The sequence below is a fragment of the Magnetospirillum sp. WYHS-4 genome (genome assembly GCA_039908345.1).
GTDB lineage: Bacteria > Pseudomonadota > Alphaproteobacteria > Rhodospirillales > GLO-3 > JAMOBD01.
In genome coordinates this window covers 1-44,305 of record JAMOBD010000019.1, presented here as the reverse complement: position 1 = coordinate 44,305, position 44,305 = coordinate 1, and the positions used below count along the sequence as shown (strand labels likewise).

Annotated in this window: 50 protein-coding genes; 18 read left to right on the top strand and 32 right to left on the bottom strand. The window is 65.5% G+C overall.

Annotation, left to right across the window (positions count from 1 at the left end; genetic code table 11):
* Window positions 1-340: 340 nt before the first annotated feature.
* From soxZ to H7841_07720, 3 genes are all read right to left on the bottom strand, one after another.
* Window positions 341-667, bottom strand: coding sequence for a thiosulfate oxidation carrier complex protein SoxZ (gene soxZ / locus H7841_07730; GenBank protein ID MEO5336766.1), 327 nt, complete (start codon window positions 665-667; stop codon window positions 341-343).
* Between the two features lie 12 nt (window positions 668-679).
* Window positions 680-1,162, bottom strand: coding sequence for a thiosulfate oxidation carrier protein SoxY (gene soxY, locus H7841_07725; protein MEO5336765.1), 483 nt, complete (start codon window positions 1,160-1,162; stop codon window positions 680-682).
* Window positions 1,163-1,446: 284 nt separating this feature from the next.
* A complete protein-coding gene (locus H7841_07720) occupies window positions 1,447-2,547 on the bottom strand; it encodes a YeeE/YedE family protein (protein MEO5336764.1) in 1,101 nt (366 codons plus the stop codon).
* A gap of 166 nt (window positions 2,548-2,713) precedes the next feature.
* Here H7841_07720 and H7841_07715 point away from each other — a divergent pair, with 166 nt between their 5' ends.
* The 4 genes from H7841_07715 (at window position 2,714) to H7841_07700 (ending at window position 6,117) form a co-directional block, all read left to right on the top strand.
* Complete coding sequence (locus H7841_07715) at window positions 2,714-2,908, top strand: hypothetical protein (protein ID MEO5336763.1); 195 nt, start codon at window positions 2,714-2,716, stop codon at window positions 2,906-2,908.
* 140 nt (window positions 2,909-3,048) lie between these two features.
* A complete protein-coding gene (locus H7841_07710) occupies window positions 3,049-3,405 on the top strand; it encodes a hypothetical protein (protein MEO5336762.1) in 357 nt (118 codons plus the stop codon).
* A complete protein-coding gene (locus tag H7841_07705) occupies window positions 3,402-4,694 on the top strand; it encodes an AAA family ATPase (protein ID MEO5336761.1) in 1,293 nt (430 codons plus the stop codon). The genes H7841_07710 and H7841_07705 overlap by 4 nt, the downstream gene beginning before the upstream one ends.
* On the top strand, window positions 4,687-6,117 hold the full coding sequence (locus H7841_07700; GenBank protein ID MEO5336760.1) for a hypothetical protein: 1,431 nt from the start codon (window positions 4,687-4,689) through the stop codon (window positions 6,115-6,117). Before H7841_07705 ends, H7841_07700 begins: the two co-directional genes overlap by 8 nt.
* A gap of 17 nt (window positions 6,118-6,134) precedes the next feature.
* Here H7841_07700 and H7841_07695 read toward each other — a convergent pair whose 3' ends face one another.
* Window positions 6,135-6,983 carry a ChbG/HpnK family deacetylase gene (locus tag H7841_07695; GenBank protein MEO5336759.1) on the bottom strand — a complete coding sequence of 283 codons (849 nt, stop codon included), beginning with the start codon at window positions 6,981-6,983 and terminating at the stop codon, window positions 6,135-6,137.
* Between the two features lie 111 nt (window positions 6,984-7,094).
* Between H7841_07695 and H7841_07690 the strand changes: the two genes are divergently transcribed.
* Window positions 7,095-8,105 (top strand): glycosyltransferase family 2 protein, encoded by a 1,011-nt coding sequence (locus tag H7841_07690; protein ID MEO5336758.1) that lies wholly within the window; start codon window positions 7,095-7,097, stop codon window positions 8,103-8,105.
* Entirely contained in the window at window positions 8,102-9,454 is a 1,353-nt protein-coding gene (locus H7841_07685) for a hypothetical protein (GenBank protein ID MEO5336757.1), read from the top strand. Before H7841_07690 ends, H7841_07685 begins: the two co-directional genes overlap by 4 nt.
* On the opposite strand, the gene H7841_07680 is transcribed toward H7841_07685, so the two are convergent.
* The 20 genes from H7841_07680 to dsrA all read right to left on the bottom strand — a co-directional run bounded on the left by H7841_07680 (window position 9,414) and on the right by dsrA (window position 25,411).
* Window positions 9,414-9,635, bottom strand: a complete 222-nt coding sequence (locus H7841_07680; GenBank protein MEO5336756.1) for a hypothetical protein — start codon at window positions 9,633-9,635, stop codon at window positions 9,414-9,416. The genes H7841_07685 and H7841_07680 overlap by 41 nt on opposite strands.
* A gap of 71 nt (window positions 9,636-9,706) precedes the next feature.
* A complete protein-coding gene (locus H7841_07675; GenBank protein MEO5336755.1) occupies window positions 9,707-9,862 on the bottom strand; it encodes a hypothetical protein in 156 nt (51 codons plus the stop codon).
* Between the two features lie 33 nt (window positions 9,863-9,895).
* A complete protein-coding gene (locus H7841_07670; GenBank protein MEO5336754.1) occupies window positions 9,896-10,186 on the bottom strand; it encodes a helix-turn-helix domain-containing protein in 291 nt (96 codons plus the stop codon).
* A complete protein-coding gene (locus H7841_07665) occupies window positions 10,146-10,421 on the bottom strand; it encodes a BrnT family toxin (GenBank protein ID MEO5336753.1) in 276 nt (91 codons plus the stop codon). The genes H7841_07670 and H7841_07665 overlap by 41 nt, the downstream gene beginning before the upstream one ends.
* A gap of 59 nt (window positions 10,422-10,480) precedes the next feature.
* Window positions 10,481-11,296 carry a hypothetical protein gene (locus H7841_07660; GenBank protein MEO5336752.1) on the bottom strand — a complete coding sequence of 272 codons (816 nt, stop codon included), beginning with the start codon at window positions 11,294-11,296 and terminating at the stop codon, window positions 10,481-10,483.
* Window positions 11,289-12,056, bottom strand: coding sequence for a uroporphyrinogen-III C-methyltransferase (gene cobA, locus H7841_07655; GenBank protein ID MEO5336751.1), 768 nt, complete (start codon window positions 12,054-12,056; stop codon window positions 11,289-11,291). The genes H7841_07660 and cobA overlap by 8 nt, the downstream gene beginning before the upstream one ends.
* Window positions 12,053-13,468 (bottom strand): cobyrinate a,c-diamide synthase, encoded by a 1,416-nt coding sequence (locus tag H7841_07650; GenBank protein MEO5336750.1) that lies wholly within the window; start codon window positions 13,466-13,468, stop codon window positions 12,053-12,055. Before H7841_07650 ends, cobA begins: the two co-directional genes overlap by 4 nt.
* Window positions 13,469-13,478: 10 nt before the next feature.
* On the bottom strand, window positions 13,479-14,477 hold the full coding sequence (locus H7841_07645; GenBank protein ID MEO5336749.1) for a glycosyl transferase family protein: 999 nt from the start codon (window positions 14,475-14,477) through the stop codon (window positions 13,479-13,481).
* 73 nt (window positions 14,478-14,550) lie between these two features.
* Entirely contained in the window at window positions 14,551-15,813 is a 1,263-nt protein-coding gene (nrfD, locus tag H7841_07640; GenBank protein ID MEO5336748.1) for a polysulfide reductase NrfD, read from the bottom strand.
* A 20-nt stretch (window positions 15,814-15,833) separates the two neighbouring features.
* Window positions 15,834-16,604 carry a 4Fe-4S dicluster domain-containing protein gene (locus H7841_07635; protein MEO5336747.1) on the bottom strand — a complete coding sequence of 257 codons (771 nt, stop codon included), beginning with the start codon at window positions 16,602-16,604 and terminating at the stop codon, window positions 15,834-15,836.
* Window positions 16,601-17,017 carry an Hdr-like menaquinol oxidoreductase cytochrome c subunit gene (locus H7841_07630; protein ID MEO5336746.1) on the bottom strand — a complete coding sequence of 139 codons (417 nt, stop codon included), beginning with the start codon at window positions 17,015-17,017 and terminating at the stop codon, window positions 16,601-16,603. Before H7841_07630 ends, H7841_07635 begins: the two co-directional genes overlap by 4 nt.
* Before the next feature lie 7 nt (window positions 17,018-17,024).
* A complete protein-coding gene (locus H7841_07625) occupies window positions 17,025-18,971 on the bottom strand; it encodes an NAD(P)-binding protein (GenBank protein MEO5336745.1) in 1,947 nt (648 codons plus the stop codon).
* A 112-nt stretch (window positions 18,972-19,083) separates the two neighbouring features.
* Window positions 19,084-20,580 carry a (Fe-S)-binding protein gene (locus H7841_07620; protein ID MEO5336744.1) on the bottom strand — a complete coding sequence of 499 codons (1,497 nt, stop codon included), beginning with the start codon at window positions 20,578-20,580 and terminating at the stop codon, window positions 19,084-19,086.
* 51 nt (window positions 20,581-20,631) lie between these two features.
* Entirely contained in the window at window positions 20,632-21,372 is a 741-nt protein-coding gene (locus tag H7841_07615) for a respiratory nitrate reductase subunit gamma (GenBank protein ID MEO5336743.1), read from the bottom strand.
* A 79-nt stretch (window positions 21,373-21,451) separates the two neighbouring features.
* Window positions 21,452-21,784, bottom strand: a complete 333-nt coding sequence (locus H7841_07610; protein MEO5336742.1) for a TusE/DsrC/DsvC family sulfur relay protein — start codon at window positions 21,782-21,784, stop codon at window positions 21,452-21,454.
* 76 nt (window positions 21,785-21,860) lie between these two features.
* Window positions 21,861-22,163 (bottom strand): sulfurtransferase complex subunit TusB, encoded by a 303-nt coding sequence (gene tusB, locus H7841_07605; protein ID MEO5336741.1) that lies wholly within the window; start codon window positions 22,161-22,163, stop codon window positions 21,861-21,863.
* A 22-nt stretch (window positions 22,164-22,185) separates the two neighbouring features.
* A complete protein-coding gene (locus H7841_07600) occupies window positions 22,186-22,617 on the bottom strand; it encodes a DsrE family protein (GenBank protein MEO5336740.1) in 432 nt (143 codons plus the stop codon).
* Between the two features lie 16 nt (window positions 22,618-22,633).
* Window positions 22,634-22,993 carry a sulfurtransferase complex subunit TusD gene (tusD, locus tag H7841_07595; protein MEO5336739.1) on the bottom strand — a complete coding sequence of 120 codons (360 nt, stop codon included), beginning with the start codon at window positions 22,991-22,993 and terminating at the stop codon, window positions 22,634-22,636.
* A gap of 39 nt (window positions 22,994-23,032) precedes the next feature.
* Window positions 23,033-24,049: a dissimilatory-type sulfite reductase subunit beta gene (dsrB, locus tag H7841_07590; protein MEO5336738.1), complete on the bottom strand. Its 1,017-nt coding sequence runs from the start codon at window positions 24,047-24,049 to the stop codon at window positions 23,033-23,035.
* 105 nt (window positions 24,050-24,154) lie between these two features.
* Entirely contained in the window at window positions 24,155-25,411 is a 1,257-nt protein-coding gene (gene dsrA / locus H7841_07585; GenBank protein MEO5336737.1) for a dissimilatory-type sulfite reductase subunit alpha, read from the bottom strand.
* A gap of 585 nt (window positions 25,412-25,996) precedes the next feature.
* Between dsrA and H7841_07580 the strand changes: the two genes are divergently transcribed.
* From H7841_07580 to H7841_07565, 4 genes are all read left to right on the top strand, one after another.
* Window positions 25,997-26,947 carry a TauD/TfdA family dioxygenase gene (locus tag H7841_07580; GenBank protein MEO5336736.1) on the top strand — a complete coding sequence of 317 codons (951 nt, stop codon included), beginning with the start codon at window positions 25,997-25,999 and terminating at the stop codon, window positions 26,945-26,947.
* A gap of 4 nt (window positions 26,948-26,951) precedes the next feature.
* Window positions 26,952-27,983: a COX15/CtaA family protein gene (locus H7841_07575; protein ID MEO5336735.1), complete on the top strand. Its 1,032-nt coding sequence runs from the start codon at window positions 26,952-26,954 to the stop codon at window positions 27,981-27,983.
* A complete protein-coding gene (locus tag H7841_07570) occupies window positions 27,980-28,639 on the top strand; it encodes a DUF1007 family protein (GenBank protein ID MEO5336734.1) in 660 nt (219 codons plus the stop codon). Before H7841_07575 ends, H7841_07570 begins: the two co-directional genes overlap by 4 nt.
* A 128-nt stretch (window positions 28,640-28,767) precedes the next feature.
* On the top strand, window positions 28,768-29,724 hold the full coding sequence (locus H7841_07565; GenBank protein MEO5336733.1) for a nickel/cobalt transporter: 957 nt from the start codon (window positions 28,768-28,770) through the stop codon (window positions 29,722-29,724).
* A 7-nt stretch (window positions 29,725-29,731) separates the two neighbouring features.
* Here H7841_07565 and H7841_07560 read toward each other — a convergent pair whose 3' ends face one another.
* From H7841_07560 to H7841_07545, 4 genes are all read right to left on the bottom strand, one after another.
* On the bottom strand, window positions 29,732-32,317 hold the full coding sequence (locus H7841_07560; GenBank protein ID MEO5336732.1) for an EAL domain-containing protein: 2,586 nt from the start codon (window positions 32,315-32,317) through the stop codon (window positions 29,732-29,734).
* 115 nt (window positions 32,318-32,432) lie between these two features.
* Window positions 32,433-32,966 carry a thioredoxin family protein gene (locus tag H7841_07555; GenBank protein ID MEO5336731.1) on the bottom strand — a complete coding sequence of 178 codons (534 nt, stop codon included), beginning with the start codon at window positions 32,964-32,966 and terminating at the stop codon, window positions 32,433-32,435.
* Window positions 32,967-33,103: 137 nt separating this feature from the next.
* Window positions 33,104-33,331, bottom strand: a complete 228-nt coding sequence (locus H7841_07550) for a sulfurtransferase TusA family protein (GenBank protein ID MEO5336730.1) — start codon at window positions 33,329-33,331, stop codon at window positions 33,104-33,106.
* Between the two features lie 33 nt (window positions 33,332-33,364).
* Window positions 33,365-33,862 carry a DsrE/DsrF/DrsH-like family protein gene (locus H7841_07545; protein ID MEO5336729.1) on the bottom strand — a complete coding sequence of 166 codons (498 nt, stop codon included), beginning with the start codon at window positions 33,860-33,862 and terminating at the stop codon, window positions 33,365-33,367.
* A 365-nt stretch (window positions 33,863-34,227) separates the two neighbouring features.
* Here H7841_07545 and H7841_07540 point away from each other — a divergent pair, with 365 nt between their 5' ends.
* The 6 genes from H7841_07540 (at window position 34,228) to H7841_07515 (ending at window position 39,999) form a co-directional block, all read left to right on the top strand.
* A complete protein-coding gene (locus H7841_07540) occupies window positions 34,228-34,377 on the top strand; it encodes a hypothetical protein (protein MEO5336728.1) in 150 nt (49 codons plus the stop codon).
* 185 nt (window positions 34,378-34,562) lie between these two features.
* On the top strand, window positions 34,563-35,933 hold the full coding sequence (radA, locus tag H7841_07535) for a DNA repair protein RadA (GenBank protein MEO5336727.1): 1,371 nt from the start codon (window positions 34,563-34,565) through the stop codon (window positions 35,931-35,933).
* Between the two features lie 13 nt (window positions 35,934-35,946).
* Window positions 35,947-36,642 carry a CvpA family protein gene (locus tag H7841_07530; GenBank protein ID MEO5336726.1) on the top strand — a complete coding sequence of 232 codons (696 nt, stop codon included), beginning with the start codon at window positions 35,947-35,949 and terminating at the stop codon, window positions 36,640-36,642.
* A 17-nt stretch (window positions 36,643-36,659) separates the two neighbouring features.
* Window positions 36,660-38,123 carry an amidophosphoribosyltransferase gene (purF, locus tag H7841_07525; protein MEO5336725.1) on the top strand — a complete coding sequence of 488 codons (1,464 nt, stop codon included), beginning with the start codon at window positions 36,660-36,662 and terminating at the stop codon, window positions 38,121-38,123.
* A gap of 1 nt (window position 38,124) precedes the next feature.
* Window positions 38,125-38,832, top strand: coding sequence for an SDR family NAD(P)-dependent oxidoreductase (locus H7841_07520; protein MEO5336724.1), 708 nt, complete (start codon window positions 38,125-38,127; stop codon window positions 38,830-38,832).
* A gap of 24 nt (window positions 38,833-38,856) precedes the next feature.
* Window positions 38,857-39,999: an EAL domain-containing protein gene (locus H7841_07515; GenBank protein MEO5336723.1), complete on the top strand. Its 1,143-nt coding sequence runs from the start codon at window positions 38,857-38,859 to the stop codon at window positions 39,997-39,999.
* Here H7841_07515 and H7841_07510 read toward each other — a convergent pair.
* Window positions 39,994-40,572, bottom strand: a complete 579-nt coding sequence (locus H7841_07510; GenBank protein ID MEO5336722.1) for an exonuclease domain-containing protein — start codon at window positions 40,570-40,572, stop codon at window positions 39,994-39,996. The two genes, H7841_07515 and H7841_07510, sit on opposite strands and share 6 nt — an antisense overlap.
* Window positions 40,573-40,649: 77 nt before the next feature.
* On the opposite strand from H7841_07510, the gene H7841_07505 reads away from it, so the two are divergent.
* The gene (locus H7841_07505; GenBank protein MEO5336721.1) at window positions 40,650-41,771 is read left to right on the top strand and encodes a 2-aminoethylphosphonate--pyruvate transaminase; all 1,122 of its coding nucleotides are present in this window, start codon (window positions 40,650-40,652) and stop codon (window positions 41,769-41,771) included.
* A 1-nt stretch (window position 41,772) separates the two neighbouring features.
* Here the strand turns inward: H7841_07505 and cobD are convergent, their stop codons facing one another.
* The 3 genes from cobD to H7841_07490 are packed head-to-tail and all read right to left on the bottom strand — an operon-like array spanning window position 41,773 to window position 43,883.
* Entirely contained in the window at window positions 41,773-42,828 is a 1,056-nt protein-coding gene (gene cobD, locus H7841_07500) for a threonine-phosphate decarboxylase CobD (GenBank protein MEO5336720.1), read from the bottom strand.
* Complete coding sequence (locus H7841_07495) at window positions 42,806-43,528, bottom strand: sel1 repeat family protein (GenBank protein MEO5336719.1); 723 nt, start codon at window positions 43,526-43,528, stop codon at window positions 42,806-42,808. Before H7841_07495 ends, cobD begins: the two co-directional genes overlap by 23 nt.
* Window positions 43,529-43,538: 10 nt before the next feature.
* Entirely contained in the window at window positions 43,539-43,883 is a 345-nt protein-coding gene (locus H7841_07490; GenBank protein MEO5336718.1) for a hypothetical protein, read from the bottom strand.
* Window positions 43,884-44,023: 140 nt separating this feature from the next.
* Here H7841_07490 and H7841_07485 point away from each other — a divergent pair.
* The coding region (locus H7841_07485) for a hypothetical protein (GenBank protein MEO5336717.1) at window positions 44,024-44,305 on the top strand (282 nt) is incomplete at its 3' end.

Here is a 44,305-nt window from a genome sequence, read left to right as displayed (position 1 = left end):
CCGGATCGGCCCGAACCGTCCCGGCGGCAAGAAACAGGACCAGAAGCGAGGCAAGCCAAATACGCATGCGCCAATCCTGCCACCAGCATGGGGAGGGGGCAAGGGCGGCGCCCGCATGGCGGGGGCTCGTTTCGCGAGGAGAATCGATTGAAGGAGCCCAAGGAAAGCGAGCGCCCCCATCACGCCCGCGGCGGCATGCCCCTCCGTCATCACCCTCGTATGAGGCGAGGCAGGGAAACGAGTGGGATGGGCTTGCGCGAAACGCCGCCCGCCCGACACGCGAAAGGGCCGGCGCTCGCGCGCCGGCCCCGGATCGTTCCCGCAAAAACGGGATCGGCCGCTAGTTGGCCTCGATGGCCTTGGTCTCGGTCACCTTGGCGTTCTTGTCGTCGATCCAGACGAACTCGAACTTGCCGCTCTCGGTCACCTTGAAGGGAAAGGCGATATAGGGGTCAGCCGACACCGAGGTGTCCATGTTGGCCGAGAACACCTCCTTGCCGTTGAAGGAGCAGATGAACTTGTTGAGGATCAGGCGCGGGATCACCGAACCGTCCTCGGCCTTGCGGCGCCCGGTCTCCATGGGATGGGAGATCAGGGTCTTGATTTCGATCACCTCGCCCTTCTTGGCGGAGGCGGGCACGCTGATGCGCGGTTTATTGTCGGACATTCCTCAGGCTCCTTACTTGCCGCAGCCGCCGATGGTGACCTTGACTTCCTTCTTGGCGATGAAGGACGAACCGTCGCTCATCACCGCCACCGCGACCACGTTCTGGCTCTGAGCCAGGCGGATACGGGTGGTCACCTTGGCCTGCGGAATGCTGGGGCCGAGGTTGAAGGACACGATGTTCGGCGCCGGATTGCCTTCGCCGAACACATGGATGGCCTTGACGTGGTTGTCGGCGGTCATCGGGCTGTCCACGGTGATCGTGGTCCGCACGGTGGCGGCGTTCTCGGCGATCTCGGGCACGTCCAGATTGATCTTGCCCTCGGTCGGCTTCTTGTTCTTGGTGATCTCGTCGATGAGCATGCCCACCTCTTCCGGGGTGGCCATGGCCTGGGTCGACGCCAGGGTACCGCCCGCCAGGGCCAGGGCCCCAAGGCCCGCCGCCTTCAGGAGGTCGCGCCTGGCGAACGAGGCCTTCTTGCTAGCTTCCTTCGTCATTCCTGTTGGTCCTCTTATTGGTTGCTTGCGTTTCCCCCCGCGGATCCGGGTTGGCCCCCTGGCAACGGTCGATTCCCAACCGCGCCGCGCATGCGAGGCTCCTTGCGGCGCAATCACCTTCCGGAATGTGTCTCCGGTTGGACGTTTCGGGATGCCCTTGCGGGCGGCCGTTGCCGGTTTTCCAGCCTGTATCGTTGGTTCTTGTGTCTCGTACCTCGCCTTCTCTCAAGGTATCCATGAATCTCCGGCGACGCAAGACGTATGCGGATTCCGCGATATCCTGCCTACTCCCGTGCCAGCAGGGCCTTGAGGGCTTCGCCGAAGCTGCCGGTTTCCATGTATCTCATGCCGTAGACGGCGCCCAGGACGATGGAAACCAGGGCCAGCACCGCCCCCAGGGCCAGAGTGGACATCCCCGACATGCCCTGGCCGACCGTGCAGCCCATGGCGGCGACGCCGCCGAAGCCCATCAGGGCGGCCCCCACCAGATGGCGGACGGTGTCGGCGGAATCCGAAAAGGCCTCGATGGCGAAGGTCCGGGTCGCCAGGGCGACCAGGAACGAGCCCAGGACCACCCCGCCCACGGTGGCGATGCCGAAATCGAGCGAGGCCCCGGTGAAGGTCATCAGGTATTGCAGGCTGTCGCCCGAAGGCCGGACGAAGGTGAAGGAATTCAGGGATATGGGCTCGAATTCGTCGAAGCCCAGCCGGCCGGTGATCCACCAGCCGACCGGGACCAAGGCACCCAGGATCAGGCCGGCAGCCAGGTTGTTGGGCGAACGGCGGAACTCGGCGTCCTTGAGGCAGAAGACCAGCAGCCCTCCCGCCACCGCCACCACCGCCAACCCCCGCGCCACGCCTTCCGCCAAGCCAAAGGCCGCCAGCAGCGACGGAATTCCTTGGCTGGCGATACCGCGCTTGGCTAGGTCCAGGTTGGTGGGCTCGATGACCGCCACCCGGAAGGCGCCCAGCAGGCCGCGCATGGTCATGTAGCCGACCACGCCGATCACCAGGAAGACCACCAGGGACTTCAGGTTGCCGCCGCCGATGCGCACCAGGTTCTTGTTGGCGCAACCGCCGGCCATGGTCATGCCGAAACCGAACAGCAGGCCGCCCAGGATGGCGCCCAGCCAGCCCAGGCTGGGAGTCAGGAAGGCCGCCTGCTTCATTTGCACGATGCCGAAATGGTCCAGAGCCTGGGTTCCCAGGATGGCCACGGCGATGGACAGCATCCAGGCGCGGAAGCGGCCCAGATCGCCCATGAACACCATGTCCGAGATCGATCCCATGGTGCAGAAATTGGTTCGGTTGGCCACCGCCCCGAACAGGATACCGGCGGCGAACCCGCCCAGCACCACGATGGTCTTGGCCGAAAGCTCCTCCATGCACGCTCTCCCTCGTCCGCGTGTTTTTCATCCCCCACGCGGAGATATAGCTTGCAAGTGGGATGGCGGGGAAGCGCTTTCCAGCGGCTCCCGAAGTTCTCCCTGGAGCCCGGACCGCGGCAAGGTTAGAATGATCGCAACGCCAAGTTCCGCAAAGGCGACCGCCATGTCCGCCGACGACAGCGAAGAACACCGCAAGGCCCCGCGCCGTACCGGGTTGGAGTTCCGCCAAGCCGGCGAGCGCCGGACGGAAGATCGGCCCTGGCCCTATTACGAAAAGCGGACTCCCAAGAAGCGCCGCTCCAGTGGCGACCGCCGCCACGATGCCGACCGCCGCCACGAGGGCAAGGACGGCGAGTAGCCCAAACGTCCCGCTACCCGATTTCAAGGCATTGTGCCATATATGCCGGGGGAGGAACTTGCGTATGGAGCTTGAGGCCATGCCACCGGATTTCCGGGACGCACACGACCGGCATTGGGACGACGCCGAACTGTGTATTGATGGAGCAACGCTTCGCCAATGCCGATCACCTATACGGCATGGCGGCGGAATGTGGGTTGAAAAGCTTGATGCTGGCCTTCGGCATGCCCTTCGACGACGCCCGCGGCCTGCCAAGCGACCAGAAGGATCGTGAGCATGCCGATGGCATTTGGGTCCGCTACGAGACCTACCGTTGCGGACACCATCGGGGCGTAGTCTACGCCCTGCCGCCAAGCAATCCTTTTGCCGACTGGAAAGTCTCGCAACGCTATGCCAACCGGAATCGTATTGGCCAGAATCGTGCCGATGCGCATCGGGCCGGGGCGCGAGAGGTGCACAGTCTCGTCGTGAAGGCCGCTTTGGAAGGATTGATATGACCACCTTCGATCAAATCCTGCCGAAGGTGGCCGACGTATTGCGTAAGCATGTCGGCGATCTTTCCCGGATTGGCCCGATCTACGTCAACCGCGACCTGAATGGCAAGGTCCGGCTTGTGGTCGGCCGTGCCGCCCATTCCCATGAAGATATCTTGCGGAGCATCGCGGAAGATCTTGCCGAACGGCTTGGTTCGCACGCATTTCCGGCGGAATCGGCCATTCTGTACGAGGACGATCCGGATGTAATTTGTTCCGGGGCCGCCAACTTTCCGCTCGAAGGCTTCGAAAACGTCAGGATGGTCGACCGGCTGGCCATGGAAGGCAACTGGGCATCCATGGAACCCGTATCGCCAGGGGCGCCCCGCATCGTCTTCTTCTCGATCAAGGGAGGCGTCGGCCGTTCCACGGCCCTGGCGGCCTGCGCCTGGTCCCTGGCGCAGGCGGGCAAGCGCGTTCTGGTGCTCGACATCGACCTGGAATCGCCGGGCCTGTCTTCCGCCCTATTGCCGAAGGACCGCCGCCCGGCCTACGGCATTGCCGACTGGCTGGTCGAAGACCTGGTGGACAACGGCGACGACTTGCTCGCAGACATGTTCGCGATCAGTGACATCTCCCATGACGGCGAGATTCGTGTTGTCCCGGCGTATGGCAGGGAACCGGGCGAATACCTGTCCAAGCTCGGCCGGGTCTGGATGCCCAAGGTGGACAATGAAGGTGGGCACAAGCCTTGGTCGAAGCGGCTGTCGGATCTGGTCGAAAGGCTGGAGGCGCGTTTGCTCCCTGACGTGATTCTGATCGACTCGCGGGCAGGCATCGACGAAGTGGCTTCCAGTTGTGTCACCGGCCTGGGGGCCACCCTCGTTCTGCTGTTCGCCATCGATGGCGAACAAACCTGGGCGGGCTACCGCATCCTGTTCCAGCACTGGCTCAGGTCGGGTGTGGCGCAGACCATCCGCGAGCGATTGCAGTTGGTGGGCGCGATGATTCCGGAATTGGGCGCTGCGGAGTACTTCGAGGGCCTGCGCGAACGAGGCTACGAACTGTTCGCGGACAACCTGTACGAGGAAATACCCGCGGATGCTGTCGGGGGGGAATGGAGCTTCGAGGAAACCGACGAAGGTGCCCCGCACTTCCCTTGGGGCGTCCGCTGGCATCGCGGGTTCGCGGCGCTCCGGTCCATTCATGCGCGCCTCGAAGCGGTGGACCCAGAGGAGGTGAGAGCCGTTTTCGGGCCGCTTGTCGATGGCATCGGCAATGTCGTTCTCCTGGGGAGGGAAAGTCATGAGTGATGCGGCGGCGGTTCGCCAGGCCATTATCGCGGCTCCGCTGGAGATCGTCGCCGAAGGAAAGGCGCCGTGCCCCGCCACGCTCTACATTCCGCCGTCGCATATCAAGGCCTTGCGCTTCGAATCCAGCCTCATCCAAGGTGGGCGGGGGGTGGGAAAATCCTTCTGGGCCGCAGCCCTGGGCTCTCCCGACCTGCGCAAGGCGATGCGTGCCGCCGTCCCGGACCTGGATCGGACCGACGTTCGCATCGGGTTTTCCGTCGGCGAGGATATCGACAGCTACCCGAACCCCGACGTTTTCGCCCAGATGAGAAGTAACGGCAGCGATCCCTACGACATCTGGCGGGCGGTGGTCGTGCGCTGGCTTGCCGGGGTGGTTTCCGAGCCCTTGAACCATCGTACCTGGGAGGAAACAGTCGCCTGGATCAAGGAAAGTCCCGAAGAAGTCGCCCGCTTGATGAAGCGGTCGGTTGCCCTCTTCGCGGAGAAGGAACGTTTCGGCCTGATCGTGTTCGACGCCCTCGACCGTACCGGCAACGACTGGACCGCCATGGACGATGTGGTGCGCGGCGTGCTGCGGGCGGCGCTTTGGCTAAAATCCTTCCCTCGCCTGCATGCCAAGGTGTTCTTGCGGGAAGATCAACTGGAGCGCACCGTGACCGATTTCCCGGATGCGTCGAAGCTGCTGGCCACGAAGACGGAATTGACCTGGGCACAGCACGACTTGCATGGCCTGTTGTGGCAGCGGTTGATCAACGCCCCGGATGGACATGGCGAGATCCTGCGTAAGCTTCACGATTCGGCCCCCCTGCGCTTGACGGATGGGTTCACGGATGAGTTCTATCCGCTGCCGGAGGAAAGCAAGCGGGACGCTGTATTGCGGGCCTTGTTCGAAAAGCTGGCCGGTCCCTGGATGGGACGGGACCGCAGGCGAGGGATTCCCTATGTATGGTCCGTCGGCCATCTGGCCGATGGGCGGGGACAGACCTCGCCCCGTTCGTTCCTGGCGGCGATTTTCCAGGCGGCCGAGGACTCCAGGGACAGATACGGGAGCCATGACTTGGCCCTCCATTACGAGAGCATCAAGCGCGGCATCCAGAAGGCATCGCAAATCCGTGTCGCCGAGGTTGCGGAAGACTATCCGTGGGTACAGGATACAATGTCGCCGCTCGGGGGAGTGAACGTCCCCTGCGATTATTCTCTTATTGAGAATCGCTGGAAGGAGAGTATGCCGCAGGGCCTTCCGACAAGTGAACAGCGCTTGCCGCCGGAACACTTGGCGCGAGGGTGGGACGGCATTCGGGAAGACTTGGTGCGGCTGGGAATCCTGACCGTGAAGAAGGATGGCCGCGTCGACATGCCCGACCTCTATCGGGTTGGGTTCCGCTTGGGGCGCAAGGGCGGCGTCAAGCCCCGGAGCGGGTAAGGAACGGGCGAACGGCGTCACTCCAGCTCGCTCAGCCGCACCGGCCGCGTTCCGCTGCGGGCGAGCAGGTCCTGGAACGCCTCGCTTTTCAGGAAGGCGTATTCCTCCTCCCTTCTGTCGGTAAGGGTTTCGACGGCCCGCAAGGCCTCGTCCACCAGGCCCGGATGGCACATGACGAGGGTGCCGGGCCGCAAGCCCTTCAGCCAGGCGGCGCACAGGTCCGGGTAGGATTCCGAAGGCAGGAAGTCGCGCACGCCCCGGAAATGGCGGTTGCCGGGCATGCCCGCCGCCAGGCTGCGCCGCGTCCAGGCGTCGCCCAGGGCGGCGATGACCAGGGACCGCCTGACCGCCACCCCGACGCGCAAAATGTCCGCAAGAGGCTGGGTGCAGCGGCGCACACGGGTCCCGGTGCGGCGCAGGCGGCGTTCATAGACATCGGCCAGGACCTCGCGGATTCCCGGCAGGACGTGGACATGGTGGTGGCCATCGACGAAAGCCGGCGGGGCGCCGAAAAATTCCTCGAAGCGGTCGACTTGCCGGCCGATCTCGGTGCGGACTTCGGCGACGTCCAGCCGGCGCAGAAGGGCCTGCCTGAGCAATTCTCCCAGGGGGGGGAGGCGGCCGTCCGGGGCCAGACGGGGCAGGGGGCCGCAGGGCGCCTGGTCGGTCAGGGTCAGGTGCAGGCCGACGTCGCATCGGCCGGCCAGCGGCCGCAGCCGCGCCGCCTCCTCCGGCCAAAACGGGCCTCCGACCATGCAACCGGTGGCCGGCAGGCGTTCCCGTAAGATCAGGTCGCGGATGGCCAAGCCGATGCCGGGCGCCAGGCCGTAATCGTCCGCACTGAGGGTGAAGGGTACGAGGGACATCCGTTCAATCCGCCTTGCCGAACCTCACCAAGTCTATATAACCTTGGTCAGGGATTGCCAGCGATCGGACGCAAGATCCGCGCGGCGGTCAAGCGGGGAGCGAGAAGCGCCATGTCGACCGAGGAGCGCAACGGGACGGATTCGGTGGCGACATCGCCGCCTCCGGACATGTCCGTCGTCATCCCCTGCTACAACGAAAGCCGCAACGTCGACGCCCTGTTCCAGCGCCTGGTCCCCGCCCTCGACGCCCTGGGGATGTCCTGGGAAGCGGTCTGCATCAACGACGGCAGCCGCGACGACACCCTGGCCCGCCTGCTGGCGCTCCAGAAGGAAGAGCCCCGCCTCCGGGTGGTCGACCTGTCGCGCAACTTCGGCAAGGAGAACGCCTTGTCGGCCGGCCTGTCGGTGGCCCGTGGCCGGGTGGTGGTCCCCATGGACGCCGACCTGCAGCATCCGCCGGAGGCCATCGCCGACATGCTGGCCAAGTGGCGCGAAGGCTTCGACGTGGTTTATGCGGTGCGCGACCGCCGCAAGGGGCAAGGGGCGCTGCATCGCGTGCTGGCCCGCGGCTTCTACGGCCTGTTCGAGCGCCTGTCCGACGTGCCCTTGCCGCGCGAGGCCGGCGATTTCCGCCTGATGGACCGCAAGGTGGTCGACGCCATCAACGCCATGCCGGAACGCAATCGCTTCATGAAAGGCATCTTCGCCTGGGTGGGCTTCCGCCAGACCGGCATCCTCTATCAACAGGAAGACCGGGCCGGGGGCGAGAGCAAGTGGGGCTTCGTGCGCCTGTTGCGTTTCGCGTTCGTCGGCCTGACCGCCTTTTCCAATTTCCCGCTCATGATGTGGAGCGTGGTGGGGGCGATCATCTCCGGTTTCGCCTTCCTCTATATCGTCGTGCGGCTGCTGCGGGTGCTGTTGTTCGGCATCGACGTGCCGGGCTACGAATCGATCATCGTGACGGTGCTGTTCCTGGGTGGCGTGCAATTGCTCAGCCTGGGCATCCTGGGCGACTACCTGGGCCGCGTCTTCGACGAGGTGAAAGGGCGGCCGCTCTTCATCATCCGCCATACCTACGGTGTCGCGGACGGCGGGGACCGGGGACCGGAGGAAGGCCGATGACGGCGGCGGCCCGGCTGTTGCCGGGCGCGCTGGCGACCCTGCTGTTCCTGGGAGCGGCGCTGTGGAACGGCTACGTGCTGCTCTACTACGACAGCGTCGACTACATCTACCTGCCCTTCGACTGGGAAGACCTGCCGGCCTATCGCACGGCGGCCTATGCGGTGGTCACCACCCTGGGCAAGCTGGCCGGCAGCCTGTGGGCCGTCATTCTCTTCCAATGCCTGGCGACCGCCTACGTTCTCCACGAGGCGCTGGAGGCCTTCGTTCCCGGCCGGACCGAGTGGCTGGTGCCGCAAGTCGCCCTGTTGCTGACCCTCTGCACCGGCCTGCCCTGGTTCACCGGCCAGCTCATGCCGGACGCGTTCACCGGCCCGGTGGTGATGGGTTTCATGGTTCTGGCCTTCGGCCGCGAGGATCTGCCGGCTTGGCGCCGCCTGCTTCTGGTCGCGCTGGTCACGGCGGGAACGGCGGTTCACACTTCCCACGTCGGGCTGGTCGTCGGACTGATCCTGTCCCTGGGCCTGCTGCGTCTGGCGCTACGCCGCCGCTGGCCCGAATTCCGGCCCCGCCTGGGGGTACCGGCCCTGACCGTGGTCCTGGCCCTGGGCTTCATCGTGGCGACCCATTGGGTCACCCAGGGCCGCCCCTTCCTCGCCCAGCCGACCCACATGCTGTGGCTGGCCCGTCTGGTCCAGGACGGCATCGCCAAGCGGTTTCTGGACGACGTCTGCCCGACCAGGGCGGAAGAATTCAAGCTCTGCCCCTACAAGGACGACCTGCCGCCTTTGGCCAACGACTTTCTCTGGCACGGCCTCTCGGTCATCCACAAGCTGGGAGGCTGGGAAGGCTTGCAGGGAGAGGCTCAGGTCATCATTCGGGAGAGCATCCGCCGCTATCCGCTGCTGCACGCGAGAGCATTGGCGGTCCTGACGGCGGAACAACTGGTGATGTTCCGGACCGGTGACGGCATCATCTCCATGCGCTGGATGGTGGGCGACGTGATGCGCCAATACTATCCGAACGAGGCCAAGGCCGTATCGGCCGCCCGGCAGGAAAAGGGCATCTCCTTCCGCGAGATGAACTGGTTCCACATCCCCTTCCTGGCGGCGGCGCAATTGGCCCTGTTTCCGCTGCTCGTCTGGAGTTGGCGGCGGCGCGACCGGGTTTCCTTCGCCCTGGCCGCGACTCTGCTGCTGGCCCTGCTGGGCAATGCCTTCATCTGCGGCGCCCTGTCGAATCCGAACCACCGCTATCAGGGGCGGATCGTCTGGGTGGCGGTGGTGGTGGTGGCGATCGGCCTGTCCCGGTTCAGGGATGCAGCGGCGCGTGCGGAGCCAGACCGCCACTGAGGCTGTCGACCAGCAGCTCGATGCGCTTCCATGTGCGATATCCGGCCATGTCTCCCGCCTGCAGCCGGGCACCGGCCTGCATTTCGGCCACCAGGGCGGCATCGCCGCCGTGTTCCCGGATCAGGAGTTCGGCGGACTGGACCACGTCGGCCAGATGCGGATGCGGATCGAGGCGTCCCATGGTCCTTAGACATAGCCGGGGAAGGTAAATATCCCGTTAACCCGTGCCCGCCAATTCCGCGATGATCTCCGTCACCGCAGGGTCGTGGCCGATGGCGCGCAGGTACCAAAGGCGGCGGGCGGCCGGCGCAACTCGGAAGAGCCGGGATCGAGGCCCAGGAAGGCGGGAATGTCCACCGCAAGTTCGAACGCCCGGATGGATTTCCGTCGCTTTTCGTCCAGCGTCAACCTGCAGCATCTTCCTGCCATTGCCGCGCAAGCTCACGCGGCGTCGTGCAGGGCCTTGGCCACCACGTCCGGCATCCGGGCGATGACGCGCAGGTAGCTCTGCGCCGCCGCGTCCGGAGTCCGGCGCCCCTGCTCCCAGTCGCGCAAGCTGCCGGCGGGGATGCCGAAGCGGGCGGCGAAGGCGTTCTGCGACAAGCCGGTGGCGGCGCGGGCGCGGCGAGCCAGCATCGCCCCGTATCCGCGTTCGAACTCGTCGTCGGTAAGCGGCGCATCGGCATCCGGTTCACCGCGGGGTTTCCCGGTAGCGTCGTGTTTCGCGTTCATTGGCCTTCCTCACGCTGATGATGCGATGGACCTCGCCGCGCAGGGAGAACACACAGACCCAGACGCGCCCCTCGACTTGGCCGTAGGTGACGAAACGCTTCTCGGCGTAGTCGAATCGCACGTCCAGAATGTCCAACCTGTCGGCGTCGGCGAGCACTTCCGCCCCAAAGGCCAGGGATACGCCGTGCTTGCTCAGGTTCCCGGAATCCTTTTCGGGGTCACAAGCGATCCGCATGGCCGCATTATACGGCAATGCCGCACATGACACAATCGGAATTAGGATTGCGAAATTGGCTAAATGACATTTGTCCCGGGCAACTTGGCTCCCGCCAATTCCGCGATGATCTCCGTCACCGCAGGGTCGTGGCCGATGGCGCGCAGGTACCAAAGGCGGCGGCCGGGGAGGCGATAGGGGCCGGCGGGGGTGCCGGCGGCGGCCAGCCGGCGCAACTCGGGAGAGCCGGGATCGAGGCCCAGGAAAGCGGGAATGTCTTCCGCCCCGTGCAGGCCGTTGGAAATCATGAAGGGCATCACCGCCACCGCCGGGGCGGCGGTCAGGCGGGCCCAATCCCGGATGTGGGGCTCCTGTTCCAGGAAGGCGCTACGCACCTCCGCGGCCAGGCCGGTGGCCGCCAGGCGTTCCGCCACCGCCCGCGTCTGGATCGCCGATTCCGGATTGCGACCGCTGCCGTGGCCGACCAGGATCAGGCAGAGTTCGGAGGCCGCCAGGCCTTCCCCTTCCGCCAGGGCGCGCAGGCAGGCGGCGACGGCTTCGGCGAGGCGCGGATGCGTGCCGACGGGATCGCAGAGCACGATCCGCTTGCCGTCCCGTTCGGTGACCGGCCCCGCCAGCCCCATCTCGCGCGGGATCACCTCGCTGGTAATATAGCCCTTGCAGGCCAGGTTGGGCACGATGCGCACCTCGGGTGACACCACCCGGGCGAGGATGTCCTTGAGGAAGGGTTCCTCCTTCCAGAAGGCGACGTGAACCTCGGCGAACCGGCCAAGACGGCGCAGGGTTTCCGCATGCTCGCGGGTCGGACGGCTGCTGTCGGGCGCCTTGGCGGAGCCGTGCCCCACGATCACCAGGGCCACCGGACGGTCAGCCATCGCACTCCCGGGGCTTGCCGCGCCAGCCCAGGTCGCGGGCCAGGGCCGTCACCTTGCCGATGACCAGCAGGGTGGGCGACTTCAGGCCCGCCTTCTTCACGCAGTCGGGCAGGCCGCCCAAGGTGGTGAGCAGGGTTTCCTGTTCCGGCATGGTGCCGTTGCGGATGGCGGCGGCCGGCGTGGCGGCCGGCAGGCCAGCGGTCAGCAACTCGTCGACGATGCGCTGCAGGTTGGTCAGCCCCATGTAGATCACCAGGGTGGTGTCGGGGTCGGCCAGGCTCCGCCAGTTCAATTCCAGTTCGCGCCCTTCCTGGCAATGGCCGGTGACGAAGTGGACGCCTTGGGCCAGCCCCCGGTGGGTCAAGGGAATGCCCGCGTAAGCCGAACAGCCCTGGGACGCGGTGATGCCGGGAACGATTTCGAAGGGGACGCCGTGAGCCGCCAAGTGCGCCGCCTCCTCGCTGCCGCGCCCGAAGACGAAGGGATCGCCGCCCTTGAGCCGCACCACCTGACGCCCGGCGCGGGCCAAGCTGACCAGCAGGTCGTTGATCTCGCCCTGCGGCATATGGTGGTTGCGGGCCGCCTTGCCGGCGAAGATGCGCGTCGTCCCGGCCGGGATCAGGTCCAAGATGGGTTGGGAGACCAGCAGGTCGTAGACCACCGCCTCGGCCTCGGCGATCAGGCGCCTGGCCTTCAGGGTCAGCAGTTCCGGATCTCCAGGACCGGCGCCGACGATATGGACGGTGGCTGCTTTGCTCACCCGGCTCTCCTGTCTTTTCCGGCGCGCGCCCGGTCCCGGGCGGCACGCACGAAGGCCACGAAGCGCTGCGCCCAGCGATTGCCCTCCACATGGCGCAGATGGGCGTAGCTGGCCAGCAGGTTGCCCAGCACCAGGCCGTCGTGACGGCCGTCGATGCCGGTGCCGCGCAGCACCTCGTAAGCGAAGATGGGATCGCCTTCAAGGTTTTCCAGGCTGGAGTAATGGAATTCGTGCGCCGGGATGACGGTGCCCGCCCCCCCTGCCCCGGCGCCCAGGGCCGGCCAGGGATTGGCGCCGGTCTCCTTCAGCCGCACGTAGCCCCGCCCCTGGGGCGCCTTGTGCATGACCACGTCACCGGGAATGGCGCCCGCCATCTCGCAAGTCACCCCCTGCCAGGTCAGGCTGCGCGCCAGATACATCAGGCCCCCGCACTCGGCATAGGTGGGCAGGCCGCCCGCGATGGCGGCCCGGATGGCCTCGCGCAACGGCACGTTCGCTTCCAGCGCCGCCATGTGGGTTTCCGGAAAACCGCCGCCGATGAACAGCCCATCCACCTCGGGCAGACCGGGGGCGGTCATGGTATCGAAGGGCACCAGGCGGGCTCCGGCGGCCTCCAGTGCCTCCAGGTCTCCCGGATAGTAGAAGCCGAAGGCGGAATCGCGGGCGATGCCGATCCTGACCTCGGGCTGGGAGGGGGCCGGGCGCGGTACCGGAGCGGCGGTGAGAGGCACCGCCCGGCGGGCGACTTCCAGCAGGCGGTCCAGGTCGACTTGGCGCGCCACGGTGTCGGCAAGGCGCTCCACCTGGCTGCGGGCATCGCCGGATTCGTTGCTGGGCACCAAGCCCAAGTGACGCTCGGCGATTTCCAGGTCCGAATCGTGGTGGACGGCGCCCAGGACCGGAACGTCCGTGTAGTGTTCGATGATTGCCCGTAGCTTGGTTTCGTGGCGGCTGCCGCCGATCTTGTTGAGGATGACGCCGGCGATGTTCACGCCGGGATCGAAGGCTTGGTAGCCGAGGATCAGGGGCGCGATGCCGCGGGTCATGCCGCGGGCGTCGATGACCAACACTACCGGCGCCCCCAGCAGGGCCGCCAAGGCGGCATTGCTGTTGCTGCCTTCCAGGTCGAGGCCATCGTAGAGACCCTTGTTGCCTTCGACCAGGGATAGGTCGGCCCCCCAGGCCTGGCGCGAGAAGGTGGCCAGGATCTCCGGCCGGGTCATGGTGTAGAAGTCGAGGTTGTGGCAGGGCCGGCCGGCGGCCATGCCCAGCCACATGGGATCGATGTAGTCGGGCCCCTTCTTGAACGGCTGGACCTTGAGGCCCCGGCGTCCCAACGCCCGGCAGAGGCCGACGGTCACCGTCGTCTTGCCGGAGGACTTGTGGGCGGCCGAGATCAGGACATGGGCCACGGCACCCCCCCTAGCCGACGATGCGACCGCGGTCGCGGCCCTCCCAGAGTCGCTTGGCGGCCACCAGGGCGGCAGCCGGGCTGTCGGCCTTGCCCATGACCCGAAGGACGATGGCCGCAGTCCCGTAGACGGTGGCCTCGGCATAGGCATCGGAGAAATCGCCACGCCACAAGGCGGCAAGGCGGGCCGGATCGAGTCCGCCTTCGGGGGCCTCGGTATCCTCGGGCAGAATGGCGGACCATTCCTCCTCGACGGCCTCGCCGCCGTGCAGCGCCATCACCTCGACCGGCTTGGTGGGCCGGCGTTCGACCTCGCCGCCATCGCCCTTGAACACCGCCATGTGGGGCTGGCCCAGCAGGCGGGCGGATTCGCGGTGGATGTCGCGGTAGGCGGGATGGAAGGTGCCGTGCACCTGATAGGGCGCGCCCATGGGATTAAGCATGCGGGCGAAGGTATTGACCGGCGAGCGCAGACCCAGGATGGGCTTGAGGTCCATGATCTCCTGCAGGCGCGGCGAGAAGTCCCTCAGGGACACGAAACCGAAGTTGTGGCGGCGGATGTGGTCGGCCGCTTCCTTCAGCGATCCGGCCACCGGCACGCCCAGGAATTCGAGGGCCTCACGGGCATAGATGCGGCCGGCGGTGTGACCTTCGGTGCCGTGCATCAGGACGCGGACGCCGCCCTTGGCCAACAGCAGCGCCGACAGGATGAACCAGGGAAGCTGGCGGGCCTTGCCGGCATAGGTGGGCCAGTCCAGATCGACGGGGGGCTTGTCGGCGGGGACGTCGAAGAACTCGCGCACGGCACGGGTGAACCCGGCGCCTTCCTCGGGTTCCTCGGTGCGCACCCGCAGCAGGCAAAGAAAAGCGCCGAGTTGCACGGGCTCGACGCGACCGCTCATGATCATGCGGGCGGCATCCGCCATCTCTTCTTCGGTCAAGGGCCGCGACAGGTGCGGCCCCTTGCCGATGATCCGGACATATTGGGCGAACGGGTGTTCTTCAGTCATTCCTTGGCTTCCTTACCCTCTACCCCCCTCGAACCTGCCGCCAGGACGCGGCCGGGCCGGAAAGATACAGGGCTCAGGAAACCGGAGCACCACATTTTTGCGTGATCCCCTCGCCGGTGGCCTTCTTGCGGGCCACGTAGTCGGGATCGATATACTGGTCTTCCAGGCTGAGCGGCAGGAAAGGCAGAACCCGCACCGCGAGCATGACGATGGCGAACACCAAGCCGATTCCGCCCAGGCCCAGGGCCAGTTCGGGGAAGCTGTTGAGATAGCGGAAGATGACGCCGTCGTAGAAGGTGCTGGAGACCTCCATGCCCGGGAACAGCACCAACGGATAGGTCTGGCCGCCAATGATGATCACGTAGACTTGGCAGATGCCGCCGAAGACGATCATCGACGCGGCGATGGCGGTCCAGCGGCGCGAGGTGGTTTGCTTGCTGAACAGGATGGCCAGCGGCGCCAAGCCGCCGATCAGGATCTGGCCGATCCAGAACAGAGCCGTGCAGGGCCCGCCATCCAGCAAGATGAACTTTTCCACGCCGTGGTGTTCGGTGGCGTAGAGGTTGGTCAGGTGCTGGACGATGGTGAAATACAGCACCGCGCCGACGAAGACCTTCAGCAGGTTGCGCATGCGGCAAACCAGATAGTCGCCCAGAGGGCGCCCGGTACCGTGGTAGACGGCCATGATGACCAGCAGGTAGATGGCCAGACCATAGGCGAAGGACATGATGATGAACATCGGCGGATAGAGCGCCTCGTCGTAAGCCTGGCGGGCGACCAGAAAGCCGAAGATGGAGCCGGTACCCGTGGTCAGGATGATGCGCCAGAGCATGGCGAAGAAGCCGGCCAGGGTTTTGTACTGGACGAAGCGTTCGTCCATCATCACCCACGTGTAGATGCCGACCACCGCGAAGAACCCGGTATAGAGGTAGATGTTCCAGGCGAATATTGATTTGAAGTTGTAGCTGGTCATGGCGACGACCAGACGGTCCGGCCGCCCCAGATCGAGTACCAGTACCGCCAAGCCGCCGGTCAGCAGCGCGATGGACAGCAGGGCGGACAAGGGGGCGAGCGGCTTGTAGTCCTTCACCTCGAAGACCGAGGAAATGGAAGCCACGTTCAGCGCTCCGGAGGCCGCGACGATGAGAAAGACGGCGAATACGTGCGGCACGCCCCAGACGACCTGGTTGCTCATTCCGGTCACCCAATGGCCCTGGTGTTCCATGTACCAGGAGGCGGCCAGCGCCCCCAGGACGAGCAGGCCGAACAAGCCGAAAAGAACGTAATATCCGACGCTCTTTCCTTCGATCTCGCGGAATGCGATTTCCTTCGCCATGGCAGGTCGGGCTCCCTGGGTCAGATGCCGTGGTAGCGGACGCCGGGGTCGAGGCCCAGGTCCGCCCGGATTTGGGTGGTGGCGATGGTGGCCACGCGCTTGTGGATCTCGCTCGTCGGGTCGTTGAGGTCGCCGAACAGAATGGCGCCATGGCCGTCCTTCAGGCAGGCCTCGGCACAGGCCGGGATACGGCCCTGGTCGATGCGGTGGACGCAGAGCGTGCAGGCATCGACCGTGCCCTTGCCGCGCGGAGCGTGGGGCTTCTGGTCGTCGATGGCTTCGTGCACGAAGGACCGCGCCTTGTAGGGGCAGGCCATCATGCAATAGCGGCAGCCGATGCACAGGTGCTTGTCGACCAGGACCACGCCATCCACACGCTTGAACGAGGCGCCGGTCGGGCAGACGTCCACGCAGGTCGGGGCAGTGCAATGCTGGCACATGATGGGCAGCGAGAACTTGCGGCCGGACTTGGGGTCGCGGACGTTGACCTTGCGGATCCACTGCACGTCGGTCTTCGGCCGGTCGAAGCCGTGCCAGCCGTTCTCGGCCTTGCAGGCCTTGACGCAGGTATTGCATTCGGGTTCGCACTTGGTGATGTCGACCAGCAGGCCCCAGCGGACACTGCCGCTGGTGGCCTCGTGGGCCGGCTTGGCCTCGGCCGGGAAGGCGAACAGGGTCACTCCGGGCGCGAGCGCCAGAGTGCCGAGGGCGGCACCTCCCGAAAGGAAACGGCGGCGTGCAACATCGAAGTCCATCTCCGGCTCCTTGGCTCGATCAAGGGTGTCGGTCATTTCGCGGCGCCCCCCTGGGCGTTTTCGTCGGGCAGCTTGTGGGCATGACATTCGAAGCAGTCGATCCAGACCGCGGCGTACTGGTGGCACTGGTAGCAGAAGTGCTCGACGCTACGGCTCTGGTCGACCTTGTTGTTGGGATCGGCAACCGCATGGCATTCGATGCAGGTCTTCATGCTGTACTTCGTGCCGCGGATACCGCGATACAGCGTGTCCTCGCGCTGGTGCTTGAGGTAGTTCATATGGTAGCGGCGCATGACGTCCGTGGGTTCCAGGCACTTGTCACCCTTGCCCTTCCACAGTTCCGGCATGGGCACGCGGCCCTCGCCGGCCATGGCCGGCAGGGAAGCGACGAGCACCGCGGCCGCCAGGGCCGCCGCAAGGATGGCAATGAACCTGAAACTCCGCCTCATGGCGCTATCACTCCCCAAGTCCCATCTGAATGTAGCCGGTCGGGCAGACGTCCACGCATATCTCGCAACCCACGCACTTGGCGTAGTCCGTCGTCACGTAGCGTCCCATGGTCTTTTCCGAGCTCTTGACGCGCGACACCGCCGTTTGCGGACAGTAGATCATGCAGGTGTCGCACTCGAGGCAAAGGCCGCAGCTCATGCAGCGATCCGCCTCGGCCACCGCATCCTCCTCGGTGAGGGCCTGCAGGCGCTCCCGGTGGTCGCCGACGATCGAAGCGGCGTCGACGTGCCGGTGGCGGCGCAGGTGGCGCGATTTGGTCTTGAAGTAGCCGAGAAACAGGTCCTCGACCGGAACGATGTTGGAAGACGCGCGATCCTCGATGTTGTGCACCGCGAAGCGGGCCCCGTCGGTACCCCAGGTCTGGGCATGGTCGTAGTCGGAGGGCCCGAGACCGGCACGGGTCAACTGGTCCAGCAGGTCGAAGGTCTTGACCTGGACGCGTGGCGGCTTGTCGCGCTCGATGCCGTTCAGGTAGTGGTCGATGGCGTCCGCGGCCTTCCAACCGTGTCCGATGGCGGTGGTCAGCAATTCCGGATTGACCATGTCGCCGCCGGCGAAATGGCTCTTGCGGCCCTTGACCCGATAGACGAGGTCCGCCTCGGTCCACCCCTTGCCGCTGGTGTCGATGGCCTCGATGCCGGCGAAGTCCGACCCCTGGCCGGTGGCGGCCACGATCAGCGAGCATTCGATATCCTGCTCGGTGCCCGGCTTCTCGACCATCTTGCCGGTGCTCCAGTCGGTGGCGATGACACGTAGCGCCGTCGCGCGGCCATCGGCCCCGCGGACCACCTCGACGGGCGCCAGGGCATCCCGGATTTCCACGCCCTCCTCGCGGACGCAGGCGATCTCCTCCTGGCCCGCCGGGGCCATGGCGATGGGACGCCGGTAGACGATCACCACGTCGGAGGGGCCGAGATCGGCAGGGGTTTCGGCATGGACCGCCATGCCGGCGATCACGTCTTCCGGCCGCTGGCCGGCAGGAACGGTCTTGGCGCACCCCAGGCGGCGGGCCACGGCGGCGCAGTCCATGGCGGTGTCGCCGCCGCCGATAATCAGAACGCGACCCGCCAGGTATTTGAGCCGGCCCTCGTTGGCCGCCTGGATGAAGGTGATGCCGTCGACGCAGTTGGGGCTTTCCTTGAAGCCGGGATTGGCCAGCGGCTTGCCCTTCCAGGCACCGATCCCCCAGAACACGGCATCGAAGTCCCGTTCCAGGTCGGCGATGGAAACGTCGGTGCCGACCCGGGTGTTGGTGCGCACCGCGATGCCCAGTTCGAGGATGCGGGCGATTTCGGCGTCCACCACCTCGCGCGGGCAGCGATGGGTGGACAGGCCGTACTGGAGCATGCCGCCGAGCTTTGCCTTGCTTTCGAACAGCGTGACCGCATGCCCCTTCAGCCGCAATTGGTAGGCGGCCGACAGGCCGGCAGGGCCGCCGCCGACCACGGCGACGCGGCGCCCGGTCTCGACCGCCGGCTTGGCGAACTTGAGGCCGTGCTCCAGCGCCCAGTTGCCGATGTAGTGCTCGATGGAATTGATGCCGACGTGGTCTTCCACATTGTTGCGATTGCACTTGCCTTCGCAAGGCGCCGGGCAAACGCGGCCCATCAGCGCGGGAAAGGGATTCGCCTTCGTCATGCGCCGGAAGGCGTATTCCTGCCAGGACATATTCTTGTCGGTGGGCTTGTCGAGCCCCCGCACGATGTTCAGCCAGCCGCGCACATCGTGCCCCGACGGACAGGTCGCCTGGCAGGGAGGCGTGCGAAGGAGGTAGGTCGGGCAACGCAGGGATTCGCCGGACGTGACCTGTTCCGAGGTCCAGTCCGTATCGTTGGGGCTCTCGCCGTTCCTGAAGCGCCTGTATGTAAATGCCGACTCGTTCATGACAGCCATCCGTTCTTCCCGTTGGACATTGCGATACCGGAAGGTGGGCCCTTCTCTGGTTACGGCCGTCTTGTCCATGGCCCCGGCGGCGCCGTGCCCGCCGGGGCTTTGCCTGAACGAACTACTCCTTGGTACCGAGCACGATGGCGTTGCTGACCAACTGGTGAACGCCGACCACCGCCTCCATGTCGAATTCGTAGTACGGCAGGATCTTGGTGAACTGGGCCTTGCAGATGGCGCAGATGGAGGCCATGTGGGTCACGCCCTCGCTCTCCTTCACCGCATTCAGGGCCTGCATGCGGGGCATGGCGCCCTTGACGCGCAGTTCCATCAGGTCGTCGGTGAGCAGGCCGCCGCCACCGCCGCAGCAGAAGGTCTTTTCGCCGATGGTATTAGGGTCCATGTCGACGTACTTGCCGCAGACCGCCTTGATGACCTCGCGCGGGATCATCATCTGCCCGCCCGGCATATCGCCCATGCGCGAACCCCGGGCGACGTTGCAGGAATCGTGATAGGTCAACGTCATGTGGTCGTTGGCGCTCTTGTCCAGCGTCAACGCGCCGCGCTTGATCAGGTCGTAGGTGACCTCGCAGATATGCTGCGGCACCGGATACTTCGGATCGAGGAAATCCCAGGGGCCGGCCAAAGTGTTGAGGAAACTGTAGGCGACACGCCAGGCATGGCCGCATTCGCCGAACACGATGCGCTTGACGCCCAGGTCCCGGGCCGCCTTGCGGATGCGGTTGGCGATCTTGTGCATCTGGTCGTAGGACCCGATGAACATGGCGAAGTTGGCCGCCTCGGTGGCGTGGGTGGAAAGCGTCCAGGACATGCCGGCCTGGTGGAAAACCTTGGCGTAGCCGATCAAGCTCTGGGTATGGGGCTCGGCGAAGAAGTCGGCCGAGGGCGTGACCAGCAGGATATCGGCGCCTTCGACGTCGATGGGGAACTTGACGTCGGCGCCCGTCTCCTCCAGCACGTCCTCTTCCAGCCCTTCCAGGGTCGATGCGAGAGCCGGACCCGGCAGGCCCAGGTTGTTGCCGATCTTGTGGACCTTGCCGATGATTTCGTTGGTGTACTTCTGGCCGTGGCCGATATGGTCCATGATCTCGCGGGCAGCCATGGAAATTTCAGCCGTGTCGATGCCGTAGGGGCAAAACACGGAACAACGGCGACACTGCGAACACTGGTGGAAATAGGTATACCAGTCGTCCAGCATCTGCTTGTTCATCGGCTTGGCGCCGACCAGGGTGGGGGCGATCTTGCCGGCCGGGGTGAAGTACTTGCGATAGACCGAACGCAGCAGGTCCTGGCGGGCGACCGGCATGTTCATCGGATCGCCGGTACCCAGGAAGTAGTGGCATTTGTCGGTACAAGCGCCGCAACGCACGCAGGCATCCAGATAGACCTGGAGGGACCGGAACTTGCCCAACAGCTCGCGCAGCTTGTCGACCGCCTTCTGCTCCCAATTGTCGACGAGTTCTCCGGGAAAGCCGAGCGGCTCCTGGTGAGCCGGCTGGGCGACGAAGGATTTCAAGTGGGCCATGGCGCCCGGCTTCAGGCTGGGCAACTCGATCGACTTGGTGAGTTCCGGGACTTCGAAATCGGACTTGGCCACGGTCAGCTCCTACGTCGCAGGAAGAATAAAGTCTATCCAGGTTCCAGAGTCTCAGGCTGGGCGTTCGGCATCCTTGGACGCCGCCCAGGGCGCCACGTGACGGCGTTCGCGGGCATCGTCGGCTTGGTTGCGGGTCGGGCTGAAGAAGACGCCCGGCGCGTGGAGAAGCTTGCTGAAGGGAAACACCACCATCAGCAGCGCCACCAGGGTCAGATGAATGATCAGGAACGGGTCGTCGGGCAGCGGACGCCAGTCGAACCGCATCAGGCCCAGGAAGAAGGCCTTGACGGAAATGATGTCGGTGCGAGCCACGAAGCGCATCATCAGCCCGCTGAACCCAATGCCGACCAGCAGAAGCAGCATCAGATGGTCCGAGGGATTGGAGATGTAGCGGATGCGCTCGATGCCGATGCGGCGGTACCAGAGGCCGAACAGGCCAACCACCATGGCGAAACCGCCGTAGGCGCCGAAAGGCTGAACCAAGTGCACCCAGAACCACACGGGCTCCTGGAAATAGCGCAGGTGACGCATCACGACCAGAGCCAGCGAGGCATGGAACAGGGCGCCCAGCAGCCATATCCACTTGTTGGAGTTGAACAGGCTTTCGAACAGCAGGACCTCGCGCATCACCCGCAGGGCGGCGCCGCCCTGGGTCAGGGGGGCGGGCGTGGTGGGAATCTTGAGCGGCGCGGGCGTCTTCCAGTATTGGGCGATCTTGAACGCCAAACCACCGACCAGAATCACGGTCGCAACGTAGAACAATAGGGCAAACACTACCGTCAGCGTCGACATGGCGCTCTCGTCCTTCTCGTCCTGGGCTGTTCACGGGTTGGGGGGACCCTGCCGGTCCCCCGTCCCGGATCCGACGAACTTAGATGCAACCGGTCGGCTTGGGCAGGCCGGCGATCTTGCAAGCCTGCTTGGCGGGACCGTACGGGAAAAGCTCGTACAGGTACTTGTTGCTGCCCTTTTCGGGACCGAACTTCTTCTTGATGGCCTTGACCAGGACGCGGATGGCCGGCGCGATCTGGTATTCGTCGTAATATTCGCGCAGGAAGTTGATAACTTCCCAATGCTCGTCCGTCAGCTTGACGTCTTCTTCCTTGGCGATGATCTCGCCCAGTTCCTTCGACCACTTGCCGATATCGAGGATATAGCCCTCTTCGTCGTGCTCGATGGTCTGGCCATTCACTTCGTAAGCCATATTTGTAACTCCTTTTCCTTCGATCCACCCGCTTGCGCGGGTAACTGATGGCACTAACCCGTCGCTTATCGTCTGGTCACAGCCAGGACTGGACCGTGCCGTGCTCGACGACCAGGTCGACGAATCCCCCGTAATCGACCACAGTGACGCCTTCCAGGACGCGGTCGTCGCCAATGGCCCGGGCCTTGAGGTCCGGCCCTAAGGCGTAGATCGCGTGATCCTTCGCGATGGCGGCCATGGCGGCGGCCAGCGAAGTGTTCTTGGTGACCGCATAGACGCCGTCTTCGAGAAACAGCACCGGCGTGCCCTTGGGGGCGGTGCGCAGGAAGCTGTCGAGCGAGGCGCGCTCGAACGGCGACTTGTTGATGGTGTTCAGCATGGTTCACATCCCTCCGTCGTCGTCAGCCGCCCAGAATCACGTCCATCTCGGCCATCAGTTCGCCCACTTGCTTGGCGGGCAGGACCTCGACCTCGATGATGAAATCCTCGGGCGTCAGCCCGCGGGCCTCCATGGACTCCTTCTCGACGATCAGGCGCCACTTCATCTCGGCGTCCGGATCTTCGTCGGCGTCTTCCTTCTCGGCCTCCAGAATGCGGTAGGTGGGCGAGAAGTTTTTCATGTTCACCGGCTTGGTGTCCATGCCCTTGCGGATCTGATAGACGCCGTCGTCCATGAACACGACGTTGGTATTCTGCTCGAAAGCCGCCGAGATGAGGATCATCTCCAGCACCTCGAGGGCGTAAATGGTTCCGTAAGGGGCCTTGCGGTTCAAGAACATGAACTGCTTGTGGACACCCTCGGTTTCGAAGGAACCTTCCATATCTTCGCTCATCGATCCCTCCCGATCCTCAGTCGCCGAACATGACCGTGCGGTCGGCGGCGATGCCGACCTCGATCAGCTGTCCAAGGCCGGAGATCCGGAAGCCTTCGGCCAGGATCTCCTCCTTGATGCCGCGCCGAAGCGCGGCGGCGATGCACACGACCAAATCGATCTTGTGCTCCTTCGCCAGTTCTCCCCACAGCTTGACCAGATTGCGGTCGTCGGCCTGCGGCTCGGACAGACGGTTCGCGTTGTTGACACCGTCGTAGTAGAAGAACACGCGCATCACCTGATGGCCCTTGGCGATCGCCGCCTTGGTGAACTGGTAGGCGGAGTCGGAGGCCTGGTGGGTGAACGGTCCTTCGTTGACCAGAATACCGAACTTCATGTTCCGATGTTTCCTTTTCCCCCTGGGTGGTCCGCTTCGTTAGAAGCGAACCTGGGCGGAGGCGTTGAGAGCGGGACGCCCGCCCTTCCACGTCTCCAAGTGGAACTTGGTGAAAGGCAGGCCGGTGAGTTCGAAGAACCGCGGCCAGCCGACCCGGTCGATCCACTCGCCCACGCGCTCCCAAGCCTTGGCGTCTTCCTTGTAGGCACGCAGGATACGCTTGACGACATCGGCGGCTTCGGGCCAACGCGGCGGGTTGTTGGGGATGTTCGCGGCCACCAGCTTGTGGAAGGTGGGCTTGGAGCGGGTGGAAGAGTGCTTGCCGCCCACCCAGATCGCCACGCGGGTGAATTCCGGGTGGTTGATCTGCATCGGCGGACACGGCGGGAAGCAGGCGCCGCAGCAGACGCACTTCTTCTCGTCGACTTCCAGCGACGGCTTGCCGTTGACCATGGCGGGCCGGATGGCCGCCACCGGGCAGCGTGCGATCACCGACGGACGCTCGCAGACGCCGGCCACCAGGTCGTGATTGATGCGCGGCGGCTTGGTGTGCTGCACGTTGACCGCGATGTCGCCCTGGCCGCCGCAATTGATCTGGCAGCAGGAGGTGGTGATCTTGACGCGGTTCGGCATTTCCTCGCGGATGAACTCGGCGTGCAACTCGTCCATCAGGGACTTGACCACGCCCGAGGCGTCGGTGCCCGGAATATCGCAGTGCAGCCAGCCCTGGGTGTGGGAGATCATGGTCACCGAGTTGCCGGTGCCGCCGACCGGGAAGCCTTCGGCTTTCAGCTTGTCGATGAGGGGCTGCACCTTCTTCTCGTCGGTCACCATGAACTCGATATTGGAGCGCACGGTGAAGCGGACGTAGCCATCGGCGAACTGGTCGGCGATGTCGCACAGCTTGCGGACGGTATAGACGTCCATCTGGCGCTGGGTGCCGGCCTTGACGGTCCAGACTTCGTCGCCGCTATAGGAGACGTGGTGCAGAACGCCCGGCTGCGGGCGGTCGTGCCACTTCCAATTGCCCTTGTTTTCCACAAGGACGGGATGCATGAACGGTTCGGGTTCCGGAACGCCACACTCGTCGGGCATACGGGGCTGAGTCATTTGATCGTCCTCCAAGCAATCTCTAAGGGGCGGGGGGGGAAGCAGGCGGCCCTATTCGGCCGCCGCAGCCTTCCGCTCGTTCCACTTCTCCACCTCGGCTTCCCAGTCGTCGCCGTCGATGCGGACGTAGGAATTGGTGCGCGGGTGGTTGATCATGTTCGGATCGACACCGATCTCGAGCCCTTCCAGCAAGGTCCCCAGGCCGATGCGGGCGATCATCTCGCCGACACGTTCATGTTCCAGAGCGTTTTCGGCGAAGAACTCGATGATCTTCTGGCCGAGTTCGACCAGCGCCTCGTAGTCCTCGTCGTCCTCCAGCTTCATGAAGGGCACCACCACCGAACCCAGCATATCGCCGACCTTCAGGGTCCGCTTGCCGCCGACCAGAATGGCAGCGCCGCGCTTCTTGCCCGGCTTCAGGGCCTTGGTCATGACGTTCAGGCAGTGCATGCAGCGCACGCAGCTCCGGTTGTCGACGTCGAGGGTGTCGTCGTCGTTCAGGGACAGCGCGCGGGTCGGGCACATGGAAATCACCTGATCGATGATGCCCTTGCGGCCCAGCTTCTTGACGTAGTTCTTGACCTCGGCCTGATCGACCTGCATGTCGTCGGCCCAGGTGCCGATCACCGCCATGTCGGCGCGGTGGATGGCATTCGAGCAGTCGTTGGCGCAGCCCGAGAACTTGAACTTGAACTTATAGGGCAGAGCCGGGCGGTGCATGTCGTCCAGGGTGGAATTGATACACTCGCGGAGCGCCTTCTGCTCGTCGTAGCAGGACATCTCGCAACGCGCGGCGCCGACACAGGAAGTCGAGGTGCGCACGGCCGGACCGGCCCCGCCCAGGTCGAAGCCCATCTCGTTGAACTCGTCGAAGGCGGGCTGGACGTTCTCGCTACGGCAACCCTGGAACATGATATCGCCGGACTGGCCGTGGAAGGCGATCAGGCCGGAGCCGTACTTTTCCCAGATGTCGCAGAACTTGCGCAACGTCTTGGTGTCATAGTGCATGCCGGCGGGCGGCATGATGCGCAGCGTGTGGAACTCGGAGGACAGCGGGAACTTGTCGGCCACCTCGGAGAAGCGCGGAATGACGCCGCCGCCGTAACCGAGAACGCTGATCGCGCCGCCCTTCCAATAGCCCAGCCGGGTCTCGTAGGAGTGCTCGAGCTGGCCCAGCAGATCCTTCATCATGTCGGCGTAGGGCTTGCCTTCCGACTGCGCCAGACGCTTGATGCCGGTGATGAAGCTCGGCCACGGACCCTTCTCGAGCTCGTCGAGCATCGGCGTCTTGTGCATTTGTTTCGCCATGGATACTCCTCCAACACGCTTACTTTTTTCCGCCTCCCCGCAGCCTGCCATCCCTTGAGACGGCGGAGAAACGATCCCTGACCTGGGTTCAACGTCCAGTCGATCCTGCTCGGCCCACCTGCATCGCCTGAGGGCGCGCACTCCAGAACAGCCACCCGGACCGGATACTCATCCCCACGAAAGCCAACGGCTCCGGAGGCATCGAGCGCGCGGAAAAAACCGGTTCGGTGAACCTGCCGTCCCTGCTTGTCGCAGGGTGGATATGCCGGACGTATTCCTCCTCGGTCAACTCATCGCGGCCCATTCTTCCCCGCAGATCGACCGGCCGCTGTCGACCCACCTTGCTGCCTTGTATATTAAAACAATCTAATATGGAAGCCCCTATCGGTATTTTTTTCTATCCCAAATCCCCCTCTGGAGGTTAGGGATTTTTCAAGCTTGGCATCCGCCCTGGCGTCTCCCGAGCGGGTGGTCTATGTCTACCACGAACCGCCGCGAAACGACCGTATATTCGATTACCCTAATGTACGGTCCGGGTCAAGGCGGACGAACGACGGTTTCGGGGATCGGAACAGGAGACGGAAAATGGCTGGAACCACAGTTGCGGAAGCCGCGCCGCCGGGCGCCGGCGGCCCCTTCGATCTAGAGGCGCCGGAGGCCTATGCGCGCTGGCGCGAATGGAAGCTGGCGGCAGCCCCCCGGGCTGCCGGCGAGCTGGTGGTCGAAATCAAGGACCCGTTCGATATCGATGCCGTCGAGCATGCCGCCCTGCTAGACCGGCTCCAGAGGGCCAACATGGCGCTGTTCGTGGCGCCGCCCGTGGATGCCGAGACGGGCAAGCGCCTGATCCGCGAGGTCGGGACCCGCTTCGGCCTGGAGCGCCTGGACGCCAACATGCTGGCCGACGACGACGGCATCACACCGCTGACGGTGATCGGCGAGGGGCGGCGCACCAACTACATCCCCTACACCAACCGGCCGATCAAGTGGCACACCGACGGCTACTACAACACGCTCGATCGCCAGGACCGCAGCCTGCTGCTCTATTGCGTCTCGGATTCGCAGACCGGCGGCGAGAACGCCCTGATGGACCACGAGATCGCCTACATCCTGCTGCGCGACACCGATCCGGAACACATCCGCGCCCTGATGCATCCCCACGCCATGACCATCCCGGCCAATACGGAAGGCGGCGAGGAAATCCGTGTCGCTCGCACCGGGCCCGTCTTCCTGGTCGATCCCGAGAACGGCTCCCTGCACATGCGCTACACGGCGCGCAAGCGCAACATCGTCTGGCGGGACGACGCGGCGACGCGGGCGGCGGTGGCGGCTCTGGAAGCCATTCTTGATGCCGATTCGCCTTACGTGTTCCGTCATCGCATGGCGCCGGGACAGGGCTTGGTCAGCAACAACGTGCTGCACGACCGGGCGGGCTTCGAAGACGGCCCGGAGGGCGGCAAGAAGCGCTTGATCTACCGGGCACGCTATTTCGACCGCTTGTCCGGCACCGGCCTCAGGGACGTCTGGAGGGGCTGAGGCCATGGCCGAGTTGGACACCCGACGCAATCGCATCATGGCGCTCTGGCTGTTCGGCATGTGCGTCATGGTCTTCGTCATGGTGGTGCTGGGAGGACTGACCCGGCTCACCCATTCCGGCCTGTCGATCGTCGAATGGAATCCGGTCACCGGCTTCGTTCCACCGCTCAACGAGGCCGACTGGCAGCGCCTGTTCGAGCAGTACCAGCAGTATCCGGAGTTCAAGAAGGTCAACGCCGGCATGGATCTGCAGGGCTTCAAGGGCATCTTCTGGCTGGAATTCGTTCATCGGGTCTGGGGCCGGATGATGGGGCTGGCTTTCTTCTTCCCCGCGCTGTTCTTCGTTCTGCGCGGCTGGGTCGACCGCCGGCTCGGCCGGCATTTCGCCGGCATGTTCCTGCTGGGCGGTCTGCAAGGCGCGTTGGGCTGGTTCATGGTAGCCAGCGGCTTGGTGGACAACCCGGACGTCAGCCACTACCGCCTGACCGCCCACCTGGGGGCGGCGGTGGCGATCTTCGCCTACATGCTGTGGATCGGCATGGACCTGATGTCGCCGGAACGCCACCTCCCCGTCGGGGCCTTGTCCGGCCATGCCCGCCGGCTGGCAGGCCTCGTCTTCCTCACCATCCTCTCGGGCGGCCTGGTGGCCGGTCTGGACGCGGGGTTCTCCTACAACACCTTCCCGTTGATGGACGGACGCTTCGTGCCCGACGGCTACCTGGACCATTCGCCCTGGTGGATAAACTTCTTCGAAAACCTGCCCGCAGTACAGTTCGACCACCGTATCCTGGCGGAATCGACCCTGGCGCTGATCCTGGCCTTCTGGTGGAAGGCCCGCCAAGCCGGCCTTTCCCGGCGCGCCCATCTGGCGGTCAACGCCCTGGCCCTCGCGGTGACGGTCCAGGTCGCGCTCGGCATCGCCACGCTGTTGCTGGTCGTCCCCGTCGGCATCGCCGCCACCCATCAGGCCGGCGCCGTGGTGTTGCTGGCCGCGGCACTTTGGGCGGCCCATGCCTTGCGGCCGGAGGAGCGATGATTCGTTCCTGGCGCGCCGTCCTGATCGGAATGCTCCTGGCCTTGGGAGCCGGAACGGCAGGGGCCCATCCGCACGTGCTCATCGTCGCCTCGGTGGCGCCGCATCTGGACGGACAAGGGCGAATCGCCGCCTTCGACGTGATCTGGGCCTTCGATCCGGCCTACAGCGCCTTCACCGCCACCGACCTGCGGTCCAAGAAGGGCGAAGCGCGCCAAGCCGCGCTAGCCAAGCTGGCGGGCGAGATTCTCGACAACCTGAAGGAGTGGGACTACTACGCCGACCTGGAAGCCGACGGCCGCCGGCTGGCGACCGGCCAAGCGGTAGACGGCGCCGCGACCCTGGACGACGGCACCCTGGAACTGCGCTTCCGCCTGCCCCTGCGGGACCCTTTGCTTCTGGGCAAGGGAAAACTGGCCGTCCGCTTCTACGACCCCACCTTCTACATCGCCATGGAAATGGATGAGGCCAAGGTCTTCCGCCTGACGGACGACATGGCGGCCCGCTGCAAGGCGCGGGTGCGCGAGCCCGCCCTCGACAAGGGCAAGCCCTTGTCCGAAAGCTTCTTTTCCACCGAACCGGCGAGACCGGGCAAGGACAAGCGCGACAGCATCGGCTTCAGCCTGGCGATGATCGGGGAGCTGAGTTGCAACAAATGATACGGGCCAACACTCGATCCGACTCGTTGGCCGGTATCGAGCGGCCATTGAGGCCGCGGCCAAGCGAGCGGAGCGAGTGCCCGGCGAGGGCCAGGAATAATGATACCAACCGGCCATGGCCGGTTGGTATGTCCTGGCTGCGAGCCCTGCTGGCGATCGCGCTCCTGGCCCTGGCGGGAAGCCATGCCGGGGCGCAGGCGCCCCATCCGTTGGGCGGCCCCCGCTCGGCGCCGGCCGTCGAAGTCTCGGGCGGGGGGGCCATGGCCTGGGTACGCGTCAAGCAGGTGGACATCCACCGCCGCCTGACCGCCGCCGTCAAGGAGGTGCGCGACGGCGACCCCTGGCGGGCCGGAATCGTCCTTTGTGTCCTGGCCTTCGCCTACGGTCTTCTGCACGCCCTCGGGCCGGGCCACGGCAAGGCGGTGATCTCCACCTACGTCCTGGCCAACGAGGACAGCCTGCGCCGGGTCCTGGTCATCTCGGCCCTGTCCAGCCTCGCCCAGGCAGTCACGGCGGTCGCGCTGGTCTACGCCGTGCTGTTCGTCGCCGAACAGACCACGCGGCGCCTCACGGACGCCGCCCTGGGTCTGGAGATGCTGGCCAACGGGCTGGTGGCGGGAATCGGGTTCTACCTGCTGGCGCGGGCCTGGAAGCAGTGGCGAACGGCCACCCCCGGCCACGAGCACGGCGAAAACTGCGGCTGCGGCCATCATCATTTCGTCCAGTTGAAGGAGCCGCAGGCCGACTGGCGGACCCTGGCGGGCATCGTGCTGTCGGTGGGCGCGCGCCCCTGCAGCGGCGCCATCCTGATCCTGGTCTTCGCCTACAGCCTGGGCCTGCACCTTGCCGGCATCGCGGCCACCTTCGCCATGGCGGCGGGAACAGGCCTGGTGGTGGCGGCGGTGGCGGCGATGGCCCATGCGGGCCGGACGGTGGGCTGGGCCGCGGGACGACGGCGCGGCTGGAACCTGAAGCGGATCGGCGCCGTCGTGACGGCCGTCGGCGGAATGCTGCTGGTCTTGCTGGGCGCCCTGCTTCTCACCGCCCCGGCGATGCCCGGCGTCATGCCGATGGCGACGCCTTGACGAACGCCTACCCGCCCGACCGCTGGCGGACGAAGGTCTCGAATTTGTCGGCGGGAAGCGGCGGGCTCAGCAGATAGCCCTGGATCTCGTCGCAGCGGTAGTCGCGCAGGATCTTGAGCTGGTCCTCGGTCTCGACGCCTTCCGCCACCACGCGCCGGTTGAGCGTCTGGCCCATGGTGATGATGGTCTTGATGATTTCGGCGTCATCGGGATTGCTGGCGATGTCGGAGACGAAGGAACGGTCGATCTTGATGGTGTCGATGGGAAAACGCTTCAGGTAGCTGAGCGACGAATATCCGGTCCCGAAATCGTCCATGGCCACGTGAATGCCCATCCGGTGCAGGTCCTCGAGCGCGATCACCGATTTCTGAGCGTCGGTCATCAACATGCTTTCGGTGATCTCCAACTCCAGGGCGGTGGGGGGCACGCCAGTCTCGTCCAGGATATTCGCCACCGTCGGGGCCAGGGTGCCGTCGCGGATCTGCCGGGCCGACAGGTTGACCGCGATACGGATCGGCGGCAACCCGGCCTCCAACCAACGCCGGATCTGCCGGCAGGCGACGCGGATCGCCCATTCGCCGACCTCGACCACCATTCCGGTCTCTTCCAGCACCGGGATGAAGCGGGCCGGAGAAACCATTCCGAGTTCCGGATTCTGCCAGCGCATCAAGGCCTCGCAGCCCAGGATGACGCCCAGCCTGAGATCCAGCTTGGGCTGGTAGAACAGCATCAGCTCGTTGCGTTCCAGGGCCTTGCTCAGGCCATTCTTGAGCACCAGGCGCTGCTTCACCTCCTCGTTGAGATCGGCGGTGAAGAAGTGGTAGCTGGCCTTGCCCTGTTCCTTGGCGCGGTACATGGCGGCATCGGCGTTCTTGATGAGCTCGCTGGCCTTGGTGGCGTCATCGGGAAAAATGGTGATGCCGATGGAGCAGGAGACGAAGGCTTCCTGTCCCTTCAGGTTGAAAGGCCTGGACAGGGTATCCAGGATGCGCTGGGCCAGCAGGGGCGCGTTGCGGGGGTCGGTCAGGTTGGGCATGATGACGGTGAATTCGTCGCCCCCCAGGCGGGCCACGGTATCGCCGGTACGCACGCAGATGGCAAGGCGCTCGGCGGTCTCCTTGAGCAGGAGATCGCCGAATTCGTGGCCCAGGGTGTCATTGACCAGTTTGAAGCCGTCCAGGTCGATGAACATCAGGCCCAGCTTCTTGCCGCCCCGGCCCATGGTGGCCAGGGCCTGGGCCAGCCGGTCCATGAACAGCGCCCGATTGGGAAGACCGGTCAACTGGTCGTAGTTGGCCTGGTAGCGAATGCGTTCCTCGTCCTGCTTGCGCTTGGTGATGTCGGCGATCACCACGGCGTATTTCTGGACGTTGCCGGCGTCGTCGGCCAGAACCGAGATGGACAGCCGTTCGGCGTATTTCTCGCCGTTCTTGCGCTGGTTCCAGATTTCCGCCGACCAGGTGCCGTCTCCCTTCAAATTTTTCCACATCTGGGAAAACATCAGCGGGTCGCGGCCGACGATCTTATAGAAATTGGGAACCTGGCCCAGAACGTCGCTCGCCTCGAATCCAGTGATGTCGCTGAAGGCCGGATTGGCCGATGTGATGCGGAACTCGGTATCGACGATGATCACCGCTTCCGACAGGTTGTTGATCACCTCGGCGGCCAAGCGCAGGCCTTCCTCGGCGGCCCGGCGGTCGGTGATTTCCTGGGTGAGTTCGCGAGTTCGCTCCTCGATCCGCAGTTCCAGTTCGTCGTAGGCCTTGAGCAAGGCTTCCTCGGCCCGCTTGCGACGGGTGATATCGCGCACCACGCCGATGAACAGCCGTTCCTTGCCGTGGCGAAGTTCGGTGACCGTCAATTCCACCGAAAAGGTCGTTCCGTCCTTGCGGACGGCCAATTCCTCGCGTCCCGTGACGCCGACGATGCGGCCGCGGCCGGTCTTCAAGTAGTTCTGGATATACTGGTCATGGCGGCTGCCGTGGGGCTCGGGCACCAGAACGCTGACGTTGCGCCCCACCAATTCCCCCGGCAGGTAGCCGAAGATGCGATGGACGGCGGGATTGGCCGAGCGGACGATACCCTTGTCGTCGATCCCCACGATGCCGTCCACCACCGTGTTCATGATGCCCTGCAGACGCTGTTCCCGTTCCCGCAGGGTGGTGGCGATGCGAATATGTTCGGACACGTCGACCGCCCAAAGCACGAGTTCGCCGTCTTCGCCGCCATGGGCAACATGCATCTCGGCATCGATCGAACCGCCATCCAGGGGGCGCAGCTTGACCGGAATCGACGCCCCCGAAACAACCGCCTCGTCCAGCAGGTCCGCCAGCACGTCACGGTAATCGGGATGGATGAATTCGGCGAGCGTCCGGCCCTCGGCGGCCCCCGTGTCCGGCAGGCCGAGCAGTCGGGCGCCCCCGGCGTTGATGGCCTGAATATGGCCGTGCCGGACCAGGCACCCCAGATTCGTCGCCGCATCGAGCAGCCGCTGGCGCCAGGCATCCGATCTCCGGCCAACCACCACCGCCCGCTTGCGCGGGGCTGTCGTCTTCGGCTGGTCGCCTCCCTTACGCCCGGACCGATTCGTCATTCCGCCTGTTTCTCCAGGGCCCCGCGAAGTCTGTTCCATCCATACCACAGGTCAGGGTCGGTGGTACAGAAAAGGGCGGAGGAAACGCCGTCGCCTCAATGCTTTGATCTTGGCCTCAGGGGGCCGGTGCGAGGTTGGGGTTGTGCTGGAGCGCCGGCCCCGTTCCCCACATCCCGGCCATGCCTGGACCGGCGGCCAAGCCGCTCATGCCGATCATGCCATCCCCGCCCATACCGATCATGCCTACGCCCGCCACCGGCGGGGGCGGAGGCGGAGGAGCCGGCGGGAACCCGGTGCGCTGCATGCGCTCCAGGCGGTTTCTCAGGTTGCCCAGCATCCACCAGAAGTTCTCTTCGCCCGGATAGCCCTGGATGCGGCCGATTTCGGTGCCGCGCTCGACGACCACGAAGGTGGGCGAAAAGACCACCCGGCCCAGGTTCATCAGGTCGGGTGGACGGGGTTCTTCCATCCGGACGCGCCGCAGCGGCAGGCTGCGGGCCTCCTCGGACTTGTCGTAGCCCTTACCGATTTCCTGTTCCCACTTCTTGCACCAGGGACAGCCGGCGCTCTCGAACATGACCAGTTCGGCCGCAGCCGCAGGCCCCGCCCACAACAAAGCGGCCAACAGAACGCCCCATCTCCCGGCCATGATCGCCTCCCATCACGCGAAGAACCCAGCCGTCCCGCGAAACTCCCGGGCCGAACTGGGCTCCCCCGATTTTCAACTCCCGGATGCCGCCCGCAACCCCGTTCCTCCCCGGGACTGCCGGACGGGCCTTGCGTGGCTCAACCGGCCTTCTCGATCACGTAGGTGTAGACGCCGCCGTCGTTGGTGCTCGAAACCAGCTTGTTGCCGGTCGAACGGCAAAAGGCCTCGAAGTCCTTCACGGAGCCCGGATCGGTCGATTCCACCTTGACGGTGTCGCCATTGGCCAAGCTCTTGATGGTCTTCTTGGTCTTCAGGATCGGCAGCGGGCAATTCATGCCCTTGGTGTCGAGGTACGTTTCGGCCATTTGATTCGTCACTCCTCTAATGGCTACGGTGAATTAGATGTAGAGGTTGATGTGGGCGTCCTTGGCGGCTTCCATGTAGGTCGCGGCCCCGCCCAGTTCGACGCCGTCGATCAGGTCCTCCTTCTTGAACTCGAAGAGGTCCATGGTCATCTGGCAAGCCACCATGCGGACGTCGTTTTCGATCGCCATCTCGCGCAGCTCGGGAATCGAGGCCACGCCCTTCTTCTTGATCATGTTCTTCATCATGGTCGAGGCCACGGCATCGACGCCGGGAATCACCGACATGAGGTTGGGCATGGTCATGTGCATGCCGAACATCGGCATTTCCATCGCCGGATTGCCCAAGGTCGATATCTGGAGGTGATCCAGGTCCTTCTTCAGCAGCTGGAGGCCGTAGAAGGTGAAGAACAGGGTGCAGGGAACGTCCATCGCCGCCGCCGTGGTCGCCAGGATGAAGGGCGGGTAGGCCCAATCCAGCGTCCCTTTGGTGACGATGATGCACATCTTCTTTTCGTTGTCGCCGTCGCTCATGAGAATCTTCTCCCGTCCGAAAAGTACGCGCGCTTGGCTTTAGTCTTTGCTAATATAACAAAACCGAGACGACGTCCAGCGGCTTGGCGATGCCTGGGCTTCCGGGCCGCGGTTGGGCAACCCCACTTTCGACCGCAAAAGCGGGACGAGCGCCAATCCCATTCCAAGGGATGCGGATTTAAGACGACTAGTGAAGTTCACTATTGCGTGATGATTGCGGGGGATGGCCAAGACGCTATATATCTATCTTATTGTTTTTACATATATATAGATGGCATTTTCCGTTGTCGGCCACACCTTGACAGGGCCGTTAATATCCGATAAATTCACTCATGAATTAAGGACGGCTCAGACGGGAGCGGATCATGAGCAGCATTGTCGACTACCGCATCGGACGCCACGGCGACCTGTGGGTCCAAATGCCGGACGGGATGATCCGGCGGGCCACCGAAAAGGAATGGATCAATATCTGGCAGCGCGATCCCGCCCTCACCATCCGTCTCACCGCCCATTGACGGCAGCCCCCGGGCCGGGGGCTCTCCCCTCCTCCCTCTCTCCAAGCGGAGTCCCCGGCCCCCCTCCTCGTTGACACCTTGATGGCCGGGCCCACGGGGCCCGGCCTTTTTATGTCGACGCCGCCTTGCCGGGCGGATGCGAATCCCTTACACCAGCCTTGATCCTCGTCAACTGCGGAGCCCTCATGGCCCGGCCCAGGACCCAGTACGTCTGTCAGGAATGTGGGGCGACCGCGCCCAAATGGGGGGGGCGCTGCGAGGCTTGCGGCGCCTGGAATTCCCTGGTCGAGGAACAGCAGGCCGAAAGCGCGCCCAAAGGCCTGGGCGGACGCAAGGGCAAACGCATCGATTTCGTCGGCCTGGACGGCGTCTCGGAACGGCCGCCCCGGCGCATCACCGGCATCGGCGAGTTCGACAGGGTTTGCGGCGGAGGGCTGGTGGCCGGGTCGGCGCTGCTGATCGGCGGCGATCCGGGCATCGGCAAGTCCACCTTGCTGTTGCAGGCCACCGCCGCCCTGGCCGCCGCCGGTGCCCGTTGCGCCTATGTCTCGGGCGAGGAAGCGGTCGACCAGATCCGCCTCCGCGCCGACCGCCTGAATCTCGCCCACGCCAAGGTCGACCTGGCATCGGCCACCAGCGTGCGCGACATCGCGGCCAGCCTGGACGAGGCCCAGCCGCCTGCGGTAGTGGTCATCGATTCCATCCAGACCATGTATGTCGACAGCCTGGAATCGGCCCCGGGCACGGTGGCCCAGGTGCGGACATCGGCCCAGGAGTTGATCCGCCTGGCGAAGAGGCGCGGCTTCTGCCTGATGCTGGTCGGGCACGTGACCAAGGACGGCCAGATCGCCGGTCCCCGGGTGCTGGAGCACATGGTGGATACCGTCCTCTATTTCGAGGGCGACCGCGGCCACCAGTTCCGTATCCTGCGCGCGGTGAAAAACCGCTTCGGCCCCACCGACGAGATCGGCGTCTTCGAAATGACCGATGCCGGCCTGTCGGAAGTGGCGAATCCTTCCGCCCTGTTCCTGGGGGAAAGGGACGGCGGCGTTTCCGGAGCCTGCGTCTTCGCCGGCATGGAAGGCACCCGTCCCATGCTGATGGAAATCCAGTCCCTGTTCTCGCCCACCTCCTACGGGACCCCGCGGCGCGCCGTGGTCGGCTGGGATTCGGGACGGCTCGCCATGGTCATGGCGGTGCTGGAAGCGCGATGCGGGCTTGCGCTCAATCACGCGGACGTGTACCTGAACGTCGCGGGCGGCCTGAAGGTGGCCGAACCGGCCGCCGACTTGGCGGTGGCGGCGTCCCTGGTTTCGGCGGTCAGCGGCTTGCCGGTGCCGCCCGAGACGGTGGTGTTCGGCGAGATCGGCCTGTCGGGCGAGGTCAGGGCGGTTTCCCAGCCGGACGCCCGCCTGAAGGAAGCCGCCAAGCTGGGCTTCACGCGGGCCATCGTGCCGGCCCGCCGGGGGGGCAAGGCGATCGCCCAGGCGGGGATGAAGGTGACGGAAATCTCGCGTCTGGCCGAGCTGGTGGGACTGCTGGGACAGGCGCAGTAGGAACGGACGGGGCATGGCGGATCTTCCGGTCAACGTCGTCGATATCGTGGTCGGCATCGTGCTGCTGATTTCGGCCCTGCTCGCCTATTCGCGCGGCTTCGTGCACGAGACCCTGTCGGTGGCCGGCTGGGTGGGGGCCATATTCGCCACCATCTGGGGCTTCCCCTTGCTGCGCCCCTATGCCCGCGGCCTCATTCCCAAGGAGATGGTGGCCGACATCGCCGCCGGCACCCTGATCTTCGTGGTCAGCCTGTTCGCCCTGTCGATCCTCACCCACCTGCTGTCGTCGCGCATCCGCCACAGTGCGCTGGGCGCGCTGGACCGGGCGCTCGGCTTTCTGTTCGGTTTGGTGCGCGGCGCCATCCTGGTCGCCCTGGCCTACATGGGGGCGGAATGGCTCTGGCCCAAGGCCGAATTCCGTCCCACCGTCATCGCCCAGGCCCGCACCGCCCCCTTGATGGCCGGCGGCGCCCGCATGCTGCGGTCCGTTCTGCCGGAAAGCGCCCAGGCGGCAGGCGAACAGGTGGACGAGTTCGCCCGCGAGACCGAAAAACTGCTTGAATCCCAGAAGGCGCTGCGCAACATGCTGGATGTGAAGCCGAAGGGGCCGGAAGCTGGGGCCGGTACCGCTGCCCCTCCCCCCGGCCAGGAGGGTGGCTACGATCCGCGCGAGCGCCGCGATATGCAGCGCCTCATCGAGAACCAATGAGTTCGGGAGCCTCCCCAATGGCGGCCAGCCTTTCCGCGGACGACGACCATTTCCATGACGAATGCGGCGTGTTCGGCATCTTCGGCAGCCCCGAGGCCGCGGCACGCACCGCCTTGGGCCTGCACGCCCTGCAGCACCGCGGCCAGGAATCGGCCGGCATCGTCGCCTTCGACGGGGAACAGTTCCACCCCCACCGGGCCCTGGGCCGGGTCGGCGAGATCTTCGATTCCGAGACCGTCATCCGCCGCCTGAAGGGCGACTTGGCGGTCGGCCATGTCCGCTATTCGACGGCCGGCGGCACCCTCTTGCGCAACGTCCAGCCTTTGTTCGCCGATTTCGAGTTCGGCGGCCTGGCCGTCGCCCACAACGGCAATCTCACCAATTCGTACCAGTTGCGCAAGTCGCTGGTCAGCCAGGGCAGCATCTTCCAGTCGACGTCGGACACCGAAGTCATCATCCATCTGGTGGCGCGCAGCGAGTATCCCAAGGTGGTCGACCGGGTCATCGACGCCCTTCGCCAAGTGACCGGAGCCTATTCCCTGGTCTGCCTGACCCGCGAGAAGCTGATCGGGGTGCGCGACCCCTGGGGTGTGCGGCCGCTGGTCCTGGGCAAGCTGGCCGAGGCCTACATCCTCTGTTCGGAGACCGTCGCCCTCGACATCATCGGCGCCGACTATATCCGCGACATCGAACCGGGCGAGATGGTGGTGATCGACAAGTCGGGACTGCGCTCGCTCCATCCCTTCCCGCCGGCCCCGCACCGCTTCTGCATTTTCGAATACATCTACTTCGCCCGCCCGGACAGCGTCATCGAGGGGCGCAACGTCTACGCGGTGCGCAAGGAGATCGGCCATGAACTGGCCCGCGAGGCCCGCGCCGAGGGCGTGATGGCCGACATGGTGGTGCCGATCCCCGATTCCGGCGTCCCCGCCGCCATCGGCTATGCGGAAGAAGCCGCCATTCCCTTCGAACTGGGCATCATCCGCAACCACTACGTGGGCCGCACCTTCATCGAGCCGTCGGATCGCATCCGCAACCTGGGGGTACGCCTCAAGCACAACGCCAACGCGGCCCTGATCGCCGGCAAGCGGGTGGTGCTGGTCGACGATTCCCTGGTGCGCGGCACCACGTCGCGCAAGATCGTCGAGATGGTCCGCCAGGCGGGCGCCCGCGAGGTGCACATGGCGATTTCCTGCCCGCCCACCACCAACCCCTGCTTCTACGGCATCGACACCCCGACCAAGGCGGAATTGATGGCCGCCAACTTCTCGGTGGACGAGATCGCCCGCCAGATCGGGGTCGATTCCCTGACCTATCTGTCCATCGACGGTCTCTACCGGGCGGTGGGCCAAGAGAAATGGGACCCGACCCGATCCGCCTACTGCGACGCCTGCTTCACGGGCAACTATCCGATCCGCCTGGTCGACCACGAAGACGGCCCGGCTCCCCGCCAGTTGTCCTTGTTGAAGGAGCATTCCTGACATGCCCGGCCGTCTTGAAGGACGTATCGCGGTCGTGACCGGGGCTTCGCGCGGTCTTGGCCGGGCGGTGGCCCTGGAATTCGCAAGGGAGGGCGCCGACCTGGTGCTGGTCGCCCGCACCCAGGGCGCTCTGGAGGAACTGGACGACGAGGTCCGCGCGCTCGGCCGCCACGCCACCCTCGTGCCCCTCGACCTGCGCGACGGCGACGGCCTGGACCGCCTGGGCGCCGCCCTGCACGAACGCCACGGGAAACTGGACATCCTGGCCGGTTGTGCCGGGGTGCTGGGGGTGCTGGGCCCCCTGGGTCATTGCAAGCCCGAGGTCTTCGACGAGGTTATGGCGGTCAACACCACCGCCAACTGGCGCCTGATCCGCTCGCTCGATCCCCTGCTGCGCCTGTCGGATGCCGGGCGGGCGATCTTCGCCACCGCCGCCGCCGCGCAGGCGGGCGAGGCCTACTGGGGACCCTACGCGGCCAGCAAGGCCGCCCTGGAGGCCCTGGCACGGGCCTGGGCGGCGGAGACCCTGCGCACCTCCTTGCGGGTCAACCTGATCGACCCCGGCCCCCTGCGCACCCGCCTGCGCGCCAAGGCCTTTCCCGGTGAGAAGTCGGAAGGCCTGCGCGCCCCGGAGGAAGTCGCCCCCCGGTTCGTCGACTTGGCCGACCCGGTTTGCACGCGGCACGGGGAAATTGTTCGCTGCCAATAAACCGGAATCGGCTATAGTGGCTCCATGAGAGACAGGTCCCGCTGCCTTCTGGTCCTCCAAATCGAAGACATTGATCGCCTTTTTTCGGTGTTCGGCAGCGTGGTTGTCGACGCGGCGCTGGCCGAAGTCGGAACAGCCTTCGCCGGATTGGCCTACCGACTCCTGGCCCGCCATGACCTGGACGATTTCCCCCCGTCCGGCCGGAAGGGACGCTGGTGGCGGGCCTTCCGCTTCACGCCTTCGGCCTTGCCCGGCGATGCGGATGAACAACGCGACGCCATCGTCGCCTCGGGCAGCATGCTGGTGCGCGAATCCTTGCAGGAGATATTCGGGGCGGCCAGCGGTTCCAGGGTCGGGTTCCGGTTGGGCGTCGTCGACCTGCGGGACGGGACGGCGGCGGGTCCGGATGCCTGGATCGATGGCTACATGGGGAATTGTCCCTGCTGCTGGAGCGCGGGAATTCCGGTCGAACGCCTGGAACTGGAGCGCCTGATCACCGGTGGCGGCACTTTGCGCACCCTTCTGCAGCCCATCGTCTCCTTCCCCGACGGCCGGACGATCGGATACGAGGCCCTGTCGCGCGGTCCCGTGGGCCATGCCCTGGAGCGGGCCGACATTCTGTTCGGAACCGCCAACCAACACGGTCTGGGATCGACCCTGGAAGCCATCTGCGCCGAACAAGCGGCAGGCCTGGCACGGCGGGTTCCGGAGCCCTACTGGGTCAGCGTCAACCTGGGGGCGCGCACCATCATGGACCGCGACCTCGTCGCCCGTTTGGCCCAGCCCGGCTTGGTCCTGGAACTCACCGAACACCTGCCTTTGCAGGAAGCCAAGCACCTGCTGCCGATCCTTGCCGACATGCGGGCGCAAGGCCTGCGCATCGCCCTGGACGACACCGGCTGCGGCTTCGCCGACCCCGAGTTGGCGGAAATCTTGCGTCCCGACATCGTCAAGCTCTGCATCACGGTGATCCGCAACGCGGCGCGCGGCCAAGCCTTCGTGGACGACATCGCCCGCGCCACCGCCCGCTTCCGCGAGTTGGGCGCCGAGGTGCTGGCCGAAGGCGTCGAGACCGGGGAACAGGCTGAGGCCCTCACCGGCATCGGCATTACCCTCGCCCAGGGATGGCTCTACGGCCGGCCGGTGCCGGCCGCGTCGATCCTATAGGCGGCCCTGGGCGCGGAGATGCCGGAGGGCGGCACCCAGGGTCCGGGCATCGGCCAAGCCGTCGTGAGCCCGCCCCTGTTCCGGGAACCCCAGCAAGCCGGAAAGTTGGCTGGTCGTCACGTGGCGATCCCGCCCCAGAAGCCGGGTGAAGAAGTTCGACACGTCCAGCGTCCGGATAACCGCCGGCGGAACCGGCAAGTCGTGCCAGCCGCAGTTGTCGGCCAGTATCGGCCCGTCGAGACCGTTGGCGACCAGTTGCACCGTTCCCGATCCCTCCAGGAAAGCGACGAAGTCGCCCATCGCCTCGGGGAACGGCCGGCCGTCGCGGTCGACCATTTCCTGGTCGATGCCGGTCAGTTCGATGAAATAGGTGCTGAGCCGGGGGTGGAGCCGCGGTCGCACCAGGGCCTGGAACGCCCCGGTCTCGGCAAAGCCGGCCGCCGCGTCCAGGCGGACGGCACCGATCTGCACCACCTCGCGGCGCTTGCCGGGCAGGGACCAGCCGCTCGCCATGAATCCTTCCCAGGTGGTAAACTCCAGGTCGAAGACGACCAAGGTGTCGGCGATCAGCACGGCGCGCTCCCTCTTGCACAGCCTAACCCGGCAGTGCGACAAACCCGTGACGCCTTCATAACGGCAGGAACCTCATCATGGCTAGCGAAACCGGCGATCCCTGGCTGCTCACCCCCGGCCCTTTGACCACGGCGGCGGAAACCAAGGGGGCAATGCTGCACGACTGGGGCTCGCGCGATGCCGCCTTCATCGCCATGAACGTCCATATGCGCGAACGCCTGGCGGGCATCGTCCATGGCGAGAAAACCCACGTCTGCGTGCCCTTGCAGGGCAGCGGCACCTTCGCGGTGGAGGCGATGATCGGCACCCTGGTGCCGCGGGACGGCAAGGCCCTGGTGCTGGTCAACGGCGCTTACGGCCAGCGCATGGCCCGCATCCTGGAGGTCCTGGGCCGCCCCTGCACGATCCTGGAGAACCCGGAGGACATCCCGTGCGACCCCGTGTCCCTCGACGCCGTGCTGGCGGCCGATCCGACCGTCACCCACGTGCTGGCGGTCCATTGCGAGACCACTTCGGGAGTGCTCAACCCCATCGCCGCCCTTGCCGAGGCGACGGCACGCCACCACCGCCGGCTGTTGATCGACGCCATGAGCGCCTTCGGCGCCCTGGAGTTGGATGCCCGTGCCGTTCCCTTCGACGCCGTCGCCGCCTCCAGCAACAAGTGCCTGGAAGGCGTTCCGGGGATGGGCTTCGTGGTGGCACGCCGCGACGTCCTGGAAGCGGCGGCGGGCAACGCCCATTCCCTCGCCCTCGACCTGCACGACCAATGGCGGGCCATGGAAGGAAACGGCCAGTGGCGCTTCACCCCACCCACCCACGTGATCGCCGCTTTTTCCCAAGCCCTTGACCGTTTCGAGGCGGAAGGCGGCGTGGCCGGGCGGCATGCCCGCTACGCGGCCAACTGCCGCCTGCTTGTGGAAGGCATGCGGGCGCTCGGTTTCGCGACCCTGCTGCCCGACGCGGTGCAGGCCCCGATCATCGTCACCTTCCGCATGCCGGCCGATCCGAAGTTCCATTTCCCGAAATTCTACGATGGCTTGAAGGACCGGGGCTTCGTCATCTATCCCGGCAAGCTGACGGTGGCCGACAGTTTCCGCATGGGCTGCATCGGCGCCCTGGGCGCGGCCGAGATGAAGGCCGCCCTGGGCGCCGTCGCCGAGGTGATGAAGGACCTGGGCGTCGTTTCCGGCCAGCCCTGAGCTATCCGGGGAAGGACTTGATCCCCACTTCCAGCCGTTCCCAGGAGCCTTCCGGGGGAAGGCCGAAGCGCAGCCAGCGGGGATGGTCGGAGAAACGGCGCACCCAGATACCCTGGCGGGCCAAGTGGGCGTGCAGATCCGGAGCCCGGTCGTGCGCGGTCAACACGAAAAGGCTGGTGCCGCCCAACACCTCCAGGCCCGAACGTTGCAACAGCGCATGGAGCTGTTCCATGGACAGCCGGAGGCGCTGGCGGGTGATGGCGATCCAGGTATCGTCCTCCAGGGCACCCGTGGCGACGGCCGCAGCCGGTCCGGAGACCGCCCAAGGCCCCAGCGCGCTGCGCAGGGCTTCCGCCATGTCCGGCCAGGCCAGCGCGAATCCGAGGCGCAGCCCGGCCAGGCCGAAGAACTTGCCGAAGGACCGCAGCACCACAAGACCCGGCAGGCCGGCCTGGGCGGCGACGCTGATTTCGGGAAGAGTATCGGCGAAGGCCTCGTCCACCATCACCAAGCCACGTCTTTCGGCCATCTGCTCCGTCAAGTCGAGGATGTCGGCAGGCCGAACGCGGCGGCCGTCCGGATTGTTGGGATTGACGATCACCGCGACGCCGGGTTGCGCGGCCTTGAGGGCGGCAAGTCCACCCACCTCGACCACCGTGTGGCCGGCGGCCCGCCAGGCACCGGCATGTTCGGCGTAGGTGGGGCTCAGAACGGCCACCCGGGTGCGGCCGACAAGCAGGGGCAGCCACTGGATGAGCGCCTGGGTCCCGGGCGCCGCAACCACCAGCGACGGATCGGCCACCCCATAGCAGCGGGCCGCCGCAGCCAGCAGCCGCATCGTGACCCCGGTATCGGGCAGGCGGCTCCAGGCCTCGGGGTGCGGCGGCAGGACCAGATAGGAATGGGGATTGATGCCGGTGGACAGGTCGAGCCAATCCTCGGCCGGCATGCCGAAGGCAGCCGTCGCGGCGGCCAGGTCGCCGCCATGATCGATGGCGGCGGCCGGACCCGGAGGTTCAGACGAAAGACCCGCCTCAGGGCTTGGGTCGCCAGTCACGTGCCAATTCCTCCCCCCGCTCCACCTCGAAGCGGCTCAGCCTCGACCGCAAGCGCCGCCGAGCCTCTTCCGGATCGAACTTGGAATCCAGAGCGCGCAGGCCTGCCGGGTCGCGGGCGGCGAGAGTGTACCACTTGTAGGCCTCGGTCGCGTCTTCTTTCATGCCCCAGCCCTCCTCGATCATGCCGCCCATGAGGAACTGGGCTCCAGAATGCCCCTGTTCGGCGGCTTGGCGGAAAAGCTCGATGGCCCGACCATAGTCGTGGGTCACTCCGCGGCCGTGGTAATATAGGCGTCCCAGTTCGAACCGCGCCTCGCGACTTCCGGCCTGGGCGGCGGCGCGGAACAGTTCCGCGGCGCGGATATAGTCGATTGGCATCCCCTCCCCGGCCACCATCATCCGGCCCAGGCGCGACTGGGCTTCGGCGCTGCCTTGCCGCAGGGCCTCCCGATACCACTTGGCGGCCTCCTTGACGTCTCTCGGCGCACCCAGGCCCTGGCGCAGAAGGTCACCCAGACGCACCCGGGCCTCGCGGTCTCCGGCCAGGGCATCGCGGCGAGTCGCATCGAAGCGGGCCACCGCATCGGCTTCCTGGGGCATCACGGGCGGCGACGCTTCCCGCGCCGCCTCCCAGGCAGCCCAGAAACTTCCCAGGGCGATGCCCGCCATCACCAGGGCGAGGAAAACGAGGCGCTTCATCGCGGGGAAATCAGCGGCTGTTGGGCAGGTTGTGGTCGTTCTCGCCCAGTTTCTGGGTACGCGGATCGAAGGGGTCCGGACGATCATAGCAGGTCACTTGGCCCAAGGTCTTGTAGCAATAGACCGGCGGCTTGGGGAACTTCTCGTCCTCTTCGCAATAGGTAAGCCCCTGGTTCGACCGCATGAAGGTACAGTTCTTGCCGCTCATGTAGGACACGACATGGTCCGTGATGGTCTTCTTGGAAACCATGACGCTGGCCACCTCGGCCTGGCCCAAGCCAGGTGCCGCACCGCTGGAGACCACGCCACAGCCAGTCACCACCATCAGGGCGAGCATCGCGAGGAGCCTCTTCATGGCGTCACCTTTCCACCGCATTATTCTACCATCTTGGGGGCCGATGGTAAAAACGGAGTTAACCATCCGCCGCGGCGGATCGCGGAAGTCTGAGCTGGTCCCCTCCTTGCTTCTTCCTTGGCGATTGGACAGGATGGGGTATGCGATGGTTGGTCATGGTGCTGGCTCTGGCTTGTCTATCGGCGTCTCCCGCCTGGGGCGAGGAGATCGTCGGGAGGCCGCGCGTGATTAACGGCAATATCCTGGAAATCGATGGGCGCAGGATCAGGCTGGAGGGAATTCTGGCGCCCGACGATTTCGGCGCCCGCTGCCAGTGGGAAGGCCGGGAGGTCAATGCCGCCACCCTGGCCAAGGAACGTCTCGAACAACAGATCGCCCAATGGGGCGACGGGACGGTCGTCTGCTGGACCGGGGGAGGGCCG

Bases quoted from the DNA above. Each gene is read 5' to 3' on its own strand.
- soxZ (MEO5336766.1), bottom strand. From the start codon at position 667: ATGTCCGACAATAAACCGCGCATCAGCGTGCCCGCCTCCGCCAAGAAG.
- soxY (MEO5336765.1), bottom strand. From the start codon at position 1,162: ATGACGAAGGAAGCTAGCAAGAAGGCCTCGTTCGCCAGGCGCGACCTC.
- H7841_07720 (MEO5336764.1), bottom strand. From the start codon at position 2,547: ATGGAGGAGCTTTCGGCCAAGACCATCGTGGTGCTGGGCGGGTTCGCC.
- H7841_07715 (MEO5336763.1), top strand. From the start codon at position 2,714: ATGTCCGCCGACGACAGCGAAGAACACCGCAAGGCCCCGCGCCGTACC.
- H7841_07710 (MEO5336762.1), top strand. From the start codon at position 3,049: ATGGAGCAACGCTTCGCCAATGCCGATCACCTATACGGCATGGCGGCG.
- H7841_07705 (MEO5336761.1), top strand. From the start codon at position 3,402: ATGACCACCTTCGATCAAATCCTGCCGAAGGTGGCCGACGTATTGCGT.
- H7841_07700 (MEO5336760.1), top strand. From the start codon at position 4,687: ATGAGTGATGCGGCGGCGGTTCGCCAGGCCATTATCGCGGCTCCGCTG.
- H7841_07695 (MEO5336759.1), bottom strand. From the start codon at position 6,983: ATGTCCCTCGTACCCTTCACCCTCAGTGCGGACGATTACGGCCTGGCG.
- H7841_07690 (MEO5336758.1), top strand. From the start codon at position 7,095: ATGTCGACCGAGGAGCGCAACGGGACGGATTCGGTGGCGACATCGCCG.
- H7841_07685 (MEO5336757.1), top strand. From the start codon at position 8,102: ATGACGGCGGCGGCCCGGCTGTTGCCGGGCGCGCTGGCGACCCTGCTG.
- H7841_07680 (MEO5336756.1), bottom strand. From the start codon at position 9,635: ATGGGACGCCTCGATCCGCATCCGCATCTGGCCGACGTGGTCCAGTCC.
- H7841_07670 (MEO5336754.1), bottom strand. From the start codon at position 10,186: ATGAACGCGAAACACGACGCTACCGGGAAACCCCGCGGTGAACCGGAT.
- H7841_07665 (MEO5336753.1), bottom strand. From the start codon at position 10,421: ATGCGGATCGCTTGTGACCCCGAAAAGGATTCCGGGAACCTGAGCAAG.
- H7841_07660 (MEO5336752.1), bottom strand. From the start codon at position 11,296: ATGGCTGACCGTCCGGTGGCCCTGGTGATCGTGGGGCACGGCTCCGCC.
- H7841_07645 (MEO5336749.1), bottom strand. From the start codon at position 14,477: ATGACTGAAGAACACCCGTTCGCCCAATATGTCCGGATCATCGGCAAG.
- nrfD (MEO5336748.1), bottom strand. From the start codon at position 15,813: ATGGCGAAGGAAATCGCATTCCGCGAGATCGAAGGAAAGAGCGTCGGA.
- H7841_07635 (MEO5336747.1), bottom strand. From the start codon at position 16,604: ATGACCGACACCCTTGATCGAGCCAAGGAGCCGGAGATGGACTTCGAT.
- H7841_07630 (MEO5336746.1), bottom strand. From the start codon at position 17,017: ATGAGGCGGAGTTTCAGGTTCATTGCCATCCTTGCGGCGGCCCTGGCG.
- H7841_07625 (MEO5336745.1), bottom strand. From the start codon at position 18,971: ATGGCTGTCATGAACGAGTCGGCATTTACATACAGGCGCTTCAGGAAC.
- H7841_07615 (MEO5336743.1), bottom strand. From the start codon at position 21,372: ATGTCGACGCTGACGGTAGTGTTTGCCCTATTGTTCTACGTTGCGACC.
- H7841_07610 (MEO5336742.1), bottom strand. From the start codon at position 21,784: ATGGCTTACGAAGTGAATGGCCAGACCATCGAGCACGACGAAGAGGGC.
- tusB (MEO5336741.1), bottom strand. From the start codon at position 22,163: ATGCTGAACACCATCAACAAGTCGCCGTTCGAGCGCGCCTCGCTCGAC.
- H7841_07600 (MEO5336740.1), bottom strand. From the start codon at position 22,617: ATGAGCGAAGATATGGAAGGTTCCTTCGAAACCGAGGGTGTCCACAAG.
- tusD (MEO5336739.1), bottom strand. From the start codon at position 22,993: ATGAAGTTCGGTATTCTGGTCAACGAAGGACCGTTCACCCACCAGGCC.
- dsrB (MEO5336738.1), bottom strand. From the start codon at position 24,049: ATGCATCCCGTCCTTGTGGAAAACAAGGGCAATTGGAAGTGGCACGAC.
- dsrA (MEO5336737.1), bottom strand. From the start codon at position 25,411: ATGGCGAAACAAATGCACAAGACGCCGATGCTCGACGAGCTCGAGAAG.
- H7841_07580 (MEO5336736.1), top strand. From the start codon at position 25,997: ATGGCTGGAACCACAGTTGCGGAAGCCGCGCCGCCGGGCGCCGGCGGC.
- H7841_07575 (MEO5336735.1), top strand. From the start codon at position 26,952: ATGGCCGAGTTGGACACCCGACGCAATCGCATCATGGCGCTCTGGCTG.
- H7841_07570 (MEO5336734.1), top strand. From the start codon at position 27,980: ATGATTCGTTCCTGGCGCGCCGTCCTGATCGGAATGCTCCTGGCCTTG.
- H7841_07565 (MEO5336733.1), top strand. From the start codon at position 28,768: ATGTCCTGGCTGCGAGCCCTGCTGGCGATCGCGCTCCTGGCCCTGGCG.
- H7841_07560 (MEO5336732.1), bottom strand. From the start codon at position 32,317: ATGACGAATCGGTCCGGGCGTAAGGGAGGCGACCAGCCGAAGACGACA.
- H7841_07555 (MEO5336731.1), bottom strand. From the start codon at position 32,966: ATGGCCGGGAGATGGGGCGTTCTGTTGGCCGCTTTGTTGTGGGCGGGG.
- H7841_07550 (MEO5336730.1), bottom strand. From the start codon at position 33,331: ATGGCCGAAACGTACCTCGACACCAAGGGCATGAATTGCCCGCTGCCG.
- H7841_07545 (MEO5336729.1), bottom strand. From the start codon at position 33,862: ATGAGCGACGGCGACAACGAAAAGAAGATGTGCATCATCGTCACCAAA.
- H7841_07540 (MEO5336728.1), top strand. From the start codon at position 34,228: ATGAGCAGCATTGTCGACTACCGCATCGGACGCCACGGCGACCTGTGG.
- radA (MEO5336727.1), top strand. From the start codon at position 34,563: ATGGCCCGGCCCAGGACCCAGTACGTCTGTCAGGAATGTGGGGCGACC.
- H7841_07530 (MEO5336726.1), top strand. From the start codon at position 35,947: ATGGCGGATCTTCCGGTCAACGTCGTCGATATCGTGGTCGGCATCGTG.
- purF (MEO5336725.1), top strand. From the start codon at position 36,660: ATGGCGGCCAGCCTTTCCGCGGACGACGACCATTTCCATGACGAATGC.
- H7841_07520 (MEO5336724.1), top strand. From the start codon at position 38,125: ATGCCCGGCCGTCTTGAAGGACGTATCGCGGTCGTGACCGGGGCTTCG.
- H7841_07515 (MEO5336723.1), top strand. From the start codon at position 38,857: ATGAGAGACAGGTCCCGCTGCCTTCTGGTCCTCCAAATCGAAGACATT.
- H7841_07505 (MEO5336721.1), top strand. From the start codon at position 40,650: ATGGCTAGCGAAACCGGCGATCCCTGGCTGCTCACCCCCGGCCCTTTG.
- H7841_07495 (MEO5336719.1), bottom strand. From the start codon at position 43,528: ATGAAGCGCCTCGTTTTCCTCGCCCTGGTGATGGCGGGCATCGCCCTG.
- H7841_07490 (MEO5336718.1), bottom strand. From the start codon at position 43,883: ATGAAGAGGCTCCTCGCGATGCTCGCCCTGATGGTGGTGACTGGCTGT.